Annotated in this window: 49 protein-coding genes and 1 riboswitch (2 of these 50 cut by a window edge); of the genes, 21 read left to right on the forward strand and 28 right to left on the reverse strand. The window is 66.9% G+C overall.

Annotation, left to right across the window (positions count from 1 at the left end):
• Positions 1-124, forward strand: the final stretch of a protein-coding gene (locus H3H39_RS19655; protein ID WP_182155682.1) for an ATP-binding cassette domain-containing protein. 1,871 nt of this gene lie to the left of the window's left edge; only the last 124 of its 1,995 coding nucleotides appear in the window; the start codon falls outside the window, past its left edge; the stop codon is at positions 122-124.
• 40 nt (positions 125-164) lie between these two features.
• On the opposite strand, the gene H3H39_RS19660 is transcribed toward H3H39_RS19655, so the two are convergent.
• Positions 165-635 (reverse strand): chemotaxis protein CheW, encoded by a 471-nt coding sequence (locus H3H39_RS19660; protein ID WP_182155904.1) that lies wholly within the window; start codon positions 633-635, stop codon positions 165-167.
• Between the two features lie 236 nt (positions 636-871).
• Here H3H39_RS19660 and arfB point away from each other — a divergent pair, with 236 nt between their 5' ends.
• The gene (gene arfB / locus H3H39_RS19665) at positions 872-1,282 is read left to right on the forward strand and encodes an alternative ribosome rescue aminoacyl-tRNA hydrolase ArfB (RefSeq protein WP_182155684.1); all 411 of its coding nucleotides are present in this window, start codon (positions 872-874) and stop codon (positions 1,280-1,282) included.
• A 19-nt stretch (positions 1,283-1,301) separates the two neighbouring features.
• Here arfB and H3H39_RS19670 read toward each other — a convergent pair whose 3' ends face one another.
• The 3 genes from H3H39_RS19670 to H3H39_RS19680 all read right to left on the reverse strand — a co-directional run bounded on the left by H3H39_RS19670 (position 1,302) and on the right by H3H39_RS19680 (position 5,782).
• Entirely contained in the window at positions 1,302-3,164 is a 1,863-nt protein-coding gene (locus H3H39_RS19670; protein ID WP_311196944.1) for a flagellar assembly protein A, read from the reverse strand.
• 121 nt (positions 3,165-3,285) lie between these two features.
• Positions 3,286-5,199, reverse strand: a complete 1,914-nt coding sequence (locus H3H39_RS19675; protein ID WP_311196945.1) for a flagellar assembly protein A — start codon at positions 5,197-5,199, stop codon at positions 3,286-3,288.
• A gap of 157 nt (positions 5,200-5,356) precedes the next feature.
• Positions 5,357-5,782 carry a hypothetical protein gene (locus H3H39_RS19680; RefSeq protein WP_182155686.1) on the reverse strand — a complete coding sequence of 142 codons (426 nt, stop codon included), beginning with the start codon at positions 5,780-5,782 and terminating at the stop codon, positions 5,357-5,359.
• Between the two features lie 197 nt (positions 5,783-5,979).
• Here H3H39_RS19680 and ompR point away from each other — a divergent pair, with 197 nt between their 5' ends.
• The 3 genes from ompR to H3H39_RS19695 are packed head-to-tail and all read left to right on the forward strand — an operon-like array spanning position 5,980 to position 8,937.
• Positions 5,980-6,747, forward strand: coding sequence for an osmolarity response regulator transcription factor OmpR (gene ompR, locus H3H39_RS19685; protein ID WP_182155688.1), 768 nt, complete (start codon positions 5,980-5,982; stop codon positions 6,745-6,747).
• A 15-nt stretch (positions 6,748-6,762) separates the two neighbouring features.
• Entirely contained in the window at positions 6,763-8,139 is a 1,377-nt protein-coding gene (locus tag H3H39_RS19690; protein ID WP_182155690.1) for an ATP-binding protein, read from the forward strand.
• A gap of 6 nt (positions 8,140-8,145) precedes the next feature.
• A complete protein-coding gene (locus H3H39_RS19695) occupies positions 8,146-8,937 on the forward strand; it encodes a hypothetical protein (RefSeq protein WP_182155692.1) in 792 nt (263 codons plus the stop codon).
• Between the two features lie 57 nt (positions 8,938-8,994).
• On the opposite strand, the gene H3H39_RS19700 is transcribed toward H3H39_RS19695, so the two are convergent.
• The gene (locus H3H39_RS19700; protein ID WP_182155694.1) at positions 8,995-9,471 is read right to left on the reverse strand and encodes an Imm26 family immunity protein; all 477 of its coding nucleotides are present in this window, start codon (positions 9,469-9,471) and stop codon (positions 8,995-8,997) included.
• A gap of 93 nt (positions 9,472-9,564) precedes the next feature.
• Positions 9,565-9,662: riboswitch (TPP riboswitch) on the forward strand.
• Between the two features lie 96 nt (positions 9,663-9,758).
• On the opposite strand from H3H39_RS19700, the gene H3H39_RS19705 reads away from it, so the two are divergent.
• A complete protein-coding gene (locus H3H39_RS19705; RefSeq protein ID WP_182155696.1) occupies positions 9,759-11,873 on the forward strand; it encodes a TonB-dependent siderophore receptor in 2,115 nt (704 codons plus the stop codon).
• A gap of 44 nt (positions 11,874-11,917) precedes the next feature.
• Here the strand turns inward: H3H39_RS19705 and H3H39_RS19710 are convergent, their stop codons facing one another.
• The 10 genes from H3H39_RS19710 to H3H39_RS19755 form a co-directional block, all read right to left on the reverse strand.
• Positions 11,918-12,631, reverse strand: a complete 714-nt coding sequence (locus tag H3H39_RS19710; RefSeq protein WP_182155698.1) for a hypothetical protein — start codon at positions 12,629-12,631, stop codon at positions 11,918-11,920.
• 96 nt (positions 12,632-12,727) lie between these two features.
• Positions 12,728-13,252, reverse strand: coding sequence for an AAA family ATPase (locus H3H39_RS19715; RefSeq protein WP_182155700.1), 525 nt, complete (start codon positions 13,250-13,252; stop codon positions 12,728-12,730).
• A complete protein-coding gene (gene pnuC / locus H3H39_RS19720) occupies positions 13,249-13,896 on the reverse strand; it encodes a nicotinamide riboside transporter PnuC (RefSeq protein ID WP_182155702.1) in 648 nt (215 codons plus the stop codon). Before pnuC ends, H3H39_RS19715 begins: the two co-directional genes overlap by 4 nt.
• Before the next feature lie 102 nt (positions 13,897-13,998).
• Complete coding sequence (locus H3H39_RS19725) at positions 13,999-16,134, reverse strand: S46 family peptidase (protein WP_229218142.1); 2,136 nt, start codon at positions 16,132-16,134, stop codon at positions 13,999-14,001.
• 38 nt (positions 16,135-16,172) lie between these two features.
• Complete coding sequence (locus H3H39_RS19730) at positions 16,173-17,894, reverse strand: PAS domain-containing sensor histidine kinase (RefSeq protein WP_182155704.1); 1,722 nt, start codon at positions 17,892-17,894, stop codon at positions 16,173-16,175.
• Entirely contained in the window at positions 17,891-20,464 is a 2,574-nt protein-coding gene (locus H3H39_RS19735) for a chemotaxis protein CheB (RefSeq protein WP_182155706.1), read from the reverse strand. The genes H3H39_RS19730 and H3H39_RS19735 overlap by 4 nt, the downstream gene beginning before the upstream one ends.
• 132 nt (positions 20,465-20,596) lie before the next feature.
• On the reverse strand, positions 20,597-22,006 hold the full coding sequence (locus H3H39_RS19740) for an efflux transporter outer membrane subunit (protein ID WP_229218143.1): 1,410 nt from the start codon (positions 22,004-22,006) through the stop codon (positions 20,597-20,599).
• Positions 22,003-25,227, reverse strand: a complete 3,225-nt coding sequence (locus H3H39_RS19745; RefSeq protein ID WP_182155708.1) for an efflux RND transporter permease subunit — start codon at positions 25,225-25,227, stop codon at positions 22,003-22,005. The genes H3H39_RS19740 and H3H39_RS19745 overlap by 4 nt, the downstream gene beginning before the upstream one ends.
• Positions 25,224-28,346: an efflux RND transporter permease subunit gene (locus tag H3H39_RS19750; RefSeq protein WP_182155710.1), complete on the reverse strand. Its 3,123-nt coding sequence runs from the start codon at positions 28,344-28,346 to the stop codon at positions 25,224-25,226. Before H3H39_RS19750 ends, H3H39_RS19745 begins: the two co-directional genes overlap by 4 nt.
• Positions 28,347-28,392: 46 nt before the next feature.
• The gene (locus H3H39_RS19755) at positions 28,393-29,826 is read right to left on the reverse strand and encodes an efflux RND transporter periplasmic adaptor subunit (RefSeq protein ID WP_182155712.1); all 1,434 of its coding nucleotides are present in this window, start codon (positions 29,824-29,826) and stop codon (positions 28,393-28,395) included.
• Between the two features lie 220 nt (positions 29,827-30,046).
• Here H3H39_RS19755 and H3H39_RS19760 point away from each other — a divergent pair, with 220 nt between their 5' ends.
• From H3H39_RS19760 to H3H39_RS19770, 3 genes are all read left to right on the forward strand, one after another.
• Positions 30,047-30,529 (forward strand): Spy/CpxP family protein refolding chaperone, encoded by a 483-nt coding sequence (locus H3H39_RS19760; protein WP_182155714.1) that lies wholly within the window; start codon positions 30,047-30,049, stop codon positions 30,527-30,529.
• Between the two features lie 175 nt (positions 30,530-30,704).
• The gene (locus H3H39_RS19765) at positions 30,705-31,397 is read left to right on the forward strand and encodes a response regulator (protein ID WP_182155715.1); all 693 of its coding nucleotides are present in this window, start codon (positions 30,705-30,707) and stop codon (positions 31,395-31,397) included.
• Positions 31,397-32,641 carry a sensor histidine kinase gene (locus tag H3H39_RS19770; protein WP_182155717.1) on the forward strand — a complete coding sequence of 415 codons (1,245 nt, stop codon included), beginning with the start codon at positions 31,397-31,399 and terminating at the stop codon, positions 32,639-32,641. Before H3H39_RS19765 ends, H3H39_RS19770 begins: the two co-directional genes overlap by 1 nt.
• An 18-nt stretch (positions 32,642-32,659) precedes the next feature.
• Here the strand turns inward: H3H39_RS19770 and sppA are convergent, their stop codons facing one another.
• Entirely contained in the window at positions 32,660-34,513 is a 1,854-nt protein-coding gene (sppA, locus tag H3H39_RS19775) for a signal peptide peptidase SppA (RefSeq protein ID WP_182155719.1), read from the reverse strand.
• Positions 34,514-34,689: 176 nt separating this feature from the next.
• Between sppA and H3H39_RS19780 the strand changes: the two genes are divergently transcribed.
• The 6 genes from H3H39_RS19780 (at position 34,690) to H3H39_RS19805 (ending at position 41,984) form a co-directional block, all read left to right on the forward strand.
• The gene (locus tag H3H39_RS19780) at positions 34,690-34,905 is read left to right on the forward strand and encodes a DUF3820 family protein (RefSeq protein WP_182155721.1); all 216 of its coding nucleotides are present in this window, start codon (positions 34,690-34,692) and stop codon (positions 34,903-34,905) included.
• A gap of 371 nt (positions 34,906-35,276) precedes the next feature.
• Complete coding sequence (locus H3H39_RS19785; protein WP_182155723.1) at positions 35,277-36,293, forward strand: M4 family metallopeptidase; 1,017 nt, start codon at positions 35,277-35,279, stop codon at positions 36,291-36,293.
• Between the two features lie 11 nt (positions 36,294-36,304).
• Positions 36,305-36,610, forward strand: coding sequence for a protealysin inhibitor emfourin (locus H3H39_RS19790; protein WP_229218144.1), 306 nt, complete (start codon positions 36,305-36,307; stop codon positions 36,608-36,610).
• Positions 36,611-36,627: 17 nt separating this feature from the next.
• On the forward strand, positions 36,628-38,391 hold the full coding sequence (locus H3H39_RS19795) for an ATP-binding response regulator (protein WP_182155725.1): 1,764 nt from the start codon (positions 36,628-36,630) through the stop codon (positions 38,389-38,391).
• Complete coding sequence (locus H3H39_RS19800) at positions 38,381-39,409, forward strand: ABC transporter substrate-binding protein (RefSeq protein ID WP_229218145.1); 1,029 nt, start codon at positions 38,381-38,383, stop codon at positions 39,407-39,409. The genes H3H39_RS19795 and H3H39_RS19800 overlap by 11 nt, the downstream gene beginning before the upstream one ends.
• A gap of 10 nt (positions 39,410-39,419) precedes the next feature.
• Complete coding sequence (locus H3H39_RS19805; RefSeq protein WP_182155729.1) at positions 39,420-41,984, forward strand: ATP-binding protein; 2,565 nt, start codon at positions 39,420-39,422, stop codon at positions 41,982-41,984.
• 45 nt (positions 41,985-42,029) lie between these two features.
• Here H3H39_RS19805 and H3H39_RS19810 read toward each other — a convergent pair whose 3' ends face one another.
• The 7 genes from H3H39_RS19810 to H3H39_RS19840 form a co-directional block, all read right to left on the reverse strand.
• The gene (locus H3H39_RS19810) at positions 42,030-42,398 is read right to left on the reverse strand and encodes a glutaredoxin (protein ID WP_182155730.1); all 369 of its coding nucleotides are present in this window, start codon (positions 42,396-42,398) and stop codon (positions 42,030-42,032) included.
• Between the two features lie 2 nt (positions 42,399-42,400).
• A complete protein-coding gene (locus H3H39_RS19815; RefSeq protein ID WP_182155732.1) occupies positions 42,401-42,835 on the reverse strand; it encodes a DUF1810 domain-containing protein in 435 nt (144 codons plus the stop codon).
• Between the two features lie 5 nt (positions 42,836-42,840).
• Positions 42,841-43,137 (reverse strand): hypothetical protein, encoded by a 297-nt coding sequence (locus tag H3H39_RS19820; protein WP_182155734.1) that lies wholly within the window; start codon positions 43,135-43,137, stop codon positions 42,841-42,843.
• 131 nt (positions 43,138-43,268) lie between these two features.
• Positions 43,269-44,945, reverse strand: coding sequence for a methyl-accepting chemotaxis protein (locus H3H39_RS28395; protein ID WP_182155735.1), 1,677 nt, complete (start codon positions 44,943-44,945; stop codon positions 43,269-43,271).
• A gap of 558 nt (positions 44,946-45,503) precedes the next feature.
• Positions 45,504-47,654, reverse strand: coding sequence for a putative bifunctional diguanylate cyclase/phosphodiesterase (locus tag H3H39_RS19830; RefSeq protein ID WP_182155737.1), 2,151 nt, complete (start codon positions 47,652-47,654; stop codon positions 45,504-45,506).
• Entirely contained in the window at positions 47,647-48,627 is a 981-nt protein-coding gene (locus H3H39_RS19835) for an EAL and HDOD domain-containing protein (RefSeq protein ID WP_182155739.1), read from the reverse strand. Before H3H39_RS19835 ends, H3H39_RS19830 begins: the two co-directional genes overlap by 8 nt.
• A gap of 60 nt (positions 48,628-48,687) precedes the next feature.
• On the reverse strand, positions 48,688-49,671 hold the full coding sequence (locus tag H3H39_RS19840) for a LysR substrate-binding domain-containing protein (RefSeq protein ID WP_182155741.1): 984 nt from the start codon (positions 49,669-49,671) through the stop codon (positions 48,688-48,690).
• Between the two features lie 138 nt (positions 49,672-49,809).
• On the opposite strand from H3H39_RS19840, the gene H3H39_RS19845 reads away from it, so the two are divergent.
• From H3H39_RS19845 to H3H39_RS19860, 4 genes are all read left to right on the forward strand, one after another.
• The gene (locus H3H39_RS19845) at positions 49,810-50,511 is read left to right on the forward strand and encodes a pirin family protein (protein ID WP_182155743.1); all 702 of its coding nucleotides are present in this window, start codon (positions 49,810-49,812) and stop codon (positions 50,509-50,511) included.
• Positions 50,512-50,651: 140 nt separating this feature from the next.
• A complete protein-coding gene (gene ribA / locus H3H39_RS19850; protein ID WP_182155745.1) occupies positions 50,652-51,305 on the forward strand; it encodes a GTP cyclohydrolase II in 654 nt (217 codons plus the stop codon).
• A gap of 50 nt (positions 51,306-51,355) precedes the next feature.
• A complete protein-coding gene (locus H3H39_RS19855; protein ID WP_182155747.1) occupies positions 51,356-52,753 on the forward strand; it encodes a S1 family peptidase in 1,398 nt (465 codons plus the stop codon).
• Positions 52,750-53,745: an FHA domain-containing protein gene (locus H3H39_RS19860; RefSeq protein ID WP_182155749.1), complete on the forward strand. Its 996-nt coding sequence runs from the start codon at positions 52,750-52,752 to the stop codon at positions 53,743-53,745. The genes H3H39_RS19855 and H3H39_RS19860 overlap by 4 nt, the downstream gene beginning before the upstream one ends.
• Positions 53,746-53,764: 19 nt before the next feature.
• On the opposite strand, the gene H3H39_RS19865 is transcribed toward H3H39_RS19860, so the two are convergent.
• The 3 genes from H3H39_RS19865 to H3H39_RS19875 form a co-directional block, all read right to left on the reverse strand.
• Positions 53,765-54,172, reverse strand: coding sequence for a VOC family protein (locus tag H3H39_RS19865; protein ID WP_182155751.1), 408 nt, complete (start codon positions 54,170-54,172; stop codon positions 53,765-53,767).
• A 34-nt stretch (positions 54,173-54,206) separates the two neighbouring features.
• The gene (locus tag H3H39_RS19870; RefSeq protein WP_182155753.1) at positions 54,207-54,509 is read right to left on the reverse strand and encodes a hypothetical protein; all 303 of its coding nucleotides are present in this window, start codon (positions 54,507-54,509) and stop codon (positions 54,207-54,209) included.
• Positions 54,510-54,607: 98 nt separating this feature from the next.
• Positions 54,608-55,498: a cache domain-containing protein gene (locus tag H3H39_RS19875; protein ID WP_182155755.1), complete on the reverse strand. Its 891-nt coding sequence runs from the start codon at positions 55,496-55,498 to the stop codon at positions 54,608-54,610.
• Between the two features lie 541 nt (positions 55,499-56,039).
• Between H3H39_RS19875 and H3H39_RS19880 the strand changes: the two genes are divergently transcribed.
• Both H3H39_RS19880 and H3H39_RS19885 read left to right on the forward strand, forming a co-directional pair.
• The gene (locus H3H39_RS19880; RefSeq protein WP_182155757.1) at positions 56,040-56,324 is read left to right on the forward strand and encodes a BrnT family toxin; all 285 of its coding nucleotides are present in this window, start codon (positions 56,040-56,042) and stop codon (positions 56,322-56,324) included.
• Between the two features lie 124 nt (positions 56,325-56,448).
• Positions 56,449-56,724 (forward strand): DUF433 domain-containing protein, encoded by a 276-nt coding sequence (locus H3H39_RS19885; protein ID WP_182155759.1) that lies wholly within the window; start codon positions 56,449-56,451, stop codon positions 56,722-56,724.
• Here H3H39_RS19885 and ispF read toward each other — a convergent pair.
• Both ispF and ispD read right to left on the reverse strand, forming a co-directional pair.
• The gene (ispF, locus tag H3H39_RS19890; protein WP_182155761.1) at positions 56,664-57,161 is read right to left on the reverse strand and encodes a 2-C-methyl-D-erythritol 2,4-cyclodiphosphate synthase; all 498 of its coding nucleotides are present in this window, start codon (positions 57,159-57,161) and stop codon (positions 56,664-56,666) included. The two genes, H3H39_RS19885 and ispF, sit on opposite strands and share 61 nt — an antisense overlap.
• Before the next feature lie 5 nt (positions 57,162-57,166).
• Positions 57,167-57,671: the 3' portion of a 2-C-methyl-D-erythritol 4-phosphate cytidylyltransferase gene (gene ispD, locus H3H39_RS19895; protein ID WP_182155763.1), read on the reverse strand. 209 nt of this gene lie beyond the right edge of the window; only the last 505 of its 714 coding nucleotides appear in the window; the start codon falls outside the window, past its right edge — the gene reads right to left on this strand; the stop codon is at positions 57,167-57,169.

Raw genomic sequence — 57,671 nt, forward strand, 5'->3', positions numbered from 1 at the left:
CGAGGCGGCCAACAAGGCCAGGTTGAAGCAGGCGCTGGCCGACCAGTCCTTCTTCACCAAGGACCTGGGCCAGCTGGAAGGCGAATGGCTGGAATTGCAGGAACAGCTGGAGGCGCTGGCCTAAACCAGCCCCTCACCGGTGGCGCCGGCGGTACGCCGGCCGCTCACGCGGCCTGGCGGGCGCCCACCGGCACTTTGCGGATCGACATCAAGCGGTCGATGTCGACCACGATCAAACGCCGCCCGTCCACTTCCCCCAGTCCCAGCAGGTAATCGACGCTCTGGCCGTCCCCGGCGTCGGGAATGGGCTGGATCTGTTCCGCGCTCAGGCTGACGATGTCCGTCACGCCGTCCACCACCATCCCCATCACGCAGCTCGACAGCTTGAGGATGACCACGTCCGTCATCGGATCGTGCCGCTCGGGCCGTGGGCCGAAGGCGATGCGCATGTCGACGATGGGCATGATCACCCCGCGCGACACGGCCACCCCGCTGACGATCTCGCCGTCCGTGGCGAAGCGTTCCAGCGCTTTCAACGGGCGCAGCTCCTGCACCTTGCGAAAGTCGAGCGCGTATTCCAGGCCGCCCAGCTGGAAACTCAGATACTGCTGGACGCTCGCCTCCACCGGCGCCATTCCCGGCTCCGTTCCCGGCACGGCTGTCGGCGCGGTCCCCGGCAACGGCGGCGTGGCGCTGGCGTATTGCGTTTTCTCGATTGGCATGGTGTTCCTTTCGAAGGCATGTGCCATCCTAACCGCCGCCCCTGGAGCAGATGTTGAGCCGGCTCAATAATCGCCAGCGACTTCCAGTTTGCTACAATGACTGTCCATCCCCTACCCGCTCCGCCGGCCGCCATGCCCCCATCCGCGCCATGAACAGGCAGCCATCCATCACCATCGATCCGCAACAAGTGGAGTTGATCGCCATCCGCGCCCAGGGGCCGGGCGGGCAGAACGTGAACAAGGTGTCGAGCGCGGTGCACCTGCGTTTCGATATCGCCGCATCGTCGCTGCCGGCGCACATCAAGGAACGGCTGCTGGCCTTGCGCGACCAGCGCATCACGCGCGAAGGCGTGGTGGTGATCAAGGCCCAGCAATCGCGCAGCCAGGAGGCCAATCGGGAAGACGCTCTGCGCCGCCTGCAGGAAATGGTGGACAGCGTGGCCGTGCTGCCGCCGCCACGGCGCCCCACCCGCCCCACCCTGGGCAGCCAGCGCCGGCGCCTCGACAGCAAGAGCCTGGCGGGCGCGCGCAAGCAGGCGCGCGGCAAGGTTACCTTTTAGGGCAAGCGCCGGCGCGGCGCTACTCGTCCAGCGCCCAGTCGATGGTGCCACCGCTGCCCGAGAAGATCACGGGCAGGCGGCTGCCGGCCGCCCGTAACATGCTCTTGATGGCCTTGGGCGCGCTGTCATACAACGGCCCCAGGTCGGGATTGAACACCATGGAACGCACCAGCACCTCGCCATCGACCAGCCGCACGATGCAGCGGGTGCCGCGCATCACCAGCCGCTTCTGCCGCTCCACCACCGCCATCTGCTCACGCGCCTGCTCCTGGCGCACCTGCTCGGCCTTGATCGCCAGCGACAACTTGGCCACCGCCTTGAGCGTGGGCCCCACAGTACCGGCCATCTTGTGGAACAACTGCTCCTGTTCCGGCGTGAGCACCACCTCGCGCTTGCGCACGCGGGTGGCCAGGGTCAGGTAATTGCGCACCTCCGGCTGGCCCGTCAGGCCATCCATCTCGCTCTTGCGTTGCCCGGCCTCGCGCTCGTGGCGGGCCAGTTGCGCGCCCAGTTCGGCCAGTTTGACATCGTACTTGGCCGTGTCGGGCACCAGCGCGAAGAGCAGCATTTCCGACTGCTTGCGGGGACCGGCGCTGGCGATCTCGATCTTGCGGCCCGCCACCGCGCAGCCAATGGCCAGCTTGATCACCACTTCATCGGCGATAATCTCGCAGTTGACGGCCTCGCCCACCAGCACCCGGGTGCCGGAAATGACGCAGTTCTCGGCCCGCGCCAGCGTGATCTCGCCCTGCTTGGTCTGCAGCACGGCGCCTGAGGCCACGCCCTTCATGCGGATGTCGCCGTTGGCGTTGATGGCGCTGCCGCCCACCAGGTTACGCTGCAGGACGATGGTGCCGCCGCGCGAGCTGATCTTGCCGAACACGTCGCCGTGGATGGTGATGCTGCCACCTTCCACCACGCGCTGTTCCTGCACTTCGCCAAATTCCTCGTATTCGCCGCGCAGTTGCAGATTGCCCGTGGTGCGCGCGCTCACGCCCTCGCGGCTGACGATCTTGGGGCCGATCGAGATGCGCTTGCTGGACGGGTCCACGTTCAGGAAACCATCTACCGCCGCCACCAGGTATTCACCGTCGGGCTGGTGCTCGATCACGGTACCGGTGCCGGCCACGGTGCTCAATTCGATGTCACGCGGCGGCGCCGGTTCGATCACGATGCCCGACAGTTCGTAGCCGCGCGTGCCGGGCGCGCGCGGCTCCTTGCGCAGCAGCTTGACGTGCGCCTTGACTTGCGGGAAGCGGTTCTGGAAGGTGTGCCAGTCCAGCCGGCCGTCGGCCATCTCGCGCGGCGCGTTGCTGCGGTGGATGTCGCGCGACACTTCGACGAACGCGGCGTCCACGCCCGGCGTGGGCGCCAGCCGGCGCGCCGCCACGATGCGGACAGCCTTGCCCGAGGCGATCGCCGCCTTGACGGCCGGCGCGTCGATGCCGAAGCGGATCCCCTTGACCCACATGTCGGCCACGAACTCGTCGAAACTGAGGTGGGCCGGTTGGGGCGGCGCATCGGGTACATCCAGGAACACGGGCTCGAAATAGTATTCGGCCTCGCCGTGCACGATGCGCACCGCCTTGTACAACTCGCGGCGCGCCGACAGGAAGGGCTGGACGTCGTCGGCGAAGCGGATCAGCGCATGGTTCTGCAGCCCGGCGGGCAAGGCGGGGCCACAGTTGTACAGCACGCGGATGAAGACGGAATAATCAAGCCCGGCGAAGCAGGCACTGGACAGGAACACCTGGTTGACGGCCGCCTGGCAGGCCACGGCCGGCGCGTCGGACTGGAAGTACACACCGTCGGGCCGCCTGACGACGGCCAAGGGCAGCTCGTCGTCAGTAAGTGGATAATCGGCCAGGGCGTCGTCAGACACGGTCTTCCTCGATCGGGGGTGGTGGCAAGGCGCCGGAAGCGGCCGCGCGGGGACGGCTCAGCGCTTGCAGCGTACCATGAGAGCGGGTACGCCGTCACCTGCGGCCAGCCCTACCCCTGCCCTAAGTCGCCGTACCGTGAGTGGACAAGTGCCAGTCCAGTGAACCGCTGGCGCGCGCGAACAGTTCCTCGCCGCCGCTCGGCGTGCCGCGCAGGCGCAGCTTGATGTCCTTGGCCGCCAGGTGGTACAGCGCGCCGCTGTCGGCCTGGAACGGCATGGTGCGCACCAGCGTGTCGCCGGCCACCATGTGCAGGCCACAGCGCGCCAGGCCGGCCGCCTCGGCCCGCAGCGCCGCCACCCGCGCGGCGCGCTCGACCAGCAGCTTGTGCTGGGTCTGGCCGGCCTGCAGGTCCTGGGTCAGCTTGCCCAGCGCCTGCACCTCGGCCGCCACGGCGCCGGCGATCTTGCGCAGGTGCTGGCCCTGCTCGGGTGTCAGCGTCAGTTCCTGGGTGCGCAGCTTGGCCGCCAGCGCCAGATAGCGCCGCACGTCCGGCTGCTGGGAAATGGTGTCGATCTCCGCCTGCAGCGTCACGTTAGCGGTGGCGAAGGCGGCGCTGCGGGTGCGCAGGTCGGCCAGTTCCTGGTCGAAGTGGCTGACGTCGCGCACCAGCACATAGATCACCATCTCGGTACGCTTGCGCGGGCCGCAGCTTTCGATTTCGACGTTGCGGCCGGCGATGGCGCAGCCTTCGGCTACGCCGATACGCACTTCGTCGGCCACGATCTCGCAGTTGGAGGCCTCGCCCACTTCCACGCTGGTGCCGGCCAGCACGCAGTTCTCGGCCCGCCCCACCACCAGCTTGCCGCCATGCGTCTGCAGCACGGCGCCCGAAGCCACACCCTTGACGTGGATGTCGCCGGCCGCGTTGTGGATATTGCCGCCCACCAGGTTGCGGTCCAGGATCACCTGTCCGCCCTTGGAGTGGATATTGCCGTACACATCGCCATGCACCGTGATGTCGCTGCCGTGCACCTCGCGCATTTCCTGCACGTCGCCGAATTCCTCATAGCCGCCGGCCAGCTCCAGGTTGCCCGTGGTGCGCCCGCTCACGCCTTCCTTGCTGACGATCTTGTCGGTGATGGCGATCCGGTGCGACTTGGCATCGACGCTGAGAAAACCTTCCTTGGTCGAGATCAGGTATTCGCCGTCGTCCTGCTGTTCCACGGCCGTGCCATCGCCGGCCAGGTGGCGCAGCTCCAGGTCCTTGGGCGCGTCCGGCGCGCTGGGCATGCCGGCCAGGTCGTAGCCGGGCAAGCCCGGCACGCACGGCAGCTTTTTCAGCAGCCGCATGTTCTGCTTGATCTGCGGGAAGCGGTTCTGGAAACTGAGCAGGTCGACCCGCCCGTCCGCGCGCTCGCGCGGAGCGTCGCTGCGGTGGATATCCTGCGATACCTCGACCACCACCGCATCCTGGCCGGCGGCCGGTTCCAGCTCGCGCGCCACGGTGATGCGTTCGCTCTTGCCGCTGCTGATGGCGTGGGCCACGGCCGCCACGTCGATCCCGAAGCGCACCCCCTTGAGCCACAGGTCAGCCACGAATTCGTCCACGTCCAGTTTGGTCTGGCGCTCCGGCAGCACAGTGCCGTCGGGCAGTTCCTCGGCGTCCAGATAAATGGGCGCGAAGAAGTACTCGGCGTAGCCATGCCCCATCTTGACTGTCTTGTACAGCGCCTGGCGGGCCGGCATGAACGGTGCCACCCCGTTGGCCACCCGCAGCAGCGGCGGCTGGCCGGGCAACGGTGGCGGCAGCGCCGGCCCCACGTCGTACAGGGCCTTGATCAGGGCGCCGTAATCGAGGCCGGTGAGCAGGCAATGCGACAGGAACAGCTGGTTGACGGCCGCCACCCGCAGCGGGGCCGGCACGGCCAGGTCGACGTACACGCCATCGGTACGCTGGATCAGGCCGGCGGGCAGCGCGCCCGCCGGCGCGGTCGCGGCCGACGGCGGCGCTGCCTGGGTAACTTCTGAGACCACGGTTTTCCTCCAGCCTGACAGCTCGATTGAAAAATGGGAATAGGCGCAAGGACGCTAACGCCATTGCACCTAAAAAATTAATATTACACCCAAGTCAAGCTAATGCTGAAAAATTTGCGGCATGAAACAGTAAAACCCGCGTCACGTTTGTGCAAGATCAACGGTGCGGCGGGTGAGCGTAGATGTCCTGTCCCACTTCATTGATCTGGCGCCGCAGGTCGCGCCGTTCGTCGGGCGTCAACCGGCCGGCGCGGCGCTCGGCGTTATGGCCATTGTCCTGCAGGGCGCGGCGCGGTTCCTCGGCGCGTCCTTCGAACGAGCGCGGGTCGGGTTGGCGGGGCTCGGCCTGGCGCGGGTCGGCCTGGCGCGGGTCGGCCTGATACTGCTGCATGCGCTCGGCACGCAGCATTTCGCGCATGGGCTGGACGGGGCGGGCCTCGTCACGACGGCCGCCGTCGGGCGGGGCGGCCATGGCGCCCGAGGCGCCCAGCAGGCCGCAACAGATAGCCAGGGTGCCGGCTGTGTATCGAACGCAAAAACTTGCGCTTGCTGCCGCGTAACGTGTTTTGTGATCGATGTGCATGCTATTCCTCATCCCTGATACTGGCCCTGGCGGACACGTGGTACGCATCCATGACCGCAGTGTATGATGCTTTATCAGACGCGGTAAGACCAAATGGGTAAAGTTTGTAACAGTTTGTAATGCCCTGCTGCAAACATTTTCGTCCGTCAAATATGACGTTACCATAGCAACATAAATATGACAAATTTGGCAGGATCATGACTACTAACGCAACGGAATCGAACAACACCCCGGCCAACCAGCATGGCCACCAGGCCAAGATCATGGTAGTGGACGACGACGTCCGCCTGCGCGACCTGCTGCGCCGCTACCTGACCGAGCAGGGTTTCAATGTCTTCACGGCCGAGAACGCGACCGCCATGAACAAGCTGTGGCTGCGCGAGCGCTACGACCTGCTGGTGCTGGACCTGATGCTGCCGGGCGAGGATGGGCTGTCGATCTGCCGCCGCCTGCGCGGCGCCGGCGACCAGACCCCCATCATCATGCTGACCGCCAAGGGCGAGGATGTGGACCGCATCGTCGGCCTGGAAATGGGCGCCGACGATTACCTGCCCAAGCCCTTCAATCCGCGCGAACTGGTGGCCCGCATCGGCGCCGTGCTGCGCCGCAAGGGCCCGGACGAGATTCCCGGCGCGCCGTCCGAAACGCCGCAAACCTTCGAGTTCGGCCAGTTCGTGCTGGACCTGGGCACCCGCACGCTGAAGAAGAATGGCGAAACGGTGCCGCTGACGACGGGCGAATTCTCCGTGCTCAAGGTGTTCGCGCGCCACGCGCGCCAGCCGCTGTCGCGCGAAAAGCTGATGGAACTGGCGCGCGGCCGCGAGTACGAAGTGTTCGACCGCAGCCTGGACGTGCAGATCTCGCGCCTGCGCAAGCTGATTGAGCCCGACCCATCGAGCCCGCTATACATCCAGACCGTGTGGGGCCTCGGTTACGTGTTCATTCCGGAGGGCCAGCCCCGCTGATCGGGGCAAGTGCGCATGAAGCTTTCCGCCACGCTCCCGCTCCGCTACCTGTTCAATTTCAGCTGGCTCAAAAGTGGCCTGTTCTGGCGCACCTTCGTGCTGCTGGGGACCTTGACGAGTATCAGCATGACGGCCTGGGTCGGCATGATCAGCATCGTCCAGCACGAGCCGCAAGTGCAGCAGATCTCGTCGCAGGTGATCTCGGTGGTCACCATCACCCACGCCGCCCTCACCCACTCGGCGCCCGAACTGCGGCGCGAGCTGCTGTTCGACCTGGTGTCGAACGAAGGCATTCGCGTGTTCCCGCTGGAGGATGACGACAAGGTGGCGCCGCCGCCCGACAACGCGCTGATGCCCGACATCGCCGCGCTGGTGCGGGCCAAGCTGGGCGCCGACACCCGCTTCTCGTCCGAGGTGAACGGCGTGGCCGGCTTCTGGATCAGCTTCAAGATCGACGACGACCAGTACTGGCTGATGCTGGAGCGTAACCGCATCCGCGGCCTGACGGGCATCCAGTGGCTGGGCTGGGCCAGCGTGGTGTCCATCCTGTCGCTGCTGGGCGCGGCCCTCATTTCCAGCCTGATCAACCGTCCGCTGGCGCGCCTGACGGCGGCCACCCGCGCCTTCGCCCAGGGCAAGCGCCCGGAGCCGCTGCCGGAACAAGGGCCGCGCGAAATCCGCGAGGCCAACCGCAGCTTCAACCAGATGGTGGACGAATTGCAGCAGGTCGAATCGGACCGCGCCGTGATCCTGGCCGGCATCTCGCACGATCTGCGCACACCGCTGGCGCGCATGCAGCTGGAAGTGGAGATGGCCAACCTGTCGGCCGAGGCGCGCGACGGCATCCAGTCCGACATCGGCCAGATGGACGCCATCATCGGCCAGTTCCTCGACTACGCCAAGCCGACCGAGGCATCCAGCTTCATCAACGTCGACGTCAGCGCGCTGCTGCACGATACGGTGCGCGAAGCGGAGCGCCTGCCCGACGTGCGCATGCACGCCGAGATCGCGGAACGGGCCCACGTGATGGGCAACGCCACCGACCTGCGGCGCGTGATCAACAACCTGATCGAGAACGCGCGCCGCTACGGCAAGACGGCCGGCACCGACGTCACCGAGATCGACGTGCGCTGCACCATCAAGGGCATGCACCTGGCCAAGCGCGTGGTGATCGACGTGGCCGACCATGGTTGCGGCGTGCCGGACGACCAGATCGAGAACCTGCTCAAGCCCTTCACCCGGCTCGACGCCGCGCGCGGCCAGGCCAACGGCGCCGGCCTGGGGCTGGCCATCGTGGAACGGGTGCTGCAGCGCCACGGCGCCGAACTGCATGTGCGCAACCGCGATGGCGGCGGCCTGCAGTTCCAGATCGTCATGCGCGCGCTGGGCTGACCATTCATGCCGGGTTTGACAGGATTGACGGGTTTGATGCTGTCGCGGGCGGTGGCGCCCATCGCCTGCCTGCTCAGCCTCGGCCTGGCGCCATCCGTGGCCGGCGCCAGGCCAGCCACGCCCGCTGAATCGGCCACACCGGCCAAATCACCCAACTCGGCAATAGTGACCACACCGGCCACGGCGGTCGCGCGGCCGCCCGATACCCGTCCGGTCAGCGCGGCCGAGCAGCGCTCGTTCGACCAGTTCCAGCGCCAGTACGACCCGGCGCCCGGCGCGGGCAAGGCCCGGTTGATGGCCGAACGGCCGGCCGGTAAAGGCCCGTGGCAACTGAGCGCCACCATGGAAACGCCACCCCGGCTGGCCATGCCGGGCGTGTGTCAGCTTGAACGCAGCGTGTTCCGCCATGTGCCGCAAGCGCCGGACGGCCAGCCCTGGCGCGCCGACGGCATGGCCCTGCCCTACGTATGGCTGGCCGTGGCCGGCCCGTGCGTGGCGCCGGCCCGCCCGGTGCGGCTGCTGCAAGCGTTGCCGCCGGAAGTGGTGCTGCAACTGTTGAAGGAAAACGCGGCCCTGCTGAACCGGGCCCGCCTGCTATTCGCCGGCAATACCCAGTGCGCGCGGCTGCGCGCCCTGCCGTTCGCGCTCGACGCGCTGGGCCGGGGGCCGCGCGCGAACGGCGCGCCCACCATCTACACGCTGCTGTTTCGCGGCGAGCGGGGCGAACTGGCCCAGGTGGACGCCCGCTACAGCCGCGCCGAACTGACGGCCTGGAACGTGAGCTGCCCGGCGCCATAGTGTCAGACTGCCAGGCTGCCGCCCCATCGGCACGCCAGCGCACCAGCGCACCAGCGGCTATCCGCGCACGGCGGTCCCCTCCAGCATCCGCGTCAACAGCAGCTCCGCAGAGCCGTAGCCGTACAGCGAATCGACCTCCATCCCCTGCGTGTCGTAGGGTACGGCTTCCTCGCGTTCGGAACGGCTGGGATCCTGGTCGGAATAGGTCACCCGCCACGCGCGCCGCAGCGCGTCGGCCCGGCGCAGGTAGGCCGGCATCGGCCACAGTGCCGGATTGAAGTCGACCGTTTGCCCCAGCACCGGCCAGCGTCCGCTGGCCAGCGCCATGTCGCCCATGCGCAGCACACGCAAGGCGTCCTCGGGCCGCAGGTGGCTCAGCGCTTCCAACGGCGGCAAATGCGTATGGCGCGGGCCGAACAGGTAGGCCAGCATGATGCGGCTCGACGGCGCCAGGCGCGCCACCAGCCCACTACCGTAGCCGCCCTCCAGCAGCGGCACCGCGAACCAGCTTCCTTCGTGATATGGCTGCTTCATTGCATCCTCGTCAATCAAAACCGCAGTGTAGCCATGGCGCGACGAAGGCGGCGCACGCCATCGGACGGGAAAACATGCGCTTATGTTACACTGCTGCCTCGCTAGGGGTCCTGGAACGTTGTTCCGGGTGAGAGATACCCTCCGTACCTGATCTGGATAATGCCAGCGAAGGAAAGCGCAAAGTGCTTCCCCTCCTTTGACAGCTCCCCCGCTGGTTCCAGCCCAACACGCACGAACAACCAGCGCCGCGGCCATGCCGCGCACCAGAGAGCATCGAAGAGCACACCATGTCCACGCCCAATTTCACCCTGTCCGCCCTGACCCTGGCGGTCCTGCAAACGTTGTCCGGCGCCGCCCTGGCCGAGGCCGAGCAAGCCATCCCCGAAGTGATCGTCAGCGGCGCCCGCGTGGCGCCCGGCCACGCCTCCGTGGCCGGCTTCAGCGACATGCCGCTGATGCAGACGCCCGCCTCCGTCACCGTGCTGACCTCGCAGCAAATGGTCGACCGCGACATCCGCAGCACCACCGACGCGGCCCGCTACGACGCCGGCCTGAGCGACGCCTACAACGCCGTCGGCTATTCCGAGCAGTTCTCCATCCGCGGCTTCAAGCTCGATAACGCCACCAGCTACCGCAAGGACGGCATGGCCATTTCCGGCGACACCCAGATCCCGCTGGAGAACAAGGAACGGCTGGAAGTGCTCAAGGGCCTGTCCGGCCTGCAGGGCGGCGCCTCGGCGCCGGGCGGCATGATCAACTACGTCACCAAGCGCCCCACCAACGCCACGCTGCGCTCGTTCATCCTGGAAGAGCGCGAGCGCGGCACCGTGTACGGCGCCGTGGACCTGGGCGGCCGCTTCGAGGACAACCGCTTCGGCTACCGCTTCAACGCCGCCGCCGAACGCCTGCGCTCCTACATCAAGGGCGCGGACGGCAACCGCAAATTCATCTCCGGCGCCATCGACTGGCAGCTTTCGCCGCAAGCCCTGCTGCGCCTGGACGCCGACTACCAGACCAAGTCCCAGGTATCCGCTCCCGGCTTCCAGTTGCTCGACAACGTCACGCTGCCCAGCATCGCGGCCGACAACATGCTCAACAACCAGCCCTGGAGCCGTCCGGTGGAAACCACCAGCAGCAACCTGGGCCTGAGCTTCGAATACCAGCTGGCGCAGGACTGGCACGCCACCGTGCGCGCCAACCAGCACCAGTTCAAGCGTGACGACTACACCGCCTTCCCGTACGGCTGCTCGGCCCAGCAACTGTACCCCGGCTTCTGCGGCAACGGCGACTACGACGTGTACGACTACATCAGCCTGGGCGAGAAGAAGTCGCCGCTGAACGTGCAAGCCCTGCTGCAAGGCAGCCTGGCCACCGGCGCCGTGCGCCACGCGCTGACCGTGGGCACCACCTGGTTCCGCAACAGCGAGAAATGGGGCGACTACGTGTACGACTACGCCGGCGTGAGCAACATCTACCATCCGGTGGTGGTGCCGCCCGTGGACCGCAGCAGCGGCCCCGTGTCCGAGCGCCGCCGCAGCAGCGAAAGCGCCGTGCTGGCCCAGGACATCGCCAGCCTGACCGACACCCTGGCCCTGCACGCGGGCGCCCGCTACGCAAAACTCAAGCGCGACGAAGTGGTCGACACGACGCTGCCGGCCGTGCACACCGCGCACGGCTTCTGGCTGCCCAACGTGGCGCTGGTCTACAGCCCCGCCGCCACCCTGTCCATGTATGGTTCCTACGCCCAGGGTCTGCAATACGGCAGCGTGGCGCCGATCGGCACCGATAACGCCCAGCAGGCGCTGGACGCCGGCAAGTCCAAGCAGTTCGAAGCTGGCGTGAAAGCGGCGCTGGCGCCGGACCTGAGCATGACGGCGGCCCTGTTCCAGATCCGCCAGGGCCTGGAATACATCGACGCTTCCAACACCTGGGTGCGCAACGGCCAGGACCAGCACCGCGGCATCGAGTTCACGCTGGACGGCAAGTTAAGCAAGCAACTGGCCATGGGCGTCACGGCCACGGCCCTGCACACGCTGGCCAGCGGCACCGGCCGCGCCGACATGGACGGCAAGCGCGTCACCAACGTGCCGGCCTTCAAATCCAGCGTCTATGCCGACTACGCCGTGCCGCAGGTGCGCGGCCTGAACCTGAACGCCAACTGGCAATACGCGGGCAAGAAAGCCTTCGATCCGGCCAACGCGGTGATGGTGCCGGCCTATCACGTGGTCAATGTGGGCGCCGCCTACGCCACCCGCGTGGCTGGCACGGCCACCACCTTGCGCGCCCATATCGACAACGCGTTCGACCGCTTTTACTGGCGCGATGTGACCCCGGACCTGGGCGGCTACCTGTTCCCCGGCGCCAAACGCACCTTCCGCGTGTCGGCCCAGTTCGACCTGTAATGCAGCAAGCCGCCGCGCCGCAGGGTGCGGCGGCGTTCAAAGAATCAGAAGATGTACTGCAGGCGCATGGTGAAGCTTTTCGCCGCGCGCCCGCTGTTGCGGCCGATCAGATAGGCCGCCTCGTATTTGAGTTCCTGCTTGCCGATGTCGCGGCCGCCGAAAATGGCCGGTCCGGCGCGATGCGACTGCTGGTTCAACGGCAGCCAGTCATCCCACTTCCCCACTTCACCGAACACCTGCAGGCCCGGCTGGAACCAGCTCTTCCAGCGGTGCTTCACTTGCAATTGGTACGTCATCTCCGTCGGCCCGCCGGCCTCGGTGCGGTAGTCGCGCTGGAAGAACAGGTTGGCGTTGAACTGGGTACGGCCGATTTCCGTCTGCAACGCGGGGCCGATCTCCAGCGCGTAGCCGTCGCTGCGCTCACGCGGGCGCTCGATCTTGGTGTGGATGGCCAGGTCGAACGGGTACTGCCCTTGGGTCAACAAATAGTCGTTTTGCCACGCCAGCTCGGAGTACACGGCGCCGCCGCCGTTGAATTTGACCCAGCTGCCATACAACTCCGTGTACCAGCGCGACGTGACGCCGTAGCCGATGCCGATCTCCGGCGCGGCCACCGTGCGGCCGTGGTAATGGGCGTTCCAGTATTTGTAATCGACGGAGGCCTGACCTTCCACATCGTAGGCCGTGACCATGTAGTAGCCGGTATCGGCCAGGGCCAGGCCGGGCAGCAGGGAGGCGAGCGCGATGAGTTTTTTCATGGCCGGTTTGGCGTGGCGAGTGGCGGAAAGCTCAATTTAGCGCGCCGCGAACCCGATTGCAACGAAAAACCGGGCCGCTGTCTCCGCTATCTGACATCAGCCAGCCAACAAACCATCCACCTGCGTCAGGCGCTGGTCCAGGCTGCCGCGCACCATCGTGTAGGGAATCGCGCGGCGCGCCAACTCTTCCAGCAGCAAGTCCTGCACGATGCGGCTGACCTGCTCGCATTCACGGTGCAAGCCATCGGCCTCCCACGGAATATCGGGCGCCATCACCAGCGTGCGGTGGTAGCCGTGCTGCACCACCAGTCGCTCCAGCTGGGCGTCGATGCCCCCGAAATAGTGGCGGCTGTAGACGGCCGTCATCAAGGGCGTGGTGTCGCAGAACAGCCAGCCGCGCGCCTGGGCAGCGGCCGCGTCCTCGCGTTCCAGCTGGGTGCGGGCGATGGGAAACTGGTCCTGCGCCACCGGCACCCGGCCCTCCGTATCGACAAACTCGCGCAGGTATTCCGGCACCCACAGCGTTTGGTGGCGCTGCGCCAGCGCGGCGGCCAGCGTGGACTTGCCGGACGACGCCGTACCCAGGATGGCGACGCGCAGCGGCCCGGCCGGAGCGCTCACTTGAACACCACGCCGTCTGGTGCTGGCTTGCCATCGGCGCCGCCCTGGCCGCCATCATCCTCGACCACCCGGTCCCAGGCCCGCAGGCCGGCCACCGCCATCGCCACGAAGGCGCCATACAGCACGGCCGTCAGCAGCAGGTGCTTGTGGACGTAGAGCGCCACATATAGCACATCGACGATGATCCAGACGTGCCAGTTCTCCACTTTTTTACGCGACAGCAGCAGCTGGCCCACCAGGCTGCCGGCCGTCAGGAAGCCATCCGCGCGCGGCACGTCGGTATCCGTATAGGTGCGCAGGAACCAGGCCAGCAGCACGAAGCCCAGCAGCCAGCCAGCCGCGCAAACCGCGCGTCCGCGCGCACCCAGGCGGGTGACGGGCAGCCGCGCGTGGCGCTCGTCGCCATGCAGCCATTGATACCAGCCCCATACGGAAACGGCGATGAACACCAGTTGCAACCCCATGTCGCCATACAGGCTGGAGCCGAAGAACACCATGCCGTAGGTGGCCGAGGAAATGATGGAAAACAGCCAGGCCCAGTGGGTCTGGCGGATATTGAGCCACACGGTGATCACCGACAGGATGAAGGAAATCAGCTCCAGCGGCGTGGTGACAAAGCCCAGCAGGACCAGGATATCGTTCATCGGGAGGAAAGGCGGGAGGCGAAAAAGGACGGCAAATTATAGACCATCGCGCGCGACAGCGCGGCGGCGGGGCCGGCATCGCGCCGGCCCCGCCGCCATTTGTTACTGTTTGGGATACTTGATGCGCATTTCCTGCAGCAGGTTGTCGGCGTGATCGACTTCCTTCATCACCCACAGCATATAGCGGATATCCATGTGGATGGCGCGCGTGATGTCGCGGTCGAAGTACCAGTCCTTGGTGATCGATTCGTAGGTCGAATCGAAGTTCAGGCCGATCAACTCACCGTGGCGGTTCATCACGGCCGAGCCGGAATTGCCGCCCGTCGTATCGGCGCTGGTCAGGAAGTCGACCGGCACCGTGCCCAGCACGGGATCCTTGAACTGGCCGTAGCGCTTGGCCTTGACCGCTTCCAGCAGCTTGGCCGGTGCGTTGAACGGCTCCTTGCCCGTGTGCTTCTCGACGATACCTTCGATGGTGGTGAACGGACCCTTGGTCAGGCCGTCGCGCGGCGAGTACGGCGACACCGTGCCATAGGTCACGCGCAAGGTCGAATTGGCGTCCGGGTAGACCGGCTTGCCCTGCGACTGCTTCCACGCGATCACGGCCTGCATGTACTGGGGGATCACCCGTTCCAGGTTGCCATCCACTTCCTTGCGGCGGTTCTCCAGCGCCATCGCAACGTCATTGAGCTTGACGGCCAGCTTGAGGAAGGCGTCGTCCGAGGCGGCGATGGCCGCCGCGTCCTTGCCCAGCCAGCCCAGGCGGGTGGCCGTGTCGCCCAGTTGCGACTGCTGGTACAGCGCCGGCACCGCGTCCACGGCCGGCAGCAGCGCGTCCACGCCCTGCGCATGCATGGCGGCCGGCAGGCGCGCGTAACGCCGCAGCGCGGCCACGTAACGGGCCTGGTCGACGGCGCCCACGTACGATTGTTCCAGCCGCGTCAGGCGCGCCTTGATGAAGGCCAGGTCGCGCTGCTGGTAGCCCGATTCGCGCTCGGCGTCCGGCTTACGGCCTTCCAGCGCCAGCCGGTACAGCGTGCGCCCGCTTTTCAGCAGGTCGCTGTTGGTGGCCACGGCCAGGCCGAATTCCTCGTTGCTGAGCGCGATATCGGCGCCGATGGCCGCATCCAGCTCGGCCAGCAGCGTCTTCGACACCTTGGGCTGGGCCACGTACCAGGCGCGGAACTGGGCATCCTGTACGTCCTTGATGGCGGCGATGTCCTTGCGGGCGAAGCCGTCCAGCAAGCCCTGGGTCTTCTTCATCACGTTGTTGAGGCCCTTGGCGACGCTGGCGTAGCGCACCGCGTCGGCCGCGCTTCCCTTGGTCGCGGCCGCGATCACGTCCAGGTCGGCCTGGATCTCGGCCACCTTGGCCGGATAGGCCACGTCGCGCGCGTCGCGGATCTCGGACGGCAGCTTGTAGCGGCTGGTGCGGCCCGGATAACCAGCCAGCAGGATAGGATCGCCGTTCTTCAAGCCCTCGGCCGACACCACCAGAAAGTCCTTCGAGTGGTAGGGCACATTGTCCGGCGACGGATCGGCCGGCCGGCCGTCCTTGCCCACGTAGGCGCGCAGGAAGGAATAGTCGCCGTCATGGCGCGGCCATTCGTAGTTGTCGATATCGCCACCGAAATTGCCGATCATGTCGGCCGGCGCGTACACCAGGCGCACGTCGCGGATCATCATCTGGCGGATGCGGTAGTACTCCAGCCCCCGATGGAAAGCGGGCACCGAGCAGCGGTACATCTTGTCCGTTTCGCATTCGGCGATCAGGGTCTTGATGGCCGCTTCCACGGCTTCATGGCGCTGGCGGCCGCTCATGGCCGGCTTCACGGCGCCCAGCACGCGCGCGCTCACGTTCTCCACCTTGTCGGTCACGTACACCAGCGTGTTCGGGCCGCCCGGCAGTTCCTCGGCGCGCGTCTTGGCCAGGAAGCCGTTGGCGATGTAGTTATGCTCGGGCGTGGCATTACGCTGGATCGCGCCATACGCGCAGTGGTGGTTGGTGACCACCAGCCCGGCGTCGGACACGAACGAGGCCGAGCAGCCGCCCAGCGACACGATGGCGCTCATCGGATGGCGCGACAGATCGGCCAGCTTCTCGGCCGGGATCTCGATCCCGATCCGCTTCAATTCGGATTTCAATTGCGGCAGCTGGTGCGGTTGCCATTGTCCTTCGTCGGCGTGGACCGTACCCGCGCATAGCAGGATGGCCGGAAATGCTAATTTTTTGAACAAGATTTGCCCCTGAAAGTAAATTCAGCGGGAGTATATGCTCATGCACTGGCCAAGGCAAAGTCTATTGTCAGCGCGCAGCCGCGGCCCGGCACGTAGGGTTCCAGCTGGAACCGCCCGCCCAGCGCAGCCACCCGCTCGGCGATGCCGATCAGGCCGAACGAGCCGTTCTTGTTGCGCTGCGCCGGCGCGATGCCGACGCCGTTGTCGGTCACCCGCAGTTCCAGCAAGCCACCGTGCGCGCGCAGGCGCACCTCGACGTCGCTGGCCTGGGCGTGGCGCTGCACGTTGAGCAGCGACTCCTGCAGGCTGCGGAACAGCACCATGCCGACATCGGCCTCGATGGCGGCCAGCACCGCCTCGTCGGGCAGCAGCAGCCGGCACGGCACGCCACTGCGCTTGCGCCATTCGCCCACCTGCCACTCGAACGCGGCCTGCAAGCCCAGGTCCAGCACGGCCGGCCGCAGCTCGTTCATGATGCCGCGCACGCTGCGGATGGTGGCGTCCACATTGTCCAGCACCAAGTCGACGCGCCGCGACAGCCGAGGATGGCGCCCCCCCGCGCGGGCGCGCAGCGCGGCGATATCGAGCCGCAGCGCCAGCAGGTTCTGTCCCAGCTCATCGTGGATCTCGCGCGCGATGCGCTTGCGCTCATTCTCCTTGACGGTGACCACATGGTCGGCCAGTTTGCGCAATTGTTCGCGCGACTGGAGCAGGGCCGCCTCGGCCCGCTCGCGCTCGGCCGCCTCCTGCTGCAGCCGCAGGTTGGCCGTCGTCAGGGCGGCCGTGCGTTCCACCACGCGCTGGTCTAGCTCGTGCGACAGGTTGATCAGCGCCTGCTCGGCGCGCTTGCGCTCCGTGATATCGGAAAACACGCCGATGAAATAATCGACGCGGCCATCGTCGGCGCGCACCACCGTCAGCGACATGGAGGTCAGCAGCCGCGTGCCGTCGCGCTTGACGTTGTACACCTCGCCCTGCCACGTGCCCGTTTGCAGCAACTGCCGCATCGCTTGCGCATGGTAGCCGAGCGGATGGGCGTCCGGCAGGCGGAGAAAGGCTGGGTCGCGCCCCAGCGCCTCCTCGGCCAGGTAGCCGGTCAGCTTGGTGAAGGCGGGATTGACGGCCACAATGCGGCGCCGCGCATCGCACACCAGCACCCCCTCCTCGATACTGTCCAACACCACAAAGGCGCGCCGCCGCGCCGCATCGCGCGCATGCTGGTCGCCCATGTCGGTGACGATCATGCGGCATTTCAGCTTGGCCTCATCGAGGTTCGCTTCCAGGCGCGCGACCCGTTCGGCGCTCCCGAACAGGGGCACTTCCAGCACGCTGCGCGCGCCGCAGGCGAACAACTCGGCCAGGAAGCGGCGCAGCGTCGGCTGTCCCTCCGGCGCCACGAATTGTTCCAGCGCGCGCCCCATCAGCTGTTCCCGCGCCCGCCCCAGCAGGACCCCGGCGGCCAGGTTGGCGCGGCTGATGACGCCGTCGCGATCGACCGACAGGTAGGCCGCCGGCGCTTGGTCGTACAGCATCGCATATTGGTTCAGGTCCGCCTCGGCGGCGTCGCGCTGCCGCCACAGCGCCGTCAGCGCCTCGTGCTGGAGTTCCAGCTCGATCTGGCTCACCTGCAGTTCGTGCAACTGGCGCAGCGCCTCGTGCTGGCCGCCGTCGTCCGCGGCGGCGCCGCTGCGCGCCGCCTGCCACTCCGCATTGCGCCGCAGTGTGTGCAGGTCCAGCGCGGCGTCGGCCGGCGTCTTCATGCGATGTCCGCCCCGCCCTGCATGGCGCGCAGGCGCGCCTCCAGCTGCTTGGCTTCCGTGATGTTGATGAAGGTGACCACCACGCCGTCGATCACGTTGTCCACGGTGCGGTAAGGCATGATGCGCACCGTGTACCAGCGCCCGCCGCTGGTGGGCACCTGGCGCTCGCTGAACACCAGCGTGCGCAACACTTCCCGCGCGTCCTGCTGCAAGTCGGGGTAGTCCAGGTCGTTGACGATATCGCCCAGCGGCCGGTTCAGGTCCGACGGGATCAGCTTGTAGATCTGGGTGGCCTGGTTGGTGAAGCGCCGGATGCACAGCTCATTGTCGAGAAAGATGGTGGCGATGTCGGTGCTGTTGAGCAGGTTCTTCATGTCGCCGTTGACCATCGACAGGTCGTCCACCTTCGACTGCAGCTCGGCGTTGACGGTATAGAGCTCCTCGTTGAGCGATTGCATCTCCTCCTTCGAGGTGGTGAGCTCCTCGTTGGTCGACTGCAGCTCCTCGTTGGTCGATTGCAGCTCCTCGTTGGCGGACTTGAGCTCCTCGCGCGAGGTCTGCATCTCGTCGCGCACGGTCTGGATATCTTGCCGGGCCTGCATCAGCAGCTGCTCCAGTTCCTGCACCCGCGGATTGGACGAGCGGCTGCGGCGGCGCGGCGGCGCCAGCGCCGCCGTGGCGAACGTCACCAGGATCATGCCGGCCATGGGAGCGCCGTCCGGCAGCGCCTCGGCCGTCAAGTCCACCCCCAGCGGCGGCGTGTCGCGTTCCTTGAGCACCAGGCCGCGCACGGCGATGATGCCGCCACCGCGCGCGGCGCGCGCGATCAGGTCGGCCAGCTCGAAGCGCAGCCCCTCGCGCGCCATGGCATGGATGTTCCAGTTGGCCTTGCCTGCGGCCGGCTCCAGGAAGGCGCCCGTGCGGCCGTGGATATACAGGATGTCGCCCTGCGGATTGAGCAGCGCCGCCGCCGGCGTATGCTTGCGGAGCAGATGCTGCTCCACCTGGTGTTGTAGGTTGCCGCTCATGGATGGGGTGCGCGTCTCGCTCGCGGGTGGTGGGGCCAGGTTGCTGGCCCGGGTGGGGAAATAGTGTGTCACGCGCTGATCGGCGCCATCGAGCCGGCGGTAGATCCGGCCCGAGCCCGGCACCGGCGCGAACAGGTCGGTGAAACGGCCGGGCGTGTCGGCGCTGCCCAGGATCAGCAGGCCATCGCGCTTGAGCGCGTAGTGGAACAGCGGGATCAGCTGTTCCTGCAGCTTGACGTCGAAATAGATCAGCAGGTTGCGGCAGCACAGGATATCGAGCTTGCTGAACGGCGGATCGGAAATGATGTTCTGCTGGGCGAAGATGATGGCGTTGCGCAGTTCCTTGCGGATGCGGTAGCCCTGCTCGTCGGCCACGAAGTGGCGCTGCAGCCGCTGCGGCGACACGTCGGCCTCGATGCCGCGCCCGAAGTGGCCCAGGCGCCCGCGGCCGATGGCGTCCGGATCGAGGTCGGTGGCGAAGATCTGCAGCGTGTAGCAGGCCGTGGGCGCCAGCCGCTCCAGCACTTCGGAAAACACGATGGCCAGCGAGTACGCCTCCTCGCCCGTGGAGCAGGCCGGCACCCAGGCTTTCAGCGCCAGCCCCTTGGGATGGGCCGCCAGCAGCTCCGGCAGCGCCGTCTGCGCCAGGTAGTCCCACACCTTGGGATCGCGGAAGAACTGGGTCACCCCGATCAGCAGTTCCTTGAACAGCAGTTCCACCTCCTGCGGATTGTCCCGCAGGCAGTCCACGTAGAGATCCATGGTGGCGCACTGGCGCAGCTTCATGCGCCGTTCGATGCGGCGCAGCATGGTGTTGAGCTTGTACTGGGAAAAATCGGCCCCGACCTGCTGCTGCAACAGCTGGTACAGCTCCCCCATCACGTCGCGCTGGCCGTGGCCGTCGGCGTCGAGCGCGAATGCGGGACGGCGCCAGTGGCCCAGGATCAGGGCCGGCATGTCGCCCGGCGGCGCCACGATATCGGCCGCGCCGGCGTCGATGGCGCTCTGCGGCATGGGGTCGAATTTGGCCGAGGCGGGGGTCTGCGCCAGCGTCATCCCGCCCTGCACCTTGATCGCCTGCAGCCCGCGGGTGCCGTCGCCGCCCATGCCCGACAGGACGATGCCGATGGCGCGCTCGCCACAGGCGTCGGCCAGGGCCGCGAAGAACGAGTCGATCGGCAGGCGCAGGCCGCGCGGTGCGGCCGGCGGCCGCAGCGTCAGCGCGTCGCCGGCGATGCCCAGGTCGTGGTTGGGCGGGATCACATAGACATGATCGGCTTCGACCGGCATCCGGTCGGTGATCTCGCGCACCGGCATCGGCGTCACGCGCTGCAGCAGCTCGGGCAGTATGCCCTTGTGCTGCGGGTCCAGATGCTGGATGACGACGTAGGCCAGGCCGCTGTGGGACGGCACGCTGGCCAGGAACTCGCAGATCGGTTCCAACCCGCCGGCCGAGGCGCCGATCGCCACCACCGGCACGGCCTCATCCGCCGGGGCGGGGCCAGATGAGGCGGGAGAGAGCGCGGGGGCGTGCTTGGTCATCGTGGCATGCGGTGGGCTGGAAGCGGAGCGCCGGACAGCGGACGCCGGGCGAGCGTTGCGTTTCTAATCATCTTTCCAGCTGATTATACAAAGCCCCACCGCAAACGCCAAGCTTGCCGTGTCCCTCCTGTGTCATTCCCGCTGGCGCCAGCCGCCCCCCAGCGACTGGATCAAGGCGATGGCCGTGGCCTGGCGGTCCGCCTGGGCCTGCACCAGCGCGCGGCGCGCGGCCAGCGCCGTGTTCTGGGCCGTCACTACCTCCGTGAAAGCCACCTGGCCGGCCCGGTAGCGGTTCAGCATCTGCGCCTCCACCTGGTCGGCCGCCTCGGAGGCCGTACGGCGCAATTCCTGCTGTTGCGCCAGCGCGGCGCTGGCGGCCAGCTGGTTCTCCACGTCGGCGAAGGCGGCCAGCACGGTCTGCCGGTAATGGGCGATGGCCGCGTCGCGCCCCGCCTCGGCGCCGCTCACGCGGGCCGCCGTGGCGCCCGCATTGAACAGGTTTTCCGCCGCCGACAGGCCCAGCGACCACAAACTGTTGGTGGCGCTGAACAGGCCCGCCGCCTGGCCCGCGCCCACGCCGTATGACGCCGTCAGGTTCACACTGGGGAAATAGGCGGCGCGCGCGATGCCGATCTGCGCGTTGGCCGCCGCCACCCGGCGCTCGGCGGCGGCAATGTCGGGCCGGCGCTGCAGCAGCGTCGATGGCAGGCCGGCAGGAATCTCCGGCACGGTCGTGTTCCAGGGCGCCGGCGCCAGCGTGAACGCGCCGGCCGGTTTGCCCAGCAGGACGGCGATCGCATGTTCGAGCTGGGCGCGCTGGCGCACCGCGTTGGACTGGTCGATACGGGCGCTGGCCAACTGGGTCTGGGCCTGCAGCACGTCGGACTTGGCGGCCAACCCGGCATTGAAACGGTTGGTGGTGATGGTCAGCAGGCGCTGGTCGCCGTCCACCGTGGCCGCCAGCAGCGTCAGCTGGGCGTCCGCCTGGCGCAGCGCGAAGTAGTTGGCCGCCAGCTCGCCCTGGGCCGACAAACGGGCCGCCGCCAGGTCGGCCGCGCTGGCCTGGGCGCTGGCGCCAGCGCTATCGGTCCCGGCGCGCAGCTTGCCCCACACGTCCGGCTCCCAGCTGCCGCCGATGTTCATGCGGTATTGGCCGGCGGCCTTGGTATTGCCGCCACCGCCGGAGCGGCCGGCGCTGCCCGTCAAATCCACCACTGGGAACAGCGCGGCGCGCTGCTCGCTCACCAGCGCGCGCGCCTGCGCGTAGGCGGCCGCGGCGGCGGCCACGTTCTGGTTCGACACCTCGACGGCGGCGGCCAGTTCGTTGAGCACGGGGTCGCCGAACAGCGTCCACCACGGGCCCCGTTCCAGCGTGTCGGCCGGCGCGGCCGGCTGCCAGCCTTGCGCCTCCTTGTAGGCGTCCGGCTGCGCCACGGCCGGCACCTGGTAGGTGGGAGCGACGGCGCAGCCGCTGGCGACGCTGGCGGCGAGCGCCATGGCGGCCAGGCGCGAGGATGGGAGAGGAATCAGCTTCGGTTTCATGGTGGGGTCGGCGACGCAGTTGCCTGCTCGCCGTGCAGACGGCTTAAATGTTGTTCGGATGGGCTGCGGCGGCGCAGCTTGTCGAGCAGGATGTAGACCACGGGCGTGGTCAGCAGGGTCATGAGCTGGCTGGCGACCAGGCCGCCGATGATGGCGATGCCCAGTGGCTGGCGCAGTTCCGAGCCTTCGCCAAAGCCGATCGCCAGCGGCAGCGCGCCCAGCGCGGCGGCCAGCGTCGTCATCAGGATGGGACGGAAGCGCAGCAGACAGGCCTCGCGCACGGCCTGCGCCGCGTTCAGTCCCCTGCCCCGCTCCGCTTCCAGCGCGAAGTCGATGATCAGGATGGCGTTCTTCTTGACGATGCCGATCAGGAGGAACACCCCGATCAGGGCGATGATGGAAAACTCCATCTTGAACATCAACAGCGCCAGCACGGCGCCCACCCCAGCCGACGGCAGCGTGGACAGCACCGTCACCGGATGCACGAGGCTCTCGTACAGGATGCCCAGCACGATGTAGATCACGACGATGGCGGCCAGGATCAGCAACGGCTGCTGACGGTTGCTCTCGTCCGCGCTGCGGGCCGTGCCCTGGAAGCTGCCGCGCACATTGGACGGCATGGCGATGTCGGCCTCCGCATGTTTAACGGCTTGCTGCGCGTCGCCCAGGCTGTAGCCCTCGGCCAGGTTGAACGAGATGGTGGTGGCCAGTTCGCCATCCTGGTGCTCGACGGAGGTGGGCGCGGAGCGCTCGGTGAAGCGTGCCAGCGCCGGCAGCGGCACCATCACGTTGGCTGCCGTGTTGAGGGCCGCGCCGGTGGCCGCGTCGCGCGCGGCGCCGTTGTTGGTGGCGCCGGCGCTGGCCGCGGCGGCAGTGGTTCCCGTGGTGGGTTTGCCGGGCACGTACACGTCGCGCAGCGCCTCCGGGCTCTGGGCGTAGCGCGGCGCCACCTCCATGATTACATGGTACTGGTTAAGTTCATCGTAAATGGTGGACACCTGGCGCTGGCCGAAGCCGTTGTAGAGCGCATTGTCCACGTCGCGCACCGTCATGCCCATCCTGGCGGCGCTGTCCTTGTCGATTTCAACGAGGGTTTCCACGCCGTTGTCCGCCTGGTCCGTGTCCACGTCGATCAGCGCCTTCTGGGCCTTCATGCCGTCGGCCAGCCGCGCGGCCCACACTTTCAACGCGCCCCGGTCGTCGCTCTTGAGCGTGTACTGGTAAGTGGAATTGGACTGCCGCCCGCCCATGCGCAAATCCTGCACGGGATTCAGGAACAGCGACACACCGCTGATGCGGGCCAGCTGAGGACGCAGGCGCGCCATCACCGCCTGCCCCGCCTCATGCCGCTGCGACGGCGGCTTGAGCGTGATGAACATGAAACCGCCGCCGGCCCGCGAACCGCCCGTGAAGCCCACCACCGTCTCCACGGCCGGATCGCGCTTGATGACGTTGACCAGCTGGCGCAGCTTTTGCTGCATGGCCTGGAACGAGATGCTCTGGTCGGCCCGGATACCGCCGCTGATCTGGCCCGAGTCCTGCTGCGGGAAAAAGCCCTTGGGCGCGGCCCGGAACAGGTAGACGTTCAATCCGATCACGAACACCAGGATCAGCATCACCAGCCACAAACTCGATAGCGCCCAGTCCAGCGAATACGCGTACATGCGGTGCATCCAGTCGTAGCCCCGCTCCGCCCAGCGGGCCAACCGCCCGGGCGGGCGCTGGTGGCCGCCCGGCTTGAGCAGCCAGGCGCACATCATGGGCGTGGTGGTGAGTGATATCACCAGCGATATCAGCACCGCCACCGACAGCGTGACGGCGAATTCACGGAACAGCCGCCCCACCTGTCCGCCCATGAACAGCAGCGGAATGAACACGGCCACCAGCGACAGGCTGATGGACAGCACCGTAAAGCCCACCTCGCGCGCGCCCAGCAGCGCGGCGTGGAAGCGGTCCATGCCCTGCTCGATGTGGCGCGCCGTGTTCTCCAGCACCACGATCGCGTCGTCCACCACGAAGCCGGTGGCCACCGTGAGCGCCATCAGGCTCAGGTTATTGAGACTGAAACCCATCAGATACATCACGCCAAAAGTACCCAGCAGCGACACCACCGTGGCCACGGCCGGCACGATGGTGGCGCGCACGCTGCGCAGGAAGGCGCTCACCACCAGCACCACCAGCACGATGGAGATCAGCAGCGTGATCTCGATTTCCTTGAGCGAGGCGCGGATCGAATTGGTGCGGTCCGACGCCACTTGCAGCTTCACGTCCTGCGGCAATTGCGCCTGCAGTTGCGGCAGCAGCGCGCGCACGCTGTCCACCGTCTCGATCACGTTGGCGCCCGGCTGGCGCGTGATCAGCACGATCACGGCCGGCTCGCCGTTGAACAGGCCCAGGGTGTTGTTGTTCTCGGTGCCGTCGATCACCTCGGCCACGTCCTGCAGGCGGATGGCCGCGCCGTTGCGCCAGGCCACCACCAGCGTGCGGTAGTCGGCCGCGCTGCGCCCACCGCGCGCACCGTTGGGCGCGGAATAGAGCTGCAAGTGGCGCCCGTCCCCTTCGATGGCGCCCTTGGGACGGTTGGCGTTGGTGGCCTGGATGGCGGCCCGCACATCCTCGGTCGATACGCCGTAGCGGTTGAGGGCATACGGCAGCAACTCCACCCGCACGGCCGGCAGCGAGCCGCCGCCGATCTCCACGTCGCCCACGCCCTGCACCTGCGCCAGCTTTTGCTGCACCAGGTTGGACACGGCTTCGTAGATCTGGCCCGGGGTGCGGGTGGGCGACGTCAGCGCCAGGATCAGCACCGGCGCGTCCGACGGGTTGGACTTGCGGTAGGTGGGATTGCTGCGCAGCGTGGCCGGCAAATCCACGCGCGAGGCGTTGATGGCCGCCTGCACTTCGCGCGCGGCCGAATCGATCTTGCGGTTCAAATCGAACTGCAGGCTGACCCGCGTTTGCCCGGCGCCGGAACTGGAGGTGACTTCGTTCACGCCCGCGATCACGCCCAGCCGCCGTTCCAGCGGCGTGGCCACGTTGCTGGCCATGGTTTCCGGACTGGCGCCCGGCAGCGAGGCCGTGACGGTGATGGCCGGGAAATCCACCTGCGGCAGCGGCGACACGGGCAGCACGAAGAACGCGGCGATGCCGGCCAGCGCGATGCCGATGGTCAGCAGCACCGTGCCGATGGGCCGGCGCACGAACGGTGCCGACAGGTTCACGGCGCCACCCCGTCCACGTCATTCAACTTCGCCGGACCGCCAGCGCGCGCGCCGCGCCCGCCCCAACGCCGCGCCAGCGCGTCGAAGCCCAGGTAGATCACGGGCGTGGTGAACAACGTCAGCATCTGGCTCACGATCAGGCCACCGAAGATGGACAGGCCCAGCGGCCGGCGCAACTCGGCGCCATCGCCCCAGCCCAGCATCAACGGCACGGCCGCGAACAGCGCCGCCAGCGTCGTCATCAAAATGGGACGGAAGCGCAGCAGCGCCGCCTGGTGAATCGCTTCGCGCGCCGATTTGCCTTCCTCACGCTCGGCCTCGATGGCGAAGTCGATCATCATGATCGCGTTCTTCTTCACGATACCAATCAACAGGATGATGCCGATGATGCCGATCACACCCAGATCCTGGCCGCTGACGCCCAGCGCCAGCAAGGCGCCCACCCCGGCCGAGGGCAAGGTGGACAGGATGGTGAGCGGATGGATATAGCTTTCGTATAGCACGCCCAGCACGATGTAGACGCAGATCACGGCCGCCAAAATCAGCCACAACTGGTTGGACAGCGAATTCTGGTAGGCCCCCGCCGCGCCCAGGAAGGTGAGCGACACGGATGGCGGCAGCTTGATTTCCCCGGCCGCCTCGCGCACGGCGTCCACCGCATCGCCCAGCGCCACGCCGCCGGCCGTGTCGAAGCCCAGCGTGGTGGCCGGATACTGGGCCACGTGCGTGATCTGCAGCGGCGCCGGACGTTCGAGGATGGTGGCCACGGCCGACAGCGGCGTGGTCTTGCCGGAACTGGTGCGCAATTGCAGCTCGCCCAGCGTGGCGGGCGTGGTCAAGGCGTCCGGCCGCGCCTCCAGGATCACCCGGTACTGGTCGGTCTGGGCGAAGATGGTCGAGACGATGCGCTGGCCAAAAGCGCTGTACAAGGCATCGTCGATGGCGGCGGCCGTGATACCCAGCCGCGCGGCGCTGTCACGGTCGATGCTGATGTAGGCCGCGCTGCCGGTGGCGCCCGCGTCCGACACCACGTTGCGCAGGCGCGCCTTGGTGCGCATCTGCTGCGCAAGCCTGGCGGCCCAGCCGTTGACGGTGGCGTAATCCGCCCCCTCCAGCGACACCCGGTACTGGGTCGGCCCCGTTTCGGCGTCGATGGTCAGGTCCTGGGTCGGTTGCAGATACAGGGTCACGCCGGCCACTTCGCTGGCGCGCTGGCGCAGGCGCGCCATGGTGGCGTCCTGGCTGGCGCTGCGCTCGCGCTTCAGGTTGATCAGCATGCGGCCCGTATGCAGCATGGTGTTGTTGGCCGCGTCCACGCCCACCAGGGAACTGAGCGACTCCACGTCCGGGTCGGCCAGCAACGCGCGCGCCGTGGCCCGCTGGAGTTCGGCCATGCGGGCATAGGACACCGATTGCGCCGTTTCGACCCGGGCCTGTAGCTGGCCCGTATCCTGGGTCGGGAACAGCCCCTTGGGGATGAAGATGTACATCGCCACCGTCAGCAGCAACGTGGCCAGCGCCACCAGCAGCGTCATGCCCTGGCGTTCCAGCACCCATAGCAAGGCGCGGTCGTACCGCCGGATCACGGCGTCGAAGAATGCCTGGGTGTGGCGCGCCAGCGCGCCCGGATGCTCGTCCGCGTGGCTGCGCAGCCAGCGGCCCGACATCATCGGCACCAGCGTCAGCGACACCACGGCCGAAATCAGGATGGTGATGGCCAGCGTGACGGCGAACTCGCGGAACAGCCGCCCCACCACGTCGCCCATGAACAGCAGCGGAATCAGCACGGCGATCAGCGACACCGTCAGCGAGATGATGGTGAAGCCGATCTGGGTGGCGCCCTTGAGCGCGGCCGCCATCGGCGTCTCGCCCTGCTCGATGTAGCGGGCGATGTTCTCGATCATGACGATGGCGTCGTCCACCACGAAGCCGGTGGCGATGGTGAGCGCCATCAGGGACAGGTTGTTCAGGCTGTAACCGAGCAGATACATGACGCCGAAAGTGCCCACCAGCGAAATGGGCACGGCCAGGCTGGCGATCACGGTGGCCCGCACGCTGTGCAGGAAGCCGAAGATGACCAGCACCACCAGTACCACGGCCAGCAGCAGTTCCATCTCCACGTGCTCCACCGAGGCGCGGATGCCGGTGGTGCGGTCGCTCAGCACATCCACCCGCAGCGCGCCGGGCAGGCCGGCCGTCAGTTCCGGCAGGCGGCTCTTGATGGCGTCCACGGTGGCGATCACGTTGGCGCCGGGCTGGCGTTGCACATTGAGGATGATGGCCGGTTTCATGCCGGACCACGCGCCCAGCTTGACGTTCTCCGCGCTGTCGACCACTTGCGCCACGTCCTCCAGCCGCACGGGCGCGCCGTTGCGATAGGCCACGATCAGCTTGCGGTAGTCGTCGGCCGTCAGCAGCTGGTCGTTGGCGTTGATGGTGAAGGAGCGGGTCGGGCCGTCGAAGCTGCCCTTGGCGCTGTTGGCGTTGGCGGCGGCGATGGCGGTGCGCAGCGTGTCCAGCCCCAGGCCGGCCGATGCAAGGGCCTGGGTGTCGGCCTGGATGCGCACGGCGGGCCGCTGGCCGCCGCTCAGCGTGACCAGCCCCACCCCGCTGACCTGGCTGATCTTCAGCGCCAGCCGGGTGTTGACGATATTCTGCACCTGCGTCAGCGGCATGGTGTCGGAAGTGATGGCCAGCGTCAGCACGGGCGCGTCGGCCGGGTTGACCTTGGCGTACACGGGCGGCGCCGGCAAGTCGGTCGGCAGCAGCGAGGCGCCGGCGTTGATGGCGGCCTGCACTTCCTGCTCGGCCACGTCCAGCGTCTGGCCCAGCGAGAATTGCAGTGTGATGAGGGACACCCCGGCCGCGCTGGTGGAACTCATGCGCTGCAAGCCCGCCATCTGGCCGAACTGGCGCTCCAGCGGCGCCGTCACGGTCTGGCCCATCACTTCGGGGCTGCCGCCCGGGTACAGGGTTTGCACCTGGATGGTGGGGAAATCCACCTGCGGCAGCGCCGCCAGCGGCAGGAACTTGAAGCCCACCAGGCCCGCCAGCACGATGGCCAGCATCAGCAGCGACGTCGCCACCGGACGCTGGATGAAGGGCGCGGACGGGCTCATGGCGATCTCTCCGTGGGTGCCGCGACCAGCTTATTGCGCGCCCCCATCATTGTCCGCTCCCGCGCGGCGGGCGTTGGCCGCCCGACCAGCCGCTGGCGGCGGCGCTGGCGGCAGCGCCCGCTCCCGCGCTTGCACCCGCGCCTGCGTCTGCGCCTGCGCCCGCGCCGCCGCGACGCCCGCCATGCCGGCCACCCGCTCCACCGGCACCCGGTTTATCGCCGGCCAGCACCACACGGGCGCCATCCTTGAGCCGGTCAGCCCCTTCCGTGATGACCTGCTCACCAGCCTGCAAACCTGTCTGCATCTGCACCTTGTCCGCCATCGCCTGCCCGCGCGTGACGGGCCGCAGCGACACGGTGCGGTCGGCGTTCAGCACGTACACGAAATCGCCGCTGGCGCCATGGCGCAGTGCCGTCACCGGCACCATCACGGCATCCTTGATGGTGCGCAGCTCCAGCCGGAGGTTGACGAACTGGCTGGGGAACAGCGTGCTCTTGTCGTTGACGAAGCGCGCCTTGGCTTTGACGGTGCCGGTCTGGGTGTCGACCTGATTGTCGAGCGCCGCGAATTTGCCCTGCGCCAGCGCCGTGCTGCGGGTGCGGTCGAACGCGGTGGCCGGCAGCGCCGCGCCCTCGCCCACGCGCGCCAGCACGTCCGGCGCCTGATCCTGCGGAATGGTGAAGGTGACGTCGATCGGTGACAGTTGGGTGATGACAGCGATACCCGCCGCGTCGCCGGAGTTGACCAGGTTGCCCACATCTACGCCACGCAAACCCACCCGGCCGCTGATGGGCGCCACCACCTTGGTATAGCCCAGGTTCAAGCGCGCCAGCCCTTCGGCCGCGCGGTCCGTCATCACCGTGCCTTGCAATTGCTTGACCAGCGCCGCCTGCGTGTCGACATCCTGGCGCGCGATCGAATCCTGTCCCAGCAACGTGCGATAGCGTTCCAGCGTCAGCTTCGCATTCTCAAGCTGGGCCTCATCGCGCTGGCGCTGGCCGCTCGCCTGCAGCAGCGCCATCTCGAACTGGCGCGGGTCAATCTCGGCCAGCACCTGGCCAGCCTTGACCATCTGGCCTTCCTTGAACAGCACCTGGCGCAGGATGCCCGACACCTGCACCCGCACCGTGGTGGTGGCGGCCGACGTCACCGTGCCCAGCGCATCGAGCGATACCGGCACATCGGCCTTTTCAGCCGTCGCCACGCCGACCGTGGTGGCCGGCCCGCCGCGCCGCCCGCCGGCACCGCCCGCGCCACCGGGGCCGCCGGGGCCACCCGGCCCGCCTGCTCCACCAGGACCACCTGCCATGCCCGGCGTGCCAGCCGCGCCGCCGGTGCCGGCCGCTGGATGGGTCAGGTACCACGCCAGTCCGCCCAGCGCTGCCATCACGGCGATGGCGATCACACTGCCAGCCAGCCGCGCACGGCCACGACGCCGGCGTGGGTTTGCGTTAGTTTCCGGGGTAGCTTGCGTGGTCATCGCCTGTCCTTGTCATGGCCGCACGGCGGCGGCATCGTCCTGTCTGAAGCTTGTCATTCTACGGTCGTGCACCGCCATTCTGTGGCCAAGTTACAAACTCGCTACAAATCCGCCCTATTGAATACCGCTTTACAAAACTTTACCTGCCCGACATCGCAGCGTTACGGACCCCAACCATACTGGTTCCCGTAGTCTCCTCAACCCAACCAAGGAACCGAACATGAGCATCTTCAACCGCAACACCATCGCCGCCGTCCTGCTGGGCGGCGCCCTGGCCGCCGGCGCCGGCGCCTATGCCGTGGACCGCCACATGAACAGCGCCAGCCCGCACAGCGCCGTCGACGCCACCGCCCACGTCGACCGCATGCTGAAACACCTGTACGTGGAAGTCGACGCCACCGACGCCCAGAAGTCCCAGATCGAGCCGCTGGTGCGCCAGGCCATGCAGGACCTGCAGCCCATGCACGAACAACTGCACAAGGCCCACGCGGCCGCGCTGCAGATGCTGACCGCCCCCACCATCGACCGGGCCGCGCTGGAAACGGCGCGCGCCCAGAACCTGCAACTGGCCGACCAGGCGTCGAAGCGGCTGGTGCAGCTGATCGCGGACGTGGGCGACCAGCTCACTCCGGCCCAGCGCCAGAAGCTGGCCGAGCACCTGTCGCACATGCATGAACGCGGCCACGGCATGCACCACGGTTAAGAGGCCGTTTCAAAAAGCCCGTGGCGTCGTTGTGGCGCCTCGCCGTGCAGGTGCACTGTCTTCGTCGCCACGCCTCACCACGGTCATTTTGAACCAGCCTCTAAGCCGTCCACGCAAACCAGCACGCGCCGGCGGCCGCTTGTGAAGGCGGCCGCCGGTCCGTAGAATCCAGCACATGACCGACCATATCCTGCTCGTTGAAGACGATCCCCGCCTGGCCGAGATGCTCACAGAGTATCTCGGCCAGGCCGGCTTTCGCGTGCGCGCCGCCGCCACCGGCGCGGACGCGCTGGCGCAACTGGCCGCCGCCCCGGCCGACGCCGTGGTGCTGGACCTGATGCTGCCCGACATGGACGGCCTGGACGTGTGCCGCCAGTTGCGCACCCATTCCGACATTCCCGTGCTGATGCTGACGGCGCGCGGCGACGCCGTGGACCGCATCGTCGGCCTGGAGATCGGCGCCGACGATTACCTTCCCAAGCCGTTCGAGCCGCGCGAACTGCTGGCGCGCCTGCGCGCCATCCTGCGCCGGCGCGTGGACGGCAGGCGCGATGGCCCGCCCGCCCTGCGCTTTGGCCGGCTGGAGATCGACCCGGCCAGCCACCGCGCCAGCATCGACGGCGCGCCCTGCGACCTGACGGCCTACCAGTTCGACCTGCTGCTGGCACTGGCCCAGCATGCGGGCCGCGTGCTGTCGCGCGACGCGCTGATGGAACTGCTCAAGGGTGAACAGATCGAAGCGTTCGACCGTTCCATCGACGTGCACATGTCGCGCATCCGCGCCGCCGTCGAGGATGATCCCAGGAAGCCGCGCCGCATCATCACCGTGCGCGGCGCCGGCTACCTGTTCGCCAAGGCGCAAGACTGATGTCGCGCCTCTACTTCCGCTTCTACATCGCCCTGCTGGCCAGCCTGATGCTGTTCGCGCTGGCCGTCTCCATGCTGTGGCACCGCGACGGCGGCCCCATGGAACGGTCGGACGCCACGCTGGCGCGGCTGGTGCAGAACACGCTGGCGCCGGCCGGCGCGCCGCCAGACCAGCAGCAGGCCGCGCTGGAACGCATGGCCAGCGGCATCCACGCCCGCATGACGCTGTACACGGCCGACTGGGCGCCACTGGCCACCGTCGGTCCGCCCCTGCCCAAGCCGGAATGGCGGTTGCGTACCATGACGGCGCCACCGCGCGCGTCCTGGGTGCGCCTGCCGGACGGACGCCAACTGCTGTCGAGCCAGCCGCTCGGCTTCGCCAGCGCGCGCCAGGTGCTGCACGCCATGCTGCTGCTGTTGGTGCTGGGGGTGGCGGTGGCCGCCTACCCCATCGTGCGCCACTTGACGCGGCGGCTGGAACGGTTGCAAACAGGGGTGGAATCGCTGGGCGCGGGCGACCTGTCGGCCCGGGTGAAGGTGGAAGGCAAGGATGAAGTGGCGCAACTGGCGCGCAGTTTCAACCGCGCCGCCGACCAGATCGAACAACTGGTGGGCGCCCACAAGACGCTGCTGGCCAACGCCTCGCACGAACTGCGCACGCCGCTGGCGCGCATCCGGCTGGCGCTGGAACTGGTGAAAGAAACCGTGGACGCCAGGCGCCGCGCGGGGCTGGAACAGGACATCGCGGAACTCGATCAGCTGCTGGACGAGATCCTGCTGGCCAGCCGGCTGGGCGCCATCGACGACGCCATGGCGGCGGAGGAAGTGGACCTGTTGGCGCTGGCGGCGGAGGAATGCGCGCACTACGACGACGCCGTATTGAACGGCGCCAGCGCCATCGTGCGGGGCGACCCGCGCCTGCTGCGCCGCCTGCTGCGCAACCTGTTGGAGAACGCGCACCGGCACGGCGTACCGCCGGCCCACGTGCAGATCGAGCGCTATGACGGGGCCGACGCGCCCGTCGTCACCCTGAGCGTATGGGATAGTGGCCCCGGCATCCCGGTGGCCGAATTCGAGCGCGTGTTCGAACCGTTCTACCGCCGCGCCGGCACCCAGGAAAACAGCGGCGCCGGCCTGGGATTGGCGCTGGTGCGCCAGATCGCCCGCCGCCACGGCGGCGACGCGCGCTGCGCCACCATGCCCGATGGCCGCAGCCGCTTCGCCATCACCCTGCCGCTGGTGTAATACGACGGGGCAGCGCGATCACGGCGATTCGCACAGGCAGTGCGTGATGGCCATGAACGGCTTGTGGCCGGCGCTCACTTCATTGAGCCAGCCCAATTCATGGGCCACATCAGCCGCCGCGCCCGGCGGCAAGCCGGTCGTGGTCAGGCCCAGCTTCACCTGCGCGCCCACGGCCTGCGCCACGGAGCCGCCAAACAGTTCGATCAATTTGTCGAACTTGCTCGTTTCGCGCTCGATATAGGTGACGCGGTAATCGTCGCCCAGCTTGGCGCGGCGGGCCGCCGACTTGATGGCGTCGCCATAGCTGCCCAGCGTGTCGACCAGGCCCCGCTCCTTGGCCTGCTGGCCGGTCCACACGCGGCCCTGGGCCACGACGTCGATCTTCTCGGGCGTGGTCTTGCGCGCCTGCGCGGCGCGGGTGGTGAATTCACCATAGATGTGGTTGATGCTGCTCTGGATCACCTGGCCGAAGCGCGGGTCCAGCGGACGCAGTGGATTGCCCGCGTCGCCCAGCCAGGTGGTGGGCGCGCCGGCCGTGTGGATGCCCAGCTTGTCGATCACTTTTTCCGCCGTCGGCAGGATGGCGAACACGCCGATCGACCCCGTGATGGTGCTGGGGTCGGCGATCACTTCATCGGACGACATGGAAATCCAGTAGCCGCCCGAGGCGGCCACGTTGCCCATCGAAACCACCACCGGCTTGCCCGCCTCGCGCGTCAGTTGCAGCTCGCGGCGGATCAATTCCGAGGCGAACGCGCTGCCGCCGGGCGAATCGACGCGCAGCACCACGGCCTTGATCTTGTCGTCCTCGCGCGCCATGCGAATCAGCTTGGAGGTGGAATCGCCGCCGATGGAGCCGGGACCGGCCGTGCCATCACTGATCTCGCCGGCCGCGATCACCACGCCGACGGCGTCACCGGTCAGCTTGGGATGCAAACGGGCCAGGTAATCGTCGAACGCGATCTGGCGGAAGCTTTTGCCGTCGGCCGCGCCCCGCTGCGTCATCATCTGGCGCACCTGGTCGCGCGTTTTCAGGCCGTCCACCCACTTGGCCGCCAGCGACAGCTTGGCCAGGTCGCCCTGCACGGCCGCCGCCTGGGCCGGCAGGTCGTTGATGGTCTTCATCACCGCACCCTGGGGCAGCTTGCGGGCTTTTTCCACCTCGCCGGTGTAGGCGCTCCACAGGCCATTGTTCAGGTAGGCGTCGGCTTCGGCGGCGGCCGGCGACGGGCCGTTGGCGATGAACGGTTCGCCGAAACTCTTGTACGTCCCTACCCGCAGCAGGTTGACCGTCACGCCCAGCTTGTCGAGCGCGTCACGGTAGTAATTGCGGTAGCGGCCAAAGCCTTCCAGCATCACCATGCCCATCGGGTGCAGATACACTTCGCTGGCATGCGCGGCCAACAGGTACTGACTCTGGTCGTAACTGGCGCCCCACGCCACCACCGGCTTGCCGCTGGCCTTGAAGCGCTCCAGGCCGGCCGCCACTTCGCGCAGCATGGCCTGGCCGCCGCCTTGCAGCTCGTCGGCCAGCAGCACGGCCGCGCCGATGTTGGGGTCCTTGGCGGCCGCGTCCAGCACGGCCAGCACATCGCGCAGTTGCACCATCTTGCGCGCCTCGCCGCCGCGCACGCTGGTCAGCAGCGCCTCGCGCGCGCCGCCGCTGTTTTGTTCCACCAGCGTGCCCTTGAAGTCCAGCACCAGCGTCGTCCTGGGCGACAGCGGCTTGATGCCGCCGCCGAACAAGCCATAGACGACGGCGATCAGCAAGCCCAGGAACAGCAGATTCAATACCGTGCGGCGGCCGGCGTCCAGCAGGCGCCAACAAAATGCGACACCGCGGCGCACTGAGGAAAGAGGTGAAAACGACATGGGTACTCCCGGCGATGTAAAACGTGACAATGTAATCCAAAAGGCAAGGCCATGGGTAGCGCTGCGCGCGAACCCCGCCTCGTTCCGCAATATACACCCGGCGCGCCTGGCCTGGCCGGGCGCCGGCATGCCCAAGATGGGTGCCAGCGCGCGCTTTTCCAGTATCATGGCGTGCCATGGATACGGAAAAACTCCTGCTGCTGCTCAAACGCGAAATGCCCTACGGTAAATACAAGGGCCGGCTGCTGGCCGACCTGCCCGGCCACTATCTGGGCTGGATGGCGCGCGCCGGCTTTCCGGCCGGCGAACTGGGCGGCTTGCTGGCCCTGATGTACGAACTCGACCACAACGCCCTGCGCCACCTGCTCGATCCGCTGCGCCCCCGGCGTTGAGCGATTGGCAAGGCAATGTTGCCAAAATAATACAAACCACTTTTTTCAGCTTGCCTGATGAACAGGCCTTCAGCATCATCGTTGATGCGGGCGCACCAGTCACCCAGGTCCGGCCCGCGCACCGTGGCGCAACCCCAACTATCCGTCAAGATCGCGCCACCCGATGCCCGATATCGCAATTGTCAGACCACCCTGACTCAGCGTGTGACAATGTGCGTATATTTGCAATGATATAAAGACTATATTACTGGGGAAGTACACCACAATGAGCGGCCCTGCCGCCATGCAGTGTTGTGCCTGTAGCGCCCGGCATGCTGTCGGTGGCCAACGACCGCCAATCCGGGCTCTTAGCTGTCTTGGAGGAAGTCGTCATGCATATCCATCATCACCACTGCACCTGTTTCATCATCCCGTCGGACATGCTGCGCAAGCTGGCCGACGCCGCCAGCGGCGCCGAGCGCCAATGGCTGCTGGACCAGGCTGAACAGTCCGCCTATCTGCGCGGCCAGCGCTCCGTCACGCCGGCCCTGATGGGCATCAGCGCCGGCGAAAAGCGCCGCACCATTTTCGACGCCAAACATGGCACCACCCTGCCCGGCAAGCTGGTGCGGGGCGAGACCGACCACGCCAGCCGCGACCTGGCCGTCAACCAGGCGTATGACGGCGCCGGCGCCACCTACGATTTCTACATGAGTGTCCTGAAGCGCAACTCGATCGACGGCAAAGGCTTGCGCCTCGATTCGACCGTGCACTACAACAAGAAATTCAACAACGCCTTCTGGAACGGCCAGCAAATGGTATATGGCGATGGCGACGGCAAGCTGTTCCTCGGCTTCACGGGCGCCATCGACGTGATCGCCCACGAACTGACGCACGGCGTCACCCAGTACACGGTGCCGGGTGGCCTGGTCTACCGTGACCAGAGCGGCGCGCTGAACGAATCCATTTCCGACGTATTCGGCAGCATCGTCAAGCAGTGGACACTCAAGCAGAGCGTGGACCAGGCCGACTGGCTGATCGGCGCCGGCATCATGGCCCCGGCCGTGGGCAAGGCGCTGCGTTCGATGGCCGAGCCGGGCAACCGGGCCCTGACCTGGTCCGGCGACGACCAGCCCGGCAACATGTCCGGCTACCAGCCCGAAGCCGATGTGCACACCAGTTCCGGCATCCCCAACCATGCGTTCTACATCGCCGCCACCATCCTTAAGGGCAACGCCTGGGACAAGGCGGGACCGATCTGGTACCGGGCGCTGCCCCTGCTTACCTCCAACGCCACCTTCGCAGACGCGGCCCAGGCCACCTGCCAGGCCGCCGGCATGCTGTTTGGCGCCAATTCGGCCGAGCAGCAAGCCGTCCAGACCGCCTGGAAGGAGGTTGGGGTGATTTGAACGGGAGAGCCATGCGCCTCGTGTTGAAAAGTACGGGAGGTTTCACCGGGCCGGCCGGCGCGCAGACGCGCACGGTCGACACGGCGGCGGCGGGCGCCGCTGACGGCGCGCGCCTGTGCCAACTGCTGCGCGACAGCGACTTTTTCGCCCTGCCCGCCCAGTTGCAGTCGTCCGCGCCCCAGTCGTGGGACTTCCTGTACACCTTGATGGCGCAGGCCGATGATGGCCAGTGCCACACGGTAAGCTACCACCTTGATGCGGCGCCGCCGGCGCTGCGCGAACTCACGGCCGCCCTGGACGCGCGGGCGCCGGACTGACGCACGTTGGAGACGGCATGAACGAGCCCGGAGACCGGCCCCGCATCCTCATCGTCGATGATGAGGCGGCCCACATGCAGGCCCTGTGCAGCACCTTGCGCGACCACGGCTACGACACCCGCGGCTACGACACCGGCCAGGCCGCGCTCGACGCGCTGCGTCCCGGCGCCTACGATCTGCTGCTGGCCGACCTGATGATGCCGGGCATGGACGGCATCATGCTGGTGCAGGCCGCGCGCGCCATCGACCCCGACCTGGCCAGCATCATCATGACCGGCGAAGGCTCGATCGCCTCGGCGGTGCGGGCCATGAAGGTGGGCGCGCTGGACTACATCATCAAGCCGTTCAAGGTATCGACCATCCTGCCGGTGCTGGCGCGGGCGCTGGAGACGCGCATGCTGCGCCTGGAGAACGCCAAGCTCGAGAGCCAGCTGCGGGCCCACGCGGCCGAGATGGACGCGCTCAACCAGGACCTGGAAGTGGCGCGCCAGCAGGCCGAGCGGGCCAACCAGGAAAAGTCCACCTTCCTGTCGCACATGAGCCACGAATTGCGCACCCCGCTCAACGCCATCCTCGGCTTCGCCCAGATCCTCACGTCCGACAAGCTGCCTTCCACGCCCGATGAAAAGCAGGCGTTCGCGCGCCACATCCTGCAGGCGGGGCGCCACCTGCTGACCCTGATCAACGAAGTGCTGGACCTGGCCAAGATCGAATCGGGCGCCATGACGCTGTCGCTGGAACCGGTGGCGCTGGCGCGCGTGTTCCAGGAATGCCAGGCCATGATCCAGCCGCTGGCCACCCGGCGCGGCATCGAGCTGCGCTTCCCGGCGCGCGCCCCGGCCCACGTACTGGCCGACCGCACCCGCCTCAAGCAGGTGCTGATCAACCTGCTTTCGAACGCCGTCAAATACAACCGCGAACGGGGCACGGTGGCGCTCGACTGCGTGGCGGCCCAGCCGGGCCGGGTGCGCATCGCCGTGCGCGACACCGGCGCCGGCCTCACGGCGGCCCAGCTGGCACTGATCTTCCAGCCCTTCAACCGCCTGGGCCAGGAGGGTTCGGCCGAGGAAGGCACGGGCATCGGCCTGGCCCTCACCAAGCGCCTGATGGAAGCCATGCGCGGCCAGATCGGCGTGGCCAGCATGGTGGGCGTGGGCAGCACCTTCTGGATCGAGCTGCCGGCCACCGACGCCGGCGTGGCCGTGTCGCCGGAGCTGGTGGCGTTCACGCCGGTGGCGCCGCTGCCGGCGCCGGCGCCTGGCGCGGACGTCAGCGCGGACGTCCGCGCGGCCGGCAGTGTGACCGCAAGCGTGGCCGCAAGTGTCGCCGCCGCGCTGCCAGTCACGCCGGACGGCGGCCACACCCTGCTGTACGTGGAGGACAATCCGGCCAACCTGCAACTGATCGCCGACCTGCTGCGCTTGCGGCGCGGGGTGGCGCTGCTGTCGGCCACGGACGGCGAACAGGGCCTGGCGCTGGCCCGCCAGCACCGCCCGCACCTGATCCTGATGGATATCCACTTGAACGGCATGGACGGGCTGGAAACGCGGCGCCGCCTGCTGGCCGACCCGGCCACGGCCCACATCCCCGTGATCGCCATCAGCGCCAGCGCCATGCCCGAGCAGGTGCGCCACAACATGGCGGCCGGCTTTTTCCGCTATCTGACCAAACCTATCGACGTCGCCGCCTTCACCGAAGCCGTGGACAGCGCGCTGCGGCTGCCGTCACCCACCAAAGAGGAACAAGATGACACAGCCATCGGGGCCACGCTTGACCGCTAAAGGCGCCATCGCGGCGCTGGCAGGACTGCTGATCCTGATCGCGCTGGCCTTGCTGGCCGGCCGCTACGGCTGGCTGGACCTGGGCGCCTCGACCCGCCCCGTGGCGGCGCTGGAACAGGTGACCATCGCCACCAACAGCGCCTACGCCGGCACTTGCCCGGTGGCGGCCGCGCGCGAGAATGGCTATTTCGCCGACCAGGGGCTGCTGGTCACGCTGCAGGCCCGCTCCAGCGGCAAGGCGGCGATGGAAGCGGTGATGCAGGGCCAGGCCAACCTGGGCACGGTGGCCGACATTCCCATCATGTTCGCCGGCATCAACAACGACCCGGTGACCGTGATCGCCACCATCTTCCGCACCGAGCGCGACCACGGCGTGGTGGCGCGGCGCGACCGCGGCATCGCCACCCCGGCCGACTTCAAGGGCAAGCGCATCGGCGTCACCCTCAACACGTCGGCCCATTTCGCGCTCGACGCCATGCTCAACCGCCACGGCCTGGCGCCGGCCGACGTCACCATGATCAACTACCGGCCCGAGGATTTGTACGACGCCATGGCGCGCGGCGAGATCGACGCGGCCGCCACCTGGGAACCGTTCATGGACGCCCTGCTGACCCAGCTGGGCGAGAACGGCCGCGCCTTCTACGGCAAGGACATTTACGAAAGCCTGTACAACATCGCCGCCCTGCGCGACTACGTGCGCCAGCAGCCGCACACGGTGGAGAAAGTGCTGCGCGCGCTCGACCGCGGCGCGCGCTACTGCAGCAGCCACCCGGAGGCCGCGCGCGCCCTCATGAGCAGCAGTTCCCAGAGCGACGACCGCCAGTTGCGCGCCTCGTGGCCGGCCTACCGCTTCGGCGTCGTACTGGACCAGGGCCTGATCCTGGCGCTCGAGGATGAGGCGCGCTGGGCCATGAAGAACAAGCTGACGGCGCGCACCGATTTACCCAATTACCTGAGCTATATCTACCTCGATGGCCTGGAGGCGGTGTCGCCGGCCGCCGTCACCATCATCCATTGACGAGGGCACGGTGAAAATCTCAACCCGCCTCAAACTGGCCGGCGCGCTGGCCCTGCTGCTGGTGTCGATCATGCTGGCCGTGCTGCTGTCGACGGCCGTGCAGACGCGGCGCGAACTGGCCAAGAACGAAGCGGCCGGCAACCTGCTGCAAGGGGTGACAGCGCTGCGCTACCTGATGATGGAATACGCGCTGCGCCACGAGGAACGCACCCGCATCCAGTGGCAATGGCGCAGCGCCTCGCTAACCCAGTTGCTGGCGGCCATGCCCCCCACCGGCGACAGCCAGGAGGACGAACTGCTGACCGACCTGCGCAGCAACCAGAGCAGCGTCGAGCAACTGTTCACGCTGCTGGTGGCCAACCAGCGCCAGCTGGAGGAGCAGCAGGACCGGCGCGCCATCCACGAAGTACTGGCGACCCGGCTGTCGGGCCAGATCACCAACAAGACCCAGGCCATGATCTCGTCCGCGCTGGTGCTGTCGCAGCGCAGCCGGGCCGGCGTGGTGCAGGCCCAGCAGCGCGCCAACGGCGCCGCCCTCGGTTCCGGCGCGCTGGTGCTGGCCTTTGTCGGCATGACCTTCCTGATGGTGCGCCGGCGCGTGATCGCCCCCCTGTTGACGTTGCGCGAGGGCACGGCCATCGTCGGCGCCGGCAACCTCGATTTCGCGCTCAAGATGGAGCGCGGCGACGAGATCGGCGAACTGGCCAACGCCTTCGACAACATGACCGACAAGCTCAAATGGACCACCGTCTCGCGCGATGAGCTGGGCCGCAGCAACGATGCGCTGCAAACGGAAGTGGTGGTGCGCCAGCAGGCCGAGCACAAGGTGCAGGCCCAGCTGGGCCGGCTCAACCTGCTGCACCAGATCACCCGCTCGATCGGCGAGCGGCTCGATTTGCGCAGTATCTTCCAGGTGGTGATCCGCAGCCTGGAGGACCAGTTGCCCGTCGACTTCAGCTGCATCTGCCTGTACGACCAGGAACAGAACATGCTCGAAGTGAGCAGCGTGGGCTTGCGCAGCGCGGCCCTGGCGATGGAATTCTCGATGACCGAGCACAGCCGCGTGCCGATCGACCGCAACGGCCTGTCGCGCTGCGTGGCCGGGCTGCTGGTGTACGAGCCCGACGTCCAGGCCGTCGACTTTCCGTTCCCCCAGCGGCTGGCGCGTGGCGGGCTGCGGGCGCTGGTGATGGCGCCGCTGCTGGCCGAGAGCACCGTGTTCGGGGTGCTGGTGGCGGCGCGCCACGAGGCCAACAGTTTTTCCAGCGGCGAATGCGAATTCCTGCGCCAGTTGAGCGAACACGTGGCGCTGGCCGCTAACCAGGCCCAGCTCTACAGCGCCCTGCAGCGGGCCTACGACGATATCCGCCAGACCCAGCAGACAGTGATGCAGCAGGAACGGCTGCGCGCCCTGGGCCAGATGGCCAGCGGTATCGCGCACGACATCAACAACGCCATTTCGCCCGTGGCCCTGTACACGGAATCGCTGCTGGAGACGGAACCGGACCTGAGCCCGCGCACGCGCGAGAACCTGGAAGTGATCAAACGCGCCATCGACGACGTAGCGGCCACGGTGGCGCGCATGCGCGAGTTCTACCGCCAGCGCGAGCCGCAACTGACTTTGACGCCGGTGGATGCCAACCTGCTGCTGCAGCAAGTGATGGATTTGACGCGCGCACGCTGGAGCGACATGCCGCTGCAACGGGGCATCGTGATCCGCATGGTGACGGAACTGGCGCCGGACCTGCCGCCCGTGCACGGCATCGAAGGCGAGATCCGCGAAGCGCTCACCAACCTGATCTTCAACGCGGTGGACGCCATGCCCGACGGCGGCACGCTCACGCTGCGCACCCGCCTGCGCCGCAGCCAGCCAGAGGGCGTGCACGCCACGGCGCCGCAGCAAGTGCTGATCGAGATTGCCGACAGCGGCGTGGGCATGGACGAAGCCACCCGGCGCCGCTGCCTGGAACCGTTCTTCACCACCAAGGGCGAACGGGGCACGGGGCTGGGACTGGCCATGGTGTACGGCATGACGGAACGGCATGGCGCCAGCATCGAGATCGACACCCGGCCCAACGTGGGCACCACCATGCGGCTGCGCTTCCCGGTGCAGGCCAACGCCAGCGCGGCGGTGCCGCTGCAGCACGGCGCACCGCCGTCGGCGCGCCGCATCCTGGTGGTGGACGACGATCCGATGGTGCTCAAGTCGTTGCGCGACATCCTGGAAATCGATGGCCACACGGTCACTGCGGCCGACGGCGGCCAGGCCGGCATCGACACCTTCGCCGCCGCCGTGCATGGCCCGGCGCCGTTCGAGCTGGTCATCTCTGACCTGGGCATGCCCTATATCGACGGGCGCAAGGTGTCGGCCGCCATCAAGGAACTGTCGCCCACCACCCCCATCATCCTGCTGACGGGCTGGGGCCAGCGCCTGCTGACGGACGGCGACAACCCCAATCACACGGACTGCGTGCTGAGCAAGCCGCCCAAGCTGCGCGAACTGCGCGCCGCCCTCACCCAGCTGCTGGGCAACGACACGGCGCCCGAGGCAACGGAACTGCTGGGCGAAAAATAAGGTTCTTCACGGATCACCTCCCGGTCATCCGTGACGAACCATGTTTTATGCCGCCATCAGGGCGGGAAACTGCCCCTGGTCGACCAGTTTCTGCAATTCCTGGGCGCCGCCCACCAGCACGCCGCGCACGAACACCATGGGCATGGTGGGCCAGCCGGTCCACATCTTGAGCGCGTTGCGGCGCCGCCATTGCGACAGGTAGCTGCCGTATTCCAGGTAATGGTAAGGCTGGCCCAGGCCGTCGAGGATCTTGCGCGCCTTGCGCGGGAACGGGTTCTGGGCCATGCCCACCACCACCACGGCATGGGCCGCGATGGCCGCCTGCACTTCGCGCACCACGTCGGCGTGGCTATCGGTGATGGCGGCGCGGATGGCGGGATGAATGTGCGCTTCGTCCAGGATGCTGCGGGTCATGGTCACTCCTTGTTAGTCGACAGTAGCGTGAGCGTAGCCTGATCCGGCGCGCCGGCAAAGTACTTTTGCAAACATTGGGAAAAAACCGGCAGCTCAGGAGCGGCTTGGGCGAACAAGGTCAAACTGGAATGGAATTTCATGTCGTCCGGCGCGCCGAAGATGGCGTGCGGATCATGGCCGGGCAAACTGGCCAGCAGTGCGCAACATGCCCGCAGCCGCTCGCCCAGCACGGGATCGGCCAGATAGGCGCGCGCCTCGCCCAGTCCGGACAGCGCGTAATAGCGGGCCGTCTCGCTGCGCCCCAGGCCGTCCAGTTGCGGAAAGATGAACCACATCCAGTGGCTGCGCTTGCGCCCTTGCTCCAGTTCGCGCAGCACGGTGTCGTACACGGGTGCCTGCGCCGTCTTGAACCGTTCCAGAGCGTATGGCTGTGACATGGCGATCAGTGGATCAACTTGAGCACGAGGTCGATCTTGGTATCGAGATCGGCGGCGACATGGTCGATCTTGCCGTTGAGGTCGGTGACAGCATGGTCGATCTTCCCGTCAAGATCAGTAGCGACCTTGTCGGTCCTGGCCTCCAGCCTTGCCTCCATCCGCTCGCCAGTCGCTGAGCCGCCGGCAACTTGGTTCATTACCTCAAGCAACATTTCAGCATGCACACCTGCGGCTTGCGGCGTCACCCCCGCGTCGATCAGGCGCTTGGCATACTTGTGGCTGTCGAAGATGGCGGCATTCATGGCGCGCTCCTATGCGATTTGATTATCGCATAGTCACATGGCCCCGAATCCCATCCGTTGATCCGGGACAGCCGCCGCCACGCCGCCGCTACGCCAAACTCAAGATCAATGCACGCGGGCGCACGGCGGCGTCAGACGCCAGCCAGTCCTATGATGGAGCCCCGCCCGGCCAACGCGCCATGTTTGGCAGGGGCCTGGAGCTTATGCCGATGCAATGGTGTTGGCGGCACGGTCAGGCTCGCGCCTTCGGCGTGGACGGTAAACACGCTGACCGTGCGAACGAGATTTCCCGCCTGGTCGCGTAGCGATGCGGCCGCTGCCGCGGCCTCCTCCACCAGCGATGCATTCTGCTGGGTCACATTATCCATTTCGATGATCGCACGATTGACCTGCTCGATGCCAGCGGCCTGTTCCTGGCTCGCTCCCATGATTTCTGCAATCATGTCGGTCACCCGATTGACGCTGCCGACCACCTCGGCCATGGTCGCCCCCGCATCGCTGGCGAGTCTGGCGCCCGTGTCGACGCGCTCCACCGAGTTATCGATCAAGGCCTTGATCTCCCTGGCCGCACTGGCGCTGCGCTGGGCCAGGTTGCGCACCTCCGACGCGACCACGGCAAATCCGCGGCCCTGTTCGCCCGCCCGCGCGGCTTCGACCGCCGCGTTCAAGGCCAGGATGTTGGTCTGGAAAGCGATACCGTCAATGACACTGATGATGTCGACGATCTGGCGGGACGCCTCGCTGATCGAGTCCATCGTGTCAACCACGCGGGCCACGACGATCCCGCCTTTGCTGGCGATATCGGATGCCGTGAGGGCCAGGGCGTTGGCCTGCCGCGCATTGTCGGCGTTGAGGCGGACGGTGGACGTCAGCTCCTCCATTGACGACGCGGTCTCCTCCAGCGCGCCGGCCTGCTGCTCGGTTCGATTCGACAAATCGCTGTTTCCAGAGGAAATCTCCTCGGCCGCCGTCGAAACCGCTTCAGAGTCCCGGCGAACGGACGACACCACATCGGACAACGAGAGCTGCATGCGCCGCAATGCCGCCAACACGCTGCTGCTATCGTTCGACCGCACTTGCAGCTCAGCGGTCAGGTCGCCGCTGGCCACTTTGCTGACGGCGTCACACAAGACTAGCGGATCGGCGCCCAGCGATTTCAGCAGGCTTTTCGAAATCAGCGCACCGGCGACGACAGCCAGGGTGGTGGCCAGGACACTGGCCAGGATAAGCATGTTTTTGCCGGTCGAAAAGTTATCCTCCGCGTCCCGTATCATACTGGCGGAGCGCTCCGACGTCAGCCGCGCATATTCGTTCGACGCGGCCACCAGCGATGCCAGCAATGGCCGGCACTCCTCGTTCATCTTGGTGACCGCCTCCTCTTTCTTGTCATGCAGCGCGAGATCGACGATGGCGAGCGCGACGGGTGAATATTTTCTTTCGACCTCGTTAATCTGGTCGATCAGACCCCGCACCTCACCCGGCACGGATTTATCCTTGGCGAGCTCATTGAGTTGATGCAGGTTGGAGACGACATCGGCCTGCGCCTGATTGACGATCTTTATTTCCGCATCCCTGTCCCTTTGGTTGGTGACCAGGACCAGGTTCCGCGCCGCGATGGCGCGCAGGTCCACCGCCTCGCGCATCACATGGGCCGCTTCGGAACGTGCGCGCACGCCATTGACGTAGTTATCGAATCTCTCATACAGGTTGAAAAAGATAACGATGGACATGACGGCAATCCCCACCAGCAGCGCCGCCATACCGCCAAAGGCGATGGTGAGTTGAGCTCGCATAGATAATTTTTTCATGACTTACCTTCGTAAACAATGCCAAAGAAATGGACGCGCGACATCGATGAATAAGCGATGCGGACCGGCGATGAACAATCGTTCGCTTCAGGACGAAGCGATGCTAGGAAAGAGTCGGAAACGTCGTCAAGTCGCCTGATTCATCTCTTCAGCTTAAAGAGATGCGCACCAAACGATGGCCACTTTTCCAGAGCACAGGGGGCGGGTGCTCAGATATCACAAAATAAATTATCTAGTTATTTTGATTTATTTGTTGAATTTAGTTTCTCACGAAAAATCACATGAATCAACATTCCTGACGTTCAGTTGTTTGCACGCAACTCTCGATGGGCGGCATGGCGGCATAGCGCCCGAGGGTACAGGCTCACACGGCCATGGTGGCGATCCCATGTCCACAGGCGGGATGATGCCGACAGGCTAGTAGATGGCGAAACTATTGCAATAAATACAATTCAAAATTTGCATTCCCCGGCCCAGGCGAATCATTTTATTTGTTGAATTTGATACCTTGAAAGACTGGCAGGCCCGCCCATGATCGCGGCCGGCGCCTGAAGCCCGCTAGGCCAGATCCACGGTGAGACGCCGGTCCTCGCGCAGCATCGCCTCGAACTCCGCCGCCGGCACGGCCGGGCTGAACAGGAAACCTTGCAGTTGATGGCATCCCAGCCCGCGCAGGAAGGCCATCTGCTCCGGCGTTTCCACCCCTTCGGCCACGATCTCCTGGCGCAATTGGCGCGCCATGGTGACGATGGCGCGCGCGATGGCGCAATCGTTCTCCTCGTCCGGCAGGCCGATCACGAACGAGCGGTCGATCTTGAGTGTGCTGATGGGGAATTTCTTCAAGTAGGCCAAGCTGGAATAACCGGTGCCGAAATCGTCCAGCGCCAGCGCCATGCCCATCGCCACCAATTTATTCATGATGGCGATCACGTTCTCGGTGCCGCGCACCAGCAGGCTTTCCGTAATCTCCAGCATCAACTGTTCCGGCAACACGGCGCGCCGTTCCAGCAGCTCGGCCAGCCGTTCCGGCAACTGGCTGTCGAACTGGCGCCCCGACAAGTTGACGGCGATAGTCGGCGCCTGCACACCCGCCTCACGCCACGCATGCAGTTGACGGCAGGCTTCCTCCAGTACCCAGTTGCCCAGCTCCAGGATCAGCCCCGTCTCCTCGGCCACCGGAATGAACACACCTGGCGACACCATGCCGCGCGCCGGATGATGCCAGCGCAGCAGCGCCTCCGCGCCCATGATGCGCCCCGTGCGCAGGCTGACCTTGGGCTGGTAATACAGCTGCAGCTCGCCGTTGACGAGCGCATGCCGCAGTTCGCTCTCCAGCCGCAAATGTTCCTTGGCGCGCTGGTTCATTTCCTCGCTGTAGAACAGGAAGCCCGATTCCACGGCCTGCCCCGCCTTGCTGGTGGCCACGTCGGCGCAGCGCATCAGGGCCGGGGTCTCCGTGCCATCCTCCGGATAGATGGTGATGCCGACGTGCGCCCCCACCTGCAAACGGTGGCTATCGATCACGATCGGCGCTTCCAGCGATGCCATCAGCTTCTGCGCCACGATGGCCGCGTGTTCGCGCTTTTCGATGTGCAGCAGGGCCACGGCGAACCGGTTGCCATCGAGCTTGGCCAGCACGTCCGCCTCGCGCAGCGACAGGCGGAACAGCCGCCCGATCTCGCACAGCAGTTCGTTGCCGATCTCATGGCCCAGCGTGTCGCTGATGGCGCCGATCCGGCTGACCTCGATCACCAGCAGTGCGCCGTGCTCGCGGCTGCGGCGCGCCTCCGTCAGGGCCTGGCCCATCAGCTGGCTCAGCAGGCACAGGTTGGGCAGGCCCGTCAGCGCGTCGTAGTTCGCCATGCGCTGCATGCGCGCCTCGGCGTCCTTGTGCACGCTGATGTCGGAGAACAGTGAGAACGTGTGGCTGATCCGGCCGTGCTGGTCGCGCACCACGCTGATGGTGACCGATTGCGGGAACAGTTCGCCATTCTTGCGCCGCCCCATGATCTCCCCCCGCCACGGCCCCTGCCCCTGCATGGCGGCCCTGACCTTGACGCGGAACTCGGCGTCGTGGATGCCCGAGCGCAGCAAGTCCGGCGTCTGGCCGATGGCCTCGGCCGGGGTGTAGCCCGTGATGCGGGTGAAGGCATTGTTGATCGAGACGATGCGCTCGTTGGCATCCGTGATCAGCACGCCCTGGTCGCTGTCCTCGATGATGCGCGCGTGCAGGTGCACTTTGTCCGCTTCCGACAGCGGGTCGTCGAGCAGGTTGAACATGACCAGCATGCCCACCACCTCGGCGCGGTCGTTCTGCAGTTCCGCATTGGCCAGCCGCAGCCACGCCGCCTCGCCCGACTTCCGGCAGCGCCGCACATCGGTGTAACCCTTGGGATGGCGCGGCGCCAGCTCGGCCACGGTCTGGTCCTCGTCGTCCGGCGCGTACAGGAACAGCACGTGCTGGCCCACGGCTTCCTGCGCCGTGTAGCCGAACAGGTGGGCCGCGCCGCTGTTCCAGCCCTTCACATAGCCGGACAGGTCCAGTTCCAGTACGGCGTCCGGCTGCGCCTCGGCCGCGTCCACGCCATGGGTGACCAGTTGTTCCAGCGCCGCCTCCAGGCTGGCCAGGGTGTCGGCCAAAGCGCCGCCCTGCAGGGCCCGAGCTTGCCGGCTCAGCGCCAGACAGCGGGCGATGGCGGCGTCATGCATGACCCATGTCCGCCGCGCTGGCCGCCACGCTCTGCATCCACAGGTGCGCGTCGGCGACGATCTGGTTGAACTCGGCGCCCGACAATGCCAGCCGCGCCAACTGGGCGGCCACAGCCGCGAACTCGCGCCGCTCGGCCTGCTCCAGCAAGCGCAGCAACTCGCCCATCTCGCCCTCGTGGCGCAGCAGCGCGTGCTGCACGGCTTCGGCGATCGTCAGCGGTTGCAGTACGTCCGCCAGCGGCAGCCCGAACAGCACGCCCAGCAGCGAGAACATGCCGGCCATGAACGCCTGTTCCTGGTGCGCCTTGTCCATGCCCGTCGCCAGCGCCAGCGATTCCATGGCCCGCGCCCGCACGGCCACCCGGCCCAGCAGCATTGGCGAGCGCAAGTCGCCGTCGCGGGTGCAGAACAGCATCAAGTTGAGCCAGCGCCGCAGCTGGGCCCGGCCCAGGATCAGGATGGCCTGGGAAAAACTGGTCACCCGCCGGCCCGAACCGACGCCCAGCGAATTAACCAGCCGCAGCAACTGATACGACAGGGTGGGATCGCGCCGCAGCACGGATTCGATTTCGTGGGTGTCGGCGTCGGCCGACACCAGTTGCACCAGTTGCAGTGCCAGCGCGCGCGACATGGCTTGCTGGCCCACGGGTTGGGGCGGCGGCGCCAGGAACCAGTCGCCCTCGACCCAGTGCACGGACGGCGCCAGCGCCGGCGGGAACGCGGTATCGGCCCGCTGTAATTGCTCCCCTTCCAGCGGCTGCCAACCCTGCGCTTTGAGCGCCTCGGCCAGTACCTCGGACAGATTGGCACGGTAGTAACAGCCGCCATGGCGCGCCAGTTCCGCCAAGGCCTCCTGCGGCAGCGCGGACGGTGCAAGGGCGGGATCGGCTTCGAACAGCAGACCGGCGGGACGCCCGTTTCGGTCGGCCAGCAATTGCGGGTATAGGGGCGTGGTGGCGGGCGACACAGTCATAAATTGTTCCAAATTAGTGCCTACATGGTCACACCATCATCCCGAAATTATTGGTTCGGGTCAACTGCGCGGCAACTGCAGCGGGAATTCCGCCACCTGGGGCATGCCATCTGTGGCAAACCGGCCATTTCCCGGCAGATGGCCCACCAGCCGCTCGAACACGCCGGGTTGCGCCATGCGCTCGCGCCACCAGCGCAGCGCGGCGCCCGTTTCGCCCGTACGCCAGGCCAGGTAAAAGATCTCGTCCGGCTTCGGCTCCTCGACCCGCTTCGCCACCAGCAGGCCGGCCGCGATGGCGGCGCGGGCGCAGAGTTCGGGCAGGAAGCCGAAGCCCAGGCCGGCCAATTGGTAGTCCAGCTTGGCGCGCATGGTGGGCACGGTCAGCGTGTCCTGTCCCAGCGCCAGACCGACCGTACGGGGCGCCAGCCGGCGCGCGGAATCGGCCACGCTGACGGCGCGGTAGGGTTGCAGCGCGGTGCGGTCCAGCGGCTCCGGCGCCGCCGCCAGCGGATGGCTCGGCGCCACCACGAACACGAACGACAGCTTGCCCATGGGCTCGGCCACGTAACCGCCGCCGGACGGCCCCTCGCCGGCCGCCCCCACCAGCACGTCCATCCGGCGGTCGAGCAAGCCTTCCCACGCGCCCGACAGGGCTTCCTGCACCAGGCGCAAGCGGGTCTGGCCGGTCACGGCGTAGAACGCGGCCATGTCGGGCAGGAACACGGCCGGCGCGAACATGGAATCGCTGCCCACGACCAGTTCCGTCTCCCAGCCCGACGCCACCCGGCGCACGCGCTGCTCCAGGTCGTGCGCCGCGTACAGCAGGTAGCGCCCTTCCTTGAGCAATTCCTGGCCGGCCGCCGTCAAGTGCACGCGCGGGCCCTGGCGCTCGAAGATTTGCACACCCAATTCGTCCTCCAGCTTGCCCACGGTGTAGGAAATGGTGGACGGTACCTTGTGCAATTCCTTGCCGGCGGCCGAGAACGAGCCGCGCCGGTCGATGGCGTCCACGATTTGCAAGGCTTCCAGGCTGAGTCTGAGCATTCGAATTTTTCGATAATAGAATGGAAAATTTTCCGTTTTTTATTCCCGCCGGAGCGGGATATACTGCTCTTTATCGGCAGTGAACACGAACCGATGTTCGAAATTATTGCATAAACTTTCAAAAGATTGGAGTCCACCATGCTACAAGTACGCAAAAGTGCAGAACGCGGCGACGCCCGCCACGGCTGGCTGCAATCGCAGCACAGCTTTTCGTTCGCGGATTACTACGATCCCGAGCACATGGGCTTTGGCCCGCTGCGCGTGATCAACGAAGACCGCGTGGCGCCCGGCCAGGGCTTCGGCACCCACGGCCACCGCGACATGGAAATCGTGTCCTACGTGCTCGATGGCGCGCTGGAACACAAGGACAGCATGGGCACCGGCTCCGTGCTGCACTATGGCGACGTGCAACGGATGAGCGCCGGCAGCGGCGTGCGGCACAGCGAATTCAACCACTCGCCCACGGAAGGCGTGCATTTCCTGCAGATCTGGATTCAGCCCGGCGAGACCGGTATCGCCCCCAGCTACGAGGAAAAGCACTTCGCGCCGGACAGCAAACGGGGCCAGCTGCGCCTGATCGCCTCCGGCGACGGCCGCGACGGCTCGGTGCTGATCCACCAGGATGCGGCCCTGTACGCCACCATCCTGGGCGCCGGCGAGCGCGTGAGCCATGCGCTGGCGCCCAAGCGGCTCGGCTATGTGCACGTGATCCGGGGCACGGTCACCGTCAACGGCGTGGCGCTGGCCGGCGGCGACGCGCTCAAGCTCAGCGATGAGCCACTGGTGACGCTGGAGCAGGCCGAGGATGCGGAAGTATTGTTGTTCGATCTGCCATACTAAACAGGCAAGGGGGCAGGCACGATCAAGTCGAGAATGTCCTCAAATTAATTTTTGCCCGAGTTTTGGTATGATGTCAGGGCGCGCCGGGTGTGGTAATCAGCCCGGCGCGCCCTTTTTTACCTTTTTTGAAGAGCACAGCCATGTCGCAGAGCGCAGAAACACCCGTCAACGTTGAATTGGATTACACCACTTCCTGCGCGCTGCCCACCCCATGGGCCCAGTTTACGTTGCACGCTTTCGTCGAGCATGCGACGGGCAAGGAACACCTGGCCATGACCTTGGGCGACATCGGCGACGGCGCGCCGGTGCTGGCGCGCGTGCACTCCGAATGCCTGACGGGCGACGTGCTGTTCTCCCAGCGTTGCGACTGCGGCGCCCAGCTGGAAGGCGCGCTCAAGAAGATCGCCGCCGAAGGCCGCGGCATTCTGCTCTACCTGCGCCAGGAAGGCCGCGGCATCGGCCTGATCAACAAGATCCGCGCCTACCGCCTGCAGGAAGGCGGTGCCGACACGGTGCAGGCCAACGAACAACTGGGCTTCAAGGCCGACGCCCGCAACTACGCGCTGGTCAAGCCCATGTTCGAGAAATTCGGCGTCACCAAGCTGCGCCTGATGACCAACAATCCGCGCAAGATCGACGCCCTGACCAAGCTCGGCATCGAAGTGGCGGAACGGGTGCCGCTGCTGGTCAACCGCAACGCCTTCAACCAGCACTACCTGAACACCAAGGCCGCCAAGCTGGGCCACATGATGACGCCCACCACGCCGCCAGCGGCCGAGGACGGCGAACTCTGAACCGCCCGCGCCCGCAACACACCGGCGCGCGCCCCAAGTCCCGGGACCGCATGAAATTTTTTGACATCGCCCTGCTCTCCACCTTGACTTGGGCCAGCGCCAGCGCCCTGGCCGCACCGGGCGCCGGCGCCGGTATCGGCGTTGGCGTTGGCGTAGCCCAGGCGGCCGCCCCGCTCACGGCGCCGGCCGCCAGCCGCAACGCCGCCAAGCCCGACAGCACGGCCCTGCCGCCGCCCTCCAGCGCGGCCCAGAAACTGTACGCCTCCGCCAAGAACGACATCCTGCAAGTGCGCTCGCTGCTGCGCAGTGGCCGTACCCAAGCCTCGGTCGGCTCCGGCTTCCTGATCGGCACCGGCGACCTGGTCGTCACCAACTACCACGTGGTATCGCAGTTCGCGCTCGACCCCGACACCTACGTGGGCGAATGGGTGGACACCAGCGGCCAGCGCGGCAACGTGGAACTGCTGGCCGTGGACGTGCTGCACGACCTGGCCGTGCTGCGCGTAAACCGCAACGGCACCGGCTTCTTCAAGCTACCCGAACACCTGGCCGCGCTGAACCAGGGCCAGTATCTGTATTCGCTGGGCAATCCGCTCGACCTCGGCTTCGCCATTTCGGAAGGCGCCTACAACGGCGTGATCGCGCGCAGCTTCTACGACCAGCTCATGTTCACCGGCCCCATCAACGCCGGCATGAGCGGCGGCCCCAGCGTGACGGCCGATGGCGCCGTGGCCGGCGTCAACGTCTCTAAGCGGCTCGATGGGGAACTGGTCAGCTTCCTGGTGCCGGCCCGCTACGCGCAAGCCTTGCTCAAGCAGGTCGCCCAGCAACAGCAGGCGCCCAAGGATTTCACGGCCATCGTGGCCGCGCAACTGCTGGCCCACCAGCGCGCCATGGTCGACAGCCTGCTGGCCACGCCGCTGACCTTGAAGAACATGGGCCCCTACCGGGTGCCCGTGCGCGAATCGGAACAGATGCGCTGCTGGGGCCGCTCCACCGTCAAGGCCGACAAGCCGTTCACCGTGGACAACGCCAACTGCGCCATGGAATCGGCCATCTTCGTCAGCGGTTCGCTGCAGACGGGCCAGGTCAGCATCCGCCACCAATACCTGCGCAGCACGGGCCTGGGGCCGCTGCGCTTTTCGCAACTGGCCAGCGATTCGTTCAAGAACGAGCGCTTCGGCTCCACGCGCGACAGCCGGCTGAGCGGTCCCAGTTGCACGGAACAATTCGTCAAGAACGGCACCTTGCCCATGCGCGCCGTGCTGTGCGTGCGCGCCTACCGCAAGTTCGACGGCCTGTACGATTTCGCCCTGCTCACCTCCAGCACCGACCAGCCGCAGATGAATCTGCAAAGCCGGCTCGACGCGCGCGGCGTCTCCTACGATAACGGCTTGCGCGTCACGCGCGCCTTCCTGGAAGCGCTGGCCAATGGAGGCCGGCCATGAAAGCGCCCTACTTCATCGAACTGCTGGGCCGTGGCGGCGACGTGCTGCAACGCCAGCGCTTCGACAGCCTGCCCATCCGCCTGGGCCGCGGCTACGACAACGACGTGATCCTGGACGACGCCCATGCCGGCGCCCACCACGCCGTGATTGAAGCGGACGACAGCGGCGCGCCCATACTGCGCGACCTTGGCAGCCGCAACGGCACCATCGGCAACGGCAAGCGGCTAAGCAGCGTGGCGCTCGACGGCGATGCCGTGGTGCGCCTGGGCCACACGCGCGTACGCCTGCGCGGGGCCGACTTCGCCGTCGCGCCCGAACTGGCCGACACCACCATGCACAGCTGGGAAGGCGCGGCGCCCGCGCTGGTGGGCTTGCTGCTGATCGGCCTGTTCTCGGGACTGGAAAACTGGCTGGCCGATATCGACGCCTTCCAGCCCATCCGCTACCTGCTGGTGGTGGCTTCCGGCCTGGGCGTGGGGCTGGCGTGGAGCGGCGGCTGGGCATTGGCCAACCGCCTGTTCGGCACCCACGCGCGGCTGGGCCGGCACCTGTTCATCCTGGGGATGGGCTTGTTCGCCGCCGGCGCCTGGCGCGTGCTGAGCGACGTGCTGGCGTTCGCCTGGTCGGCCGAATGGCTGACGCGCTACGGCAACGTGGCCACCATCGCGCTCGTGTGCGGCATGCTGTTCTTCCACCTGTGGACCATCAAGCCGCACTACCCGCGCCGCTTCGCCGTCAGTTGCGGCGTGCTGCTGCTGGCCGGCGCCGGCCTGAACCTGATGACCAACGTGCAAAGTACGGGCCGCGCCGCCGATGAACTCTATATGTCGGTGCTGCTGCCGCCCGCGCTACGCCAGAGTCCCGACCACAGCGTGGCCGACTTCATGGCCGGCGCCACCAGGCTCAAGGCCGACGTCGATGCCGCCCGCGTCCGCACCGATAAGGAAGACGACGAAGACGAGGGCGAGGACGGCGACGGCGGCGGCGAGTAATCCCGCCCCACCGCCGGCCTCACGACCAGGCCGGCCCTTTCAGCTCCACGGTGTTGCCCTCGGGGTCGTTCAGGTAGATCGATGGTCCCTCGCCTTCCGCGCCATAACGCGATGCCACCGGTCCCGCCGCCACGCCGGCGGCGGCCAGCTCGCCCAGGATCGCCGCCTCGTCGAACGGCTCCACCCGGAAGCAGACGTGATCGAGATTGCGGCCCTCCGCGCCGGGCGCCGCGCCACCCATGCGGCCCAGCTTGCCATCGACGGGCACCAGGTCGAGCAGGCAGCGCCCGGCCCGCAACTGGATCAAGCCGATCTCCTCCTGCCGCCGCTCGACCTTGCAGCCCAGTACCTTGCAGTAGAAATGCTCCATCGCCGCCGCATCCACGACGCGCAGCACGATGTGGTCGATTTCACGGATATGTATCATGCGCCCCCTCCCTGGAAGACAGAAGTCGGCCGGATCAGATCCGGCCACGCTTGAATTCAGCCAGGAAGCGCCGCGCTTCGTCCGCCGACATGACCTGCACCGCATCGCCATGCCAGGCGTAGAGATAGGGCGTGCCGCCCAGCCGGTCCGTCAGCTTGGCCGACAGCAGGAAGCGGGTGCCGAGCGGATAGAGGCTGGTGTCGCACAGGCGGCGCGAGCATTGCACCAGCAGCTCCGGCGAAAACGCCTGCCCCGGCACCGGGCGGATCTGCACCCGCCCCGCGCGCAGCACCGATTCAACGGCCACCTGCCGGTATGCATAAATATCGCGCGCCATAGCCGCTCTCCCTGGTTACGTTCAGGGCGTCATGGTAGCAGAACGGGCGCGGCCGGCAAGGGGCCGGCCGCGCTCCGCAATCAACGGCCGCCGGCCGCTTATTTGCTGTAGTAGCCCACGCCCAGCAGGACGTTATCGACGCGCTGGATCAGCGAATGCTTCTGCTCCACCGCGTTGGTGGCGGGATTGCGCCACACGAAGTCCACCGTGCCCGAACCCTTGCCCTTGGCCAGTTTGATCATGTCTTCCACCATCGGCTTGCCGGCCGCATCGCGCAGGCCGCGCACGTCCATGCCCGACAGCTGTGGCGAGTCGCCCGAGGCGCGATAACGGCCATCGTCGATGCCGATGGCGAACACGTACAAATCGTTATGCAGGAAGCCGCCCTGCGGGTTGTTGAAGGCCGTGTAGGCCGCCTTGTCGCCCGATTTCTTCAGGTAGGCGACGGCCTTGTCGAGCAATTCCTGCGCCTCCTCCACCGAGCCGCGCGGCGTGTAATAGCCCACGCACAGGATGTACTTGTCGACCTTGCGGTATTGACTGACCTTGTTCTCGATATGGTTGCTGACCCGGTTCAGCCAGCGGTATTCCACCGCGCCCGTATCGTTGACCCGGGCTTGCTCCAGCAGGTCGCGGATCAAAGGCTTGCCGGCCGCGTCGCGCAAGTCGATCTCGTTCTTGCCCACCAGGCCTACCTGCGAACCGCCGTTGGCCACCATGAAGCCATCGAGGTCGACGGCATACACGTAGTACGGCCCTTTCACGAAGGGACCGGCCGGTTCATTGAATTTCGCGAACGCCTTTTCCGGGCCGTTCTTTTGCAGATAGTCGACCGCGCTGTCGAGCAGTTCCGTGGCGCGCTTGGCTTGCGCGCGTTCGATACTGCCGTAGTGACTGGTCGCGGGAGCATCGCCCGCGTGCGCGGCGGGCATGGCGAACAATGCCGACGCGGCGGCGAGAGTGAAGACGCTGATGTAATGTCGTTTCATGAGTGCGTTCCAGTTCAAGTAGTGACAGCCAACATGCCCATACGCGCAGCGTGTGGCACCAGCATGAAGAACAACGACAACGTGCGCCGCGACGAGGACCGGCGGCGCACATGCCGAAGACCATACCGCCAATGTGGGAAGCAATTTGCAGGCCATTGGGCCCGCGTGCCGGCCGCGAAATGGGGCTGAATTGATTTGACGATGGTTAGCCGCCGGCGGAGCCAGCGCACGCGCAGGGGCGCTGCGTGACCGGCGGGCACATGGCGCCAGGCGGCGCCGTCAGCACCGGGAAAAAACCAGGCGGCGCCCGGGCGCCACCGTCCCATTCTGCAACAGCGGTGTGGTGGATTGGAGCAAAGGCGGCGCACACCGCAAGTAAGTCCTTCATCTGGACAGACGAGACTAACCTTTGATCAGTCGATCTGGCACGGGCGGCAAGCGCCGTACGCTCACGCCTGGGGCGGCGCACGCGCCGGGCGCGCGGCGCTTCACTGCGGAGCTTGCTGCCGGCTTGCGGCCAACCTACACTTGATAGAGCGCCATGCGATTTACGTGGGACGAAAACAAGCGGAAGAGCAATCTTCGTAAGCATGGCTTGGATTTTGCCGATTGTGCCATGGTATTTTCCGGAGAAACATTCACCGTCGAAGACCGGCGTTACCGCTATGATGAACGGCGCTTTATCACTATCGGCGAATTGCAAGGAAAACCCGTTTCCATCATTCATACCGAACACCATCATGAAATCCGCATCATCTCATTCCGTAACGCAAGCAGTGCCGAAATCAACACCTTCTACGCCACATGCGGACGCCAACTGGATTAATGTCTTGAGCGTGGATTTCGGCACACCGACGGAGGATCACCCTGAACTGGATCTTGCTCTTGCTGGGCCGGCTCTCCATCGCATCGGCCTGAAACCGGTCCCACCCGGGCCGGAAGGCGGGAAGATGGTACAGGACTGGTATCAGAGCAAAACCCCGCACATCCGCGTCGATCCGACCATCCTGGGTGGGGCGCCCCACTTCACCGGCACGCTGGTGCCGCTGAAATCCTTATTCGACTGCCTGCTGGCCGGGGGCGCGGTGGATGACTTTCTGCGCGACCACCCCACCGTCACGCGCGACGTGGCCCAGGCCGTGCTGACTTCGCAACTAACCTTGTTCTACGAACGGATCAGCAAGGCGACCGCTTCCGCCGCGATGCCTTCCTCGCGTCCCAGGTAACCGAGCTTCTCGTTGGTCTTGGCCTTGATGTTGACCTGGCCCACGGTCACGCCCAGGTCCTCGGCCACGTTGGCGCACATGGCGGCGATGTGCGGCGCCATCTTGGGCCGCTGGGCGATGATGGTGGCATCCAGATTGCCGATCACATAGCCGGTGGCCTGTACCCGCCTGCACGCTTCGCGCAGCAGCGTGCGCGAGTCGGCACCCTTGAATTGCGGGTCCGTGTCGGGAAAGTGCTTGCCGATGTCGCCCAGCGCCGCCGCGCCCAGGATGGCGTCCGTGATCGCATGCAGCAGCACGTCCGCATCCGAATGGCCCAGCAAGCCCACATGGTGCGGAATGGTGACGCCGCCGATGATGAGCTTGCGGCCTTCCACCAGCGCGTGGCAGTCGTAGCCCTGGCCGATACGGAATGGGAGTGCGGGAGTGGGATTCATGGCGTTCAATTCGTTGTGGGTTGGGCCAGGTACATTTCGGCGATGCGGACGTCGGCCGGCAGCGTGACTTTCAAGTTGCGCGGATCGCCCGGCACCAGCCGTGGCGACAGGCCCAGCGCTTCGACGGCGCTGGCATCGTCCGTGATGGCGTTGGCGTCGGTGGCCGCGTCCAGCGCACGGCGCAGCAGCGCGTAGCTGAACATCTGCGGCGTTTGCGCCAGCCACAGCCCGTCGCGCGGAACGGTGGCGACTTTTCCATCGGCGGTGCGCTTGACCGTGTCCACCACGGGCAGCGCCAGCAGGCCGCCGGCCGGGTCGCCGGCCACGCCGTCGATCAGGCGCGCGATCAGTTCCGGCGTCAGGCCGGGCCGGGCCGCGTCATGCACGAGGATGCTGTCGCCGTCGCGCACCTGCGTGCGCAGCGCGTGCAAGGCGTTCTGGACCGACTCCATGCGGGTGGCGCCGCCGCAGCGCAGCACCGTCACGCCGGCCATGCCGGGCGGCACCACG

Source organism: Rugamonas apoptosis, assembly GCF_014042355.1.
Lineage (GTDB): Bacteria > Pseudomonadota > Gammaproteobacteria > Burkholderiales > Burkholderiaceae_D > Rugamonas > Rugamonas apoptosis.

What these genes read in the sequence shown, in the direction of transcription:
- H3H39_RS19765 (WP_182155715.1), top strand. Translation starts at nt 30,705, where the DNA reads ATGACCGACCATATCCTGCTCGTTGAAGACGATCCCCGCCTGGCCGAG.
- H3H39_RS19815 (WP_182155732.1), bottom strand. Translation starts at nt 42,835, where the DNA reads ATGTCACAGCCATACGCTCTGGAACGGTTCAAGACGGCGCAGGCACCC.
- ompR (WP_182155688.1), top strand. Translation starts at nt 5,980, where the DNA reads ATGACTACTAACGCAACGGAATCGAACAACACCCCGGCCAACCAGCAT.
- ispF (WP_182155761.1), bottom strand. Translation starts at nt 57,161, where the DNA reads ATGAATCCCACTCCCGCACTCCCATTCCGTATCGGCCAGGGCTACGAC.
- H3H39_RS19740 (WP_229218143.1), bottom strand. Translation starts at nt 22,006, where the DNA reads ATGAAACCGAAGCTGATTCCTCTCCCATCCTCGCGCCTGGCCGCCATG.
- H3H39_RS19700 (WP_182155694.1), bottom strand. Translation starts at nt 9,471, where the DNA reads ATGAAGCAGCCATATCACGAAGGAAGCTGGTTCGCGGTGCCGCTGCTG.
- H3H39_RS19865 (WP_182155751.1), bottom strand. Translation starts at nt 54,172, where the DNA reads ATGATACATATCCGTGAAATCGACCACATCGTGCTGCGCGTCGTGGAT.
- H3H39_RS19845 (WP_182155743.1), top strand. Translation starts at nt 49,810, where the DNA reads ATGCTACAAGTACGCAAAAGTGCAGAACGCGGCGACGCCCGCCACGGC.
- H3H39_RS19785 (WP_182155723.1), top strand. Translation starts at nt 35,277, where the DNA reads ATGCATATCCATCATCACCACTGCACCTGTTTCATCATCCCGTCGGAC.
- H3H39_RS19755 (WP_182155712.1), bottom strand. Translation starts at nt 29,826, where the DNA reads ATGACCACGCAAGCTACCCCGGAAACTAACGCAAACCCACGCCGGCGT.
- H3H39_RS19770 (WP_182155717.1), top strand. Translation starts at nt 31,397, where the DNA reads ATGTCGCGCCTCTACTTCCGCTTCTACATCGCCCTGCTGGCCAGCCTG.
- H3H39_RS19730 (WP_182155704.1), bottom strand. Translation starts at nt 17,894, where the DNA reads ATGAAGACGCCGGCCGACGCCGCGCTGGACCTGCACACACTGCGGCGC.
- H3H39_RS19885 (WP_182155759.1), top strand. Translation starts at nt 56,449, where the DNA reads ATGGTACAGGACTGGTATCAGAGCAAAACCCCGCACATCCGCGTCGAT.
- H3H39_RS19710 (WP_182155698.1), bottom strand. Translation starts at nt 12,631, where the DNA reads ATGAAAAAACTCATCGCGCTCGCCTCCCTGCTGCCCGGCCTGGCCCTG.
- ribA (WP_182155745.1), top strand. Translation starts at nt 50,652, where the DNA reads ATGTCGCAGAGCGCAGAAACACCCGTCAACGTTGAATTGGATTACACC.
- sppA (WP_182155719.1), bottom strand. Translation starts at nt 34,513, where the DNA reads ATGTCGTTTTCACCTCTTTCCTCAGTGCGCCGCGGTGTCGCATTTTGT.
- H3H39_RS19830 (WP_182155737.1), bottom strand. Translation starts at nt 47,654, where the DNA reads ATGCATGACGCCGCCATCGCCCGCTGTCTGGCGCTGAGCCGGCAAGCT.
- H3H39_RS19735 (WP_182155706.1), bottom strand. Translation starts at nt 20,464, where the DNA reads ATGACCAAGCACGCCCCCGCGCTCTCTCCCGCCTCATCTGGCCCCGCC.
- H3H39_RS19780 (WP_182155721.1), top strand. Translation starts at nt 34,690, where the DNA reads ATGGATACGGAAAAACTCCTGCTGCTGCTCAAACGCGAAATGCCCTAC.
- H3H39_RS19875 (WP_182155755.1), bottom strand. Translation starts at nt 55,498, where the DNA reads ATGAAACGACATTACATCAGCGTCTTCACTCTCGCCGCCGCGTCGGCA.
- H3H39_RS19680 (WP_182155686.1), bottom strand. Translation starts at nt 5,782, where the DNA reads ATGCACATCGATCACAAAACACGTTACGCGGCAGCAAGCGCAAGTTTT.
- H3H39_RS19690 (WP_182155690.1), top strand. Translation starts at nt 6,763, where the DNA reads ATGAAGCTTTCCGCCACGCTCCCGCTCCGCTACCTGTTCAATTTCAGC.
- H3H39_RS28395 (WP_182155735.1), bottom strand. Translation starts at nt 44,945, where the DNA reads ATGAAAAAATTATCTATGCGAGCTCAACTCACCATCGCCTTTGGCGGT.
- H3H39_RS19810 (WP_182155730.1), bottom strand. Translation starts at nt 42,398, where the DNA reads ATGACCCGCAGCATCCTGGACGAAGCGCACATTCATCCCGCCATCCGC.
- H3H39_RS19750 (WP_182155710.1), bottom strand. Translation starts at nt 28,346, where the DNA reads ATGAGCCCGTCCGCGCCCTTCATCCAGCGTCCGGTGGCGACGTCGCTG.
- H3H39_RS19880 (WP_182155757.1), top strand. Translation starts at nt 56,040, where the DNA reads ATGCGATTTACGTGGGACGAAAACAAGCGGAAGAGCAATCTTCGTAAG.
- H3H39_RS19660 (WP_182155904.1), bottom strand. Translation starts at nt 635, where the DNA reads ATGGCGCCGGTGGAGGCGAGCGTCCAGCAGTATCTGAGTTTCCAGCTG.
- arfB (WP_182155684.1), top strand. Translation starts at nt 872, where the DNA reads ATGAACAGGCAGCCATCCATCACCATCGATCCGCAACAAGTGGAGTTG.
- H3H39_RS19705 (WP_182155696.1), top strand. Translation starts at nt 9,759, where the DNA reads ATGTCCACGCCCAATTTCACCCTGTCCGCCCTGACCCTGGCGGTCCTG.
- H3H39_RS19835 (WP_182155739.1), bottom strand. Translation starts at nt 48,627, where the DNA reads ATGACTGTGTCGCCCGCCACCACGCCCCTATACCCGCAATTGCTGGCC.
- H3H39_RS19695 (WP_182155692.1), top strand. Translation starts at nt 8,146, where the DNA reads ATGCCGGGTTTGACAGGATTGACGGGTTTGATGCTGTCGCGGGCGGTG.
- H3H39_RS19795 (WP_182155725.1), top strand. Translation starts at nt 36,628, where the DNA reads ATGAACGAGCCCGGAGACCGGCCCCGCATCCTCATCGTCGATGATGAG.
- pnuC (WP_182155702.1), bottom strand. Translation starts at nt 13,896, where the DNA reads ATGAACGATATCCTGGTCCTGCTGGGCTTTGTCACCACGCCGCTGGAG.
- H3H39_RS19790 (WP_229218144.1), top strand. Translation starts at nt 36,305, where the DNA reads ATGCGCCTCGTGTTGAAAAGTACGGGAGGTTTCACCGGGCCGGCCGGC.
- H3H39_RS19870 (WP_182155753.1), bottom strand. Translation starts at nt 54,509, where the DNA reads ATGGCGCGCGATATTTATGCATACCGGCAGGTGGCCGTTGAATCGGTG.
- H3H39_RS19840 (WP_182155741.1), bottom strand. Translation starts at nt 49,671, where the DNA reads ATGCTCAGACTCAGCCTGGAAGCCTTGCAAATCGTGGACGCCATCGAC.
- H3H39_RS19760 (WP_182155714.1), top strand. Translation starts at nt 30,047, where the DNA reads ATGAGCATCTTCAACCGCAACACCATCGCCGCCGTCCTGCTGGGCGGC.
- H3H39_RS19860 (WP_182155749.1), top strand. Translation starts at nt 52,750, where the DNA reads ATGAAAGCGCCCTACTTCATCGAACTGCTGGGCCGTGGCGGCGACGTG.
- H3H39_RS19820 (WP_182155734.1), bottom strand. Translation starts at nt 43,137, where the DNA reads ATGAATGCCGCCATCTTCGACAGCCACAAGTATGCCAAGCGCCTGATC.
- H3H39_RS19855 (WP_182155747.1), top strand. Translation starts at nt 51,356, where the DNA reads ATGAAATTTTTTGACATCGCCCTGCTCTCCACCTTGACTTGGGCCAGC.